The organism is Pseudomonas baetica (assembly GCF_019733355.1).
In the GTDB taxonomy this organism is placed as follows: Bacteria; Pseudomonadota; Gammaproteobacteria; order Pseudomonadales; family Pseudomonadaceae; genus Aquipseudomonas; species Aquipseudomonas baetica_A.
The window spans coordinates 1-57,671 of record NZ_JAIHLQ010000038.1 but is presented as its reverse complement, the minus strand read 5'-3'; the positions used below and the strand labels follow the sequence as shown (position 1 = coordinate 57,671).

General features: G+C 52.2%; 60 protein-coding genes (1 of these 60 running past the window's edge). 49 read left to right on the top strand and 11 right to left on the bottom strand.

Annotated features, from left to right (window positions below):
• From K5E40_RS27025 to K5E40_RS26985, 9 genes are all read left to right on the top strand, one after another.
• On the top strand, positions 1–103 hold the final stretch of the coding sequence (locus K5E40_RS27025) for a hypothetical protein (RefSeq protein WP_078465913.1). The gene continues 473 nt to the left of window position 1, outside the view; the window shows 103 of its 576 coding nt (coding positions 474–576); its start codon lies beyond the left edge, outside the window; the stop codon is at positions 101–103.
• Positions 96–623 (top strand): HD domain-containing protein, encoded by a 528-nt coding sequence (locus K5E40_RS27020; protein ID WP_161952146.1) that lies wholly within the window; start codon positions 96–98, stop codon positions 621–623. Before K5E40_RS27025 ends, K5E40_RS27020 begins: the two co-directional genes overlap by 8 nt.
• 56 nt (positions 624–679) lie before the next feature.
• Positions 680–1,093, top strand: coding sequence for a hypothetical protein (locus tag K5E40_RS27015; RefSeq protein ID WP_153045970.1), 414 nt, complete (start codon positions 680–682; stop codon positions 1,091–1,093).
• 102 nt (positions 1,094–1,195) lie between these two features.
• Positions 1,196–1,747: a single-stranded DNA-binding protein gene (gene ssb / locus K5E40_RS35780; protein ID WP_078465911.1), complete on the top strand. Its 552-nt coding sequence runs from the start codon at positions 1,196–1,198 to the stop codon at positions 1,745–1,747.
• A gap of 1,092 nt (positions 1,748–2,839) precedes the next feature.
• The gene (locus K5E40_RS27005; RefSeq protein WP_078465910.1) at positions 2,840–3,154 is read left to right on the top strand and encodes a hypothetical protein; all 315 of its coding nucleotides are present in this window, start codon (positions 2,840–2,842) and stop codon (positions 3,152–3,154) included.
• A 69-nt stretch (positions 3,155–3,223) separates the two neighbouring features.
• Positions 3,224–4,261: a hypothetical protein gene (locus K5E40_RS27000; protein WP_078465909.1), complete on the top strand. Its 1,038-nt coding sequence runs from the start codon at positions 3,224–3,226 to the stop codon at positions 4,259–4,261.
• A gap of 286 nt (positions 4,262–4,547) precedes the next feature.
• On the top strand, positions 4,548–4,799 hold the full coding sequence (locus K5E40_RS26995) for a YheU family protein (protein WP_078465908.1): 252 nt from the start codon (positions 4,548–4,550) through the stop codon (positions 4,797–4,799).
• An 899-nt stretch (positions 4,800–5,698) separates the two neighbouring features.
• Entirely contained in the window at positions 5,699–6,010 is a 312-nt protein-coding gene (locus K5E40_RS26990) for a hypothetical protein (RefSeq protein WP_011923225.1), read from the top strand.
• Between the two features lie 150 nt (positions 6,011–6,160).
• Positions 6,161–7,273: a tetratricopeptide repeat protein gene (locus K5E40_RS26985; protein ID WP_169904125.1), complete on the top strand. Its 1,113-nt coding sequence runs from the start codon at positions 6,161–6,163 to the stop codon at positions 7,271–7,273.
• Here K5E40_RS26985 and K5E40_RS26980 read toward each other — a convergent pair.
• The gene (locus K5E40_RS26980; RefSeq protein ID WP_116827419.1) at positions 7,270–7,455 is read right to left on the bottom strand and encodes a hypothetical protein; all 186 of its coding nucleotides are present in this window, start codon (positions 7,453–7,455) and stop codon (positions 7,270–7,272) included. The genes K5E40_RS26985 and K5E40_RS26980 overlap by 4 nt on opposite strands.
• A 323-nt stretch (positions 7,456–7,778) precedes the next feature.
• On the opposite strand from K5E40_RS26980, the gene K5E40_RS26975 reads away from it, so the two are divergent.
• From K5E40_RS26975 to K5E40_RS26925, 11 genes are all read left to right on the top strand, one after another.
• Positions 7,779–8,177 (top strand): PleD family two-component system response regulator, encoded by a 399-nt coding sequence (locus K5E40_RS26975; RefSeq protein WP_011923228.1) that lies wholly within the window; start codon positions 7,779–7,781, stop codon positions 8,175–8,177.
• Between the two features lie 199 nt (positions 8,178–8,376).
• On the top strand, positions 8,377–8,820 hold the full coding sequence (locus tag K5E40_RS26970) for a hypothetical protein (RefSeq protein WP_011923229.1): 444 nt from the start codon (positions 8,377–8,379) through the stop codon (positions 8,818–8,820).
• Positions 8,821–9,736: 916 nt separating this feature from the next.
• Positions 9,737–10,240, top strand: coding sequence for a hypothetical protein (locus tag K5E40_RS26965; protein ID WP_153045967.1), 504 nt, complete (start codon positions 9,737–9,739; stop codon positions 10,238–10,240).
• Between the two features lie 121 nt (positions 10,241–10,361).
• Positions 10,362–11,057 (top strand): hypothetical protein, encoded by a 696-nt coding sequence (locus K5E40_RS26960; protein WP_078465904.1) that lies wholly within the window; start codon positions 10,362–10,364, stop codon positions 11,055–11,057.
• Positions 11,054–11,506, top strand: a complete 453-nt coding sequence (locus K5E40_RS26955) for a hypothetical protein (protein WP_011923235.1) — start codon at positions 11,054–11,056, stop codon at positions 11,504–11,506. The genes K5E40_RS26960 and K5E40_RS26955 overlap by 4 nt, the downstream gene beginning before the upstream one ends.
• 31 nt (positions 11,507–11,537) lie before the next feature.
• Positions 11,538–11,927 carry a hypothetical protein gene (locus tag K5E40_RS26950; RefSeq protein ID WP_078465903.1) on the top strand — a complete coding sequence of 130 codons (390 nt, stop codon included), beginning with the start codon at positions 11,538–11,540 and terminating at the stop codon, positions 11,925–11,927.
• A gap of 100 nt (positions 11,928–12,027) precedes the next feature.
• Complete coding sequence (gene rdgC, locus K5E40_RS26945; protein WP_078465902.1) at positions 12,028–12,948, top strand: recombination-associated protein RdgC; 921 nt, start codon at positions 12,028–12,030, stop codon at positions 12,946–12,948.
• 44 nt (positions 12,949–12,992) lie between these two features.
• Positions 12,993–13,238 carry a hypothetical protein gene (locus K5E40_RS26940; RefSeq protein WP_078465901.1) on the top strand — a complete coding sequence of 82 codons (246 nt, stop codon included), beginning with the start codon at positions 12,993–12,995 and terminating at the stop codon, positions 13,236–13,238.
• A complete protein-coding gene (locus K5E40_RS26935) occupies positions 13,231–13,923 on the top strand; it encodes a hypothetical protein (RefSeq protein ID WP_153045966.1) in 693 nt (230 codons plus the stop codon). The genes K5E40_RS26940 and K5E40_RS26935 overlap by 8 nt, the downstream gene beginning before the upstream one ends.
• Positions 13,920–14,396, top strand: a complete 477-nt coding sequence (locus K5E40_RS26930; RefSeq protein ID WP_078465899.1) for a hypothetical protein — start codon at positions 13,920–13,922, stop codon at positions 14,394–14,396. Before K5E40_RS26935 ends, K5E40_RS26930 begins: the two co-directional genes overlap by 4 nt.
• Positions 14,393–14,926 (top strand): hypothetical protein, encoded by a 534-nt coding sequence (locus K5E40_RS26925; RefSeq protein WP_078465898.1) that lies wholly within the window; start codon positions 14,393–14,395, stop codon positions 14,924–14,926. The genes K5E40_RS26930 and K5E40_RS26925 overlap by 4 nt, the downstream gene beginning before the upstream one ends.
• 432 nt (positions 14,927–15,358) lie before the next feature.
• Here the strand turns inward: K5E40_RS26925 and csrA are convergent, their stop codons facing one another.
• Positions 15,359–15,547 (bottom strand): carbon storage regulator CsrA, encoded by a 189-nt coding sequence (gene csrA / locus K5E40_RS26920; protein WP_011923241.1) that lies wholly within the window; start codon positions 15,545–15,547, stop codon positions 15,359–15,361.
• Between the two features lie 187 nt (positions 15,548–15,734).
• Here csrA and K5E40_RS26915 point away from each other — a divergent pair, with 187 nt between their 5' ends.
• Together K5E40_RS26915 and K5E40_RS26910 are read left to right on the top strand one after the other, a co-directional pair.
• Entirely contained in the window at positions 15,735–16,145 is a 411-nt protein-coding gene (locus K5E40_RS26915) for a hypothetical protein (protein ID WP_078465896.1), read from the top strand.
• 166 nt (positions 16,146–16,311) lie between these two features.
• Complete coding sequence (locus K5E40_RS26910; RefSeq protein ID WP_230383543.1) at positions 16,312–17,481, top strand: replication protein; 1,170 nt, start codon at positions 16,312–16,314, stop codon at positions 17,479–17,481.
• Positions 17,482–17,577: 96 nt separating this feature from the next.
• On the opposite strand, the gene K5E40_RS26905 is transcribed toward K5E40_RS26910, so the two are convergent.
• Entirely contained in the window at positions 17,578–17,823 is a 246-nt protein-coding gene (locus K5E40_RS26905; protein WP_153045965.1) for a hypothetical protein, read from the bottom strand.
• A gap of 1,075 nt (positions 17,824–18,898) precedes the next feature.
• On the opposite strand from K5E40_RS26905, the gene K5E40_RS26900 reads away from it, so the two are divergent.
• The 14 genes from K5E40_RS26900 (at position 18,899) to K5E40_RS26835 (ending at position 29,104) form a co-directional block, all read left to right on the top strand.
• Complete coding sequence (locus K5E40_RS26900; RefSeq protein WP_078465895.1) at positions 18,899–19,342, top strand: hypothetical protein; 444 nt, start codon at positions 18,899–18,901, stop codon at positions 19,340–19,342.
• The gene (locus tag K5E40_RS26895) at positions 19,342–19,752 is read left to right on the top strand and encodes a hypothetical protein (protein WP_078465894.1); all 411 of its coding nucleotides are present in this window, start codon (positions 19,342–19,344) and stop codon (positions 19,750–19,752) included. Before K5E40_RS26900 ends, K5E40_RS26895 begins: the two co-directional genes overlap by 1 nt.
• The gene (locus K5E40_RS26890) at positions 19,749–20,078 is read left to right on the top strand and encodes a hypothetical protein (protein ID WP_078465893.1); all 330 of its coding nucleotides are present in this window, start codon (positions 19,749–19,751) and stop codon (positions 20,076–20,078) included. The genes K5E40_RS26895 and K5E40_RS26890 overlap by 4 nt, the downstream gene beginning before the upstream one ends.
• A 433-nt stretch (positions 20,079–20,511) precedes the next feature.
• Positions 20,512–20,907, top strand: coding sequence for a hypothetical protein (locus K5E40_RS26885; protein ID WP_078465891.1), 396 nt, complete (start codon positions 20,512–20,514; stop codon positions 20,905–20,907).
• 8 nt (positions 20,908–20,915) lie between these two features.
• Complete coding sequence (locus K5E40_RS26880; protein WP_177345121.1) at positions 20,916–21,548, top strand: hypothetical protein; 633 nt, start codon at positions 20,916–20,918, stop codon at positions 21,546–21,548.
• A complete protein-coding gene (locus K5E40_RS26875; protein WP_011923250.1) occupies positions 21,545–21,892 on the top strand; it encodes a hypothetical protein in 348 nt (115 codons plus the stop codon). Before K5E40_RS26880 ends, K5E40_RS26875 begins: the two co-directional genes overlap by 4 nt.
• Positions 21,893–21,902: 10 nt before the next feature.
• Positions 21,903–22,370 (top strand): hypothetical protein, encoded by a 468-nt coding sequence (locus tag K5E40_RS26870; protein ID WP_078465888.1) that lies wholly within the window; start codon positions 21,903–21,905, stop codon positions 22,368–22,370.
• Between the two features lie 613 nt (positions 22,371–22,983).
• Positions 22,984–23,403 carry a hypothetical protein gene (locus tag K5E40_RS26865; protein ID WP_153045964.1) on the top strand — a complete coding sequence of 140 codons (420 nt, stop codon included), beginning with the start codon at positions 22,984–22,986 and terminating at the stop codon, positions 23,401–23,403.
• Between the two features lie 116 nt (positions 23,404–23,519).
• Entirely contained in the window at positions 23,520–25,340 is a 1,821-nt protein-coding gene (locus K5E40_RS26860) for a PRTRC system ParB family protein (RefSeq protein ID WP_238597269.1), read from the top strand.
• 41 nt (positions 25,341–25,381) lie between these two features.
• Complete coding sequence (locus tag K5E40_RS26855; protein ID WP_078465886.1) at positions 25,382–25,855, top strand: PRTRC system protein E; 474 nt, start codon at positions 25,382–25,384, stop codon at positions 25,853–25,855.
• Between the two features lie 9 nt (positions 25,856–25,864).
• Positions 25,865–26,077 (top strand): PRTRC system protein C, encoded by a 213-nt coding sequence (locus tag K5E40_RS26850; protein ID WP_078465885.1) that lies wholly within the window; start codon positions 25,865–25,867, stop codon positions 26,075–26,077.
• A 102-nt stretch (positions 26,078–26,179) separates the two neighbouring features.
• Entirely contained in the window at positions 26,180–27,646 is a 1,467-nt protein-coding gene (locus tag K5E40_RS26845) for a hypothetical protein (RefSeq protein ID WP_078465884.1), read from the top strand.
• Entirely contained in the window at positions 27,633–28,331 is a 699-nt protein-coding gene (locus K5E40_RS26840) for a PRTRC system protein B (RefSeq protein ID WP_078465883.1), read from the top strand. Before K5E40_RS26845 ends, K5E40_RS26840 begins: the two co-directional genes overlap by 14 nt.
• Positions 28,328–29,104: a PRTRC system ThiF family protein gene (locus K5E40_RS26835; protein ID WP_078465882.1), complete on the top strand. Its 777-nt coding sequence runs from the start codon at positions 28,328–28,330 to the stop codon at positions 29,102–29,104. Before K5E40_RS26840 ends, K5E40_RS26835 begins: the two co-directional genes overlap by 4 nt.
• On the opposite strand, the gene K5E40_RS26830 is transcribed toward K5E40_RS26835, so the two are convergent.
• Positions 29,086–29,418, bottom strand: coding sequence for a hypothetical protein (locus K5E40_RS26830; RefSeq protein ID WP_153045963.1), 333 nt, complete (start codon positions 29,416–29,418; stop codon positions 29,086–29,088). The two genes, K5E40_RS26835 and K5E40_RS26830, sit on opposite strands and share 19 nt — an antisense overlap.
• 167 nt (positions 29,419–29,585) lie before the next feature.
• On the opposite strand from K5E40_RS26830, the gene K5E40_RS26825 reads away from it, so the two are divergent.
• From K5E40_RS26825 to K5E40_RS26805, 5 genes are all read left to right on the top strand, one after another.
• Positions 29,586–30,983: a hypothetical protein gene (locus K5E40_RS26825; protein ID WP_078465881.1), complete on the top strand. Its 1,398-nt coding sequence runs from the start codon at positions 29,586–29,588 to the stop codon at positions 30,981–30,983.
• 3 nt (positions 30,984–30,986) lie between these two features.
• Positions 30,987–31,739, top strand: coding sequence for a hypothetical protein (locus K5E40_RS26820; RefSeq protein WP_153045962.1), 753 nt, complete (start codon positions 30,987–30,989; stop codon positions 31,737–31,739).
• Positions 31,740–31,742: 3 nt separating this feature from the next.
• Entirely contained in the window at positions 31,743–32,720 is a 978-nt protein-coding gene (locus K5E40_RS26815; RefSeq protein WP_153045961.1) for a hypothetical protein, read from the top strand.
• A 157-nt stretch (positions 32,721–32,877) separates the two neighbouring features.
• Complete coding sequence (dnaN, locus tag K5E40_RS26810; protein ID WP_078465878.1) at positions 32,878–33,987, top strand: DNA polymerase III subunit beta; 1,110 nt, start codon at positions 32,878–32,880, stop codon at positions 33,985–33,987.
• A gap of 22 nt (positions 33,988–34,009) precedes the next feature.
• Positions 34,010–35,608 (top strand): sigma factor-like helix-turn-helix DNA-binding protein, encoded by a 1,599-nt coding sequence (locus K5E40_RS26805; RefSeq protein ID WP_078465877.1) that lies wholly within the window; start codon positions 34,010–34,012, stop codon positions 35,606–35,608.
• Positions 35,609–35,924: 316 nt separating this feature from the next.
• Here K5E40_RS26805 and K5E40_RS26800 read toward each other — a convergent pair whose 3' ends face one another.
• A complete protein-coding gene (locus K5E40_RS26800) occupies positions 35,925–36,380 on the bottom strand; it encodes a hypothetical protein (RefSeq protein WP_153045960.1) in 456 nt (151 codons plus the stop codon).
• A 121-nt stretch (positions 36,381–36,501) separates the two neighbouring features.
• Here K5E40_RS26800 and K5E40_RS26795 point away from each other — a divergent pair, with 121 nt between their 5' ends.
• Positions 36,502–37,050: a hypothetical protein gene (locus tag K5E40_RS26795; RefSeq protein WP_078466149.1), complete on the top strand. Its 549-nt coding sequence runs from the start codon at positions 36,502–36,504 to the stop codon at positions 37,048–37,050.
• A gap of 463 nt (positions 37,051–37,513) precedes the next feature.
• Entirely contained in the window at positions 37,514–38,515 is a 1,002-nt protein-coding gene (locus K5E40_RS26790) for a hypothetical protein (RefSeq protein ID WP_078465875.1), read from the top strand.
• A 395-nt stretch (positions 38,516–38,910) separates the two neighbouring features.
• Here the strand turns inward: K5E40_RS26790 and K5E40_RS26785 are convergent, their stop codons facing one another.
• From K5E40_RS26785 to K5E40_RS26760, 6 genes are read right to left on the bottom strand one after another with little or no spacing between them, the layout of a single operon-like run.
• Positions 38,911–39,846: a chemotaxis protein CheB gene (locus K5E40_RS26785; protein WP_011923268.1), complete on the bottom strand. Its 936-nt coding sequence runs from the start codon at positions 39,844–39,846 to the stop codon at positions 38,911–38,913.
• Positions 39,843–45,683, bottom strand: coding sequence for a response regulator (locus tag K5E40_RS26780; protein WP_078465874.1), 5,841 nt, complete (start codon positions 45,681–45,683; stop codon positions 39,843–39,845). Before K5E40_RS26780 ends, K5E40_RS26785 begins: the two co-directional genes overlap by 4 nt.
• Positions 45,676–46,467 (bottom strand): protein-glutamate O-methyltransferase CheR, encoded by a 792-nt coding sequence (locus tag K5E40_RS26775; RefSeq protein WP_011923270.1) that lies wholly within the window; start codon positions 46,465–46,467, stop codon positions 45,676–45,678. The genes K5E40_RS26780 and K5E40_RS26775 overlap by 8 nt, the downstream gene beginning before the upstream one ends.
• A 2-nt stretch (positions 46,468–46,469) precedes the next feature.
• The gene (locus tag K5E40_RS26770) at positions 46,470–48,461 is read right to left on the bottom strand and encodes a methyl-accepting chemotaxis protein (RefSeq protein ID WP_153045959.1); all 1,992 of its coding nucleotides are present in this window, start codon (positions 48,459–48,461) and stop codon (positions 46,470–46,472) included.
• Between the two features lie 22 nt (positions 48,462–48,483).
• Positions 48,484–48,969, bottom strand: a complete 486-nt coding sequence (locus K5E40_RS26765) for a chemotaxis protein CheW (protein WP_161952145.1) — start codon at positions 48,967–48,969, stop codon at positions 48,484–48,486.
• Positions 48,962–49,342: a response regulator gene (locus K5E40_RS26760; RefSeq protein ID WP_011923273.1), complete on the bottom strand. Its 381-nt coding sequence runs from the start codon at positions 49,340–49,342 to the stop codon at positions 48,962–48,964. The genes K5E40_RS26765 and K5E40_RS26760 overlap by 8 nt, the downstream gene beginning before the upstream one ends.
• A gap of 119 nt (positions 49,343–49,461) precedes the next feature.
• Between K5E40_RS26760 and K5E40_RS26755 the strand changes: the two genes are divergently transcribed.
• From K5E40_RS26755 to K5E40_RS26730, 6 genes are all read left to right on the top strand, one after another.
• Entirely contained in the window at positions 49,462–50,139 is a 678-nt protein-coding gene (locus K5E40_RS26755) for a hypothetical protein (protein ID WP_011923274.1), read from the top strand.
• Between the two features lie 168 nt (positions 50,140–50,307).
• Positions 50,308–51,168: a ParB/RepB/Spo0J family partition protein gene (locus tag K5E40_RS26750; RefSeq protein WP_011923275.1), complete on the top strand. Its 861-nt coding sequence runs from the start codon at positions 50,308–50,310 to the stop codon at positions 51,166–51,168.
• A 161-nt stretch (positions 51,169–51,329) separates the two neighbouring features.
• The gene (locus tag K5E40_RS26745; protein WP_221733353.1) at positions 51,330–52,952 is read left to right on the top strand and encodes a hypothetical protein; all 1,623 of its coding nucleotides are present in this window, start codon (positions 51,330–51,332) and stop codon (positions 52,950–52,952) included.
• A gap of 146 nt (positions 52,953–53,098) precedes the next feature.
• On the top strand, positions 53,099–53,950 hold the full coding sequence (locus K5E40_RS26740; RefSeq protein ID WP_011922811.1) for a ParA family protein: 852 nt from the start codon (positions 53,099–53,101) through the stop codon (positions 53,948–53,950).
• Complete coding sequence (locus K5E40_RS26735) at positions 53,950–55,161, top strand: ParB/RepB/Spo0J family partition protein (RefSeq protein ID WP_078465868.1); 1,212 nt, start codon at positions 53,950–53,952, stop codon at positions 55,159–55,161. The genes K5E40_RS26740 and K5E40_RS26735 overlap by 1 nt, the downstream gene beginning before the upstream one ends.
• 1,097 nt (positions 55,162–56,258) lie before the next feature.
• Positions 56,259–57,515: a hypothetical protein gene (locus K5E40_RS26730; RefSeq protein ID WP_078465867.1), complete on the top strand. Its 1,257-nt coding sequence runs from the start codon at positions 56,259–56,261 to the stop codon at positions 57,513–57,515.
• The last annotated feature ends 156 nt before the right edge of the window (positions 57,516–57,671 follow it).

Sequence of the window (57,671 nt, the reverse complement as noted above, 5' to 3'; positions counted from 1 at the left end):
CAAGGTAAAAGCTCCCCACCCTTCAGATCTACCGGTCTACCCTTGCCTGGCGTACTGGGTCCATCCAGTGCTGGATGCTTCAGGCACTCACCTCCATGGATGAGCGGTTGAAGGTTGCGATGGGACTGGCCACAGAATGGCATTTGGGTGAGTTGCGCAACTACACTACCGATGTGCCATACATCACACACCCTACTGCGGTAGCAAACTTGTTGGCGGAGATCTCAGACAGTTGGGAACTGATCGCGGCAGGCTATCTCCATGACACCCTTGAGTGCCCTGAAGAAATTCGCATTCAGCGTGAGCGAGTGATTCTCGACCTTCTTGGGCCTGTCGTCCTTCAGCTCGTGAAAGAAGTCACAAACCCGAGTCGAATGAATGATGGTAGCAGGGCGGTTCGAAAAGCGATCGACCGCCAGCACCTGTCCAAGGCGTCGCCTGATGGGCAGTCATTAAGGCTTGCCGATGCCATACACAATTTCTCTGACCTGCAGCAGCGCTCCCCTGCCTTTGCTCTCACCTACGCGGGCGAGAAAAAGCTGATCCTGCCTTTGACAACCCAGGGCTCCCCAGTCCTACACGAGCGCCTGAGTCAGATGATACAAAATATTCTGGATGGGTGATTCTGGCACGAGTCGATAGGCAGCATGATGATCTCATCTTATTTGAGGTTCATCCCATGCCCTGGCACAAAGTAACCCGCGCCTTGCCGGTTCTGCCCGACAGAGAGTTTCTGTACGCGAGATCTGTACCAGTCATGGTTTTCCTCGAATGGGGTTCACAACGGGTAGCCCGTTTCGTCCGTTATGACGATGACGGTGACATGTGGTCCGGCCGCTGGATTAGTGAATGTCCGGACAGCCTTGATCTGACCGATAGTGTTACGCACTGGAGGGACTGCTATGAACCACCAACCGACGAATCTTCAGATGAAGGGTTCTTTGTTGAAGCTGAACAGCTTGTTCGCCTTCGACATATCTCCAAAGGGCTTTATGGCGATGGTTCAGTTTTGACTGCCGACCGCCGTCGAGATCTCGCCAACCTTCTACACCGGTTATTGGGCGAGCTGGCTGATCAGCCAATTCTGGTTTGAGAGGTGTGTTTTGAGTACGTCTGCGATCTGTTCGATGGTTGAATAGCGGGTATTGCTGGGTTCGCTCGGCGTTAAATCAGTCTTTTAAGGTCTTCCCGAACAATGGCAAAGCGCGGCGTTAACACTGTCACTATCATCGGAACAATGGGCTCTGACCCGAAGGTTCAGCAGTTCAATAACGGCTCCACCACCGTAGTTTCCCTGGCTACAAGCGAGTCGTGGACTGACAAACAAAGTGGTTCGAAGGCTGAAGAAACTGAGTGGCATCGCATCGTATTGAAGGGCAGGCACGCTGACGTAGTGGCGCAGGGTGGCCGCAAGGGCCGAGATCTCTACGTCGTGGGCAAGCTTAAATCTCGTAAATACACTGTTGGCTCCGTTGAGAAGTCGATTACGGAGATCATCGTTGATGACTTCGACGGACAGTGCCATTTTGTGGAAAGTGCGAGTGCTTCTATTCGAACCTCATCCGCGCCGGCTCAGAGAGAGTCCAGACCTCAGCAGGGTTCCCAACCCCAAGGCCAACGACACCCCGCCCCAAATCGTCAGTCTTACCAATCCCCACCTGAGCATGCGGACTTTACCCCGCCGCCCCCACAGATGGACGACATGCCTGAGTATGATGAAAGTTTCTTTAGAAACGTTCCCGTTTAAAGTCCTGATGTGGATACTGCACCTGCTTAAAGCCGATAAAGCCGGATGTGGATGTGGCCGTTATGGAATTTTCCATCTTAAAATAGCTGCAGGTTTGCTGTATCGTCTCAGTAACATTCGGCGTGCAAGGCCTTGCAAACCACATACGCCACTTGCTTCACCATAGAATTTTCATGTGCCCCTACACGAAGGGTACGACCGGGCACCAGGATCGCGCCATGCAAAAATGAGCCGTCGACCTGGCACCCCAGATCGTTATGAGCCGCTAAGTACCAATGGATTCTGGAAAATTGCGTCAACCCACTTCTGCTGTGCCTGAAATCCAATCAGCCACGAGTTTCGACCTCATTTTCATGCGTCGTCGAGCCTGCCTACCGTTGGCGGATACAGTCGACGTGGACGATCCGCCGGCAGTAGAAGCCGAATGCGGCCCCCCTATTCACGAGCGATCCAAGCGCTGGCAGCATCAGGATGCCTTTGAGATGCGCAGAATCTCAAAGCTTCACAACAAGTCAAAAGAACTGATTGGGTACCGGCCCATGATCCAGCAGGGGCATGGCTCGGATGGCGAGCGCCCAAATAAATGCTTCAGGGCATCGGATTTTGGAGGCAGCATTGAAGAAGCCCTTCTCCAAGCAAAAGCCTGGCGCGATGCAACAGAGTCGAAGCTTGGTATAAAGCCAGGCAGTCTGAGATCCAGATCAGCTGGGAAGCCTTGGTCTGGGGTTTCACTGATCGTTTCTAAATCGCCTATGGGGCGCTCTTACTGGGGGAGCAACCATGTGCTTGGACTGAAACCCCTTCGGGCATACATAGGCAAGCGATCTTACACTGCAGCCTACCATGACCTGATCCGGCGCATTGCTGAACGGGATGGCATACCTCTACCGGACGAATTACCGTCTCCGCCCCCACCTCGTGCTGATCAGTACCGCCGTATGTCAAAGGCGGGGCTCACAGACATTCCACAGCCAGCGCGTAGAAGGGCAAGCCGCTCAAAGAGCTAAGCTTCGAATTCGGACGCCACCTTTTGACTGGTGATTCTGAATCTTTGCGGTACGTTGTCCTCAAGTATTCCAGGACACATCGATAATGAAACCCTTCGCCTTTCTGCTGCTCCCACTTCTACTGGCTGGGTGCGGCGACAGTATCAATGGCGCCTACCAGGCCTCTATCCAGTACGCCGAAGAAAAGCCGCGCCCTGTGGGGTTGGCGATTATTCAAAAAGACCAGATCATCGCAGATGGCCGCGCTGTTTCGATTTCCGAATGGAAGCGTGAGGGTGCCACCTTTACCGCCTTCGACACCCAGGGTAAGCGTCTCGCTCAACTCAAGCGTAATGATGATGGTGACCTTGTCCAAGCGCTACCAATGAGCCGCGTCATCTACCATAAATTCGAGTTCTGAGATCGAGCTCCTACTACAGGATGCCCGGCCTCAATTCTTTGGTCAGTGGGCGAGCCTCAGGAATTTAGAATGCGCTTCTTCCTCTGCGGGCTGCTCGCAGCCTCCGTTTTCAGCGCTATTTCTAGCGTTGCTACAGCAAACGATATTGAGATTTTACCTTCGGCTACTGCAGGAGCCTCTTCCCCTCCAGAGGTATACCTGGCTGGCGAAATTACTGACGACACCGTCGCACAGCTCGCAAGTCTAATACCGAGCAGAGGCTTGGCTGGTTCAATCGTGTATTTGGACTCTGCCGGCGGAGATCCTCAAGCTGGTATGCGGCTTGGTGAGCTTATCCGCGGGTCTAGCATGAACACCGCTATCGGCAAGCCGGGGAAAACATCTGGACGCCCCTCCCCCGGGAAATGCATGAGTGCCTGCGTCCTAACTTATGCTGGCGGTAAGTTCAGGTTCATTGATCCAGCTTCCCAGCTAGGGATTCACCGGTTTTACCGGCGCACCGCACAGTCGACGGATCTTGATGTTGCTCAGGTGCTCTCCGCGGCCATCACTGCCTACTTAATCAAGATGGGCGTAGTGCCTGCCCTTTTCGAAAGAATGGTCCAAGTCGGCCGAGGTCAGATGGAGCTTCTTTCGCACTCTGACGCCGCTAGGCTCAACCTAGTGAACAACGGTGTGCTTCCGGCTGAATGGGGTATCGAAGGAAAGCAGGGGCAGGTCTATTTGATGGGGCGTCAGCAGACCTGGAACGGCACAGGCAAGCTGATAATGTCGTGCGCTCCAAATCAGCGGGTGAGGTTTTCAGCCCTTTATGACGCCGGCGATAACAACGGCTTTATCACTCGCAACGCCACGAACTACACCCTACGCATTAACAAGCAGTTCTTACCGATTGCTTCCCTGCAGGGAAAACCATCAGTCAGTGGTGACTATGTACTCGCCAGTTTCACCCCTAACGATTCAATGCTGTGGGCCATTTCCGGTGGCGAACAACTCGGTTTTGGTTTCCACACTAAGGATTCCAACACGTTCTACGGCTTCTTGGTCGATGCAACAGGCGAGCAGGACCTGGTCAGAAGTTGGATCAAGCACTGCACAGACCGCTAGGGGTTCTGCCACGGCCTGGATGAACCGAGGATTCTCTATCATTCATAGAGGAGCAAACCATGCGATCAGCTGCAGATTTCGAAGCCTCATCCCCGCAGAAGCGGGTATACAGTACCGACGGTACCACTTTCGGAATTTTGACTGGCGGTAGTCGTCGCTGTCAGATGGAAGGCTGCTTGGGGAGAAGCTTTGCTGTCCGCTGGCAAGATGGTCAACTCACCTACCCTTGCAGCAAAGGTCTAATTGATCACTCTTCAGGATCTCTGCAGGTAGGGAGGCAGTTTTAATGATCATCCCTCCCGGGCGTCTCTCACCCGAAACTCTTCAACGGTTGATCGAAGATTTCGTCAGCCGAGAAGGCACTGATAACGGTGATGACTCTACCGAAGCTCAGAAGGTGGCCAGGGTACGCGCCGAGCTCGATGCTGAGTCTGCAGTGATTTACTACGATGCTGAGTTCAGCCAGTGCATCCTCGCGGCCCGTAACCAGGTTCCACCTGAAATGATCAGGGCATGGAAGGAAGAACAGCAGGGATAGCCTCTCGCTAGGGCAGTTTTTAACTGCCCTGGTATGGATTTGCGTCTTGCATTAGGGGGAGTATTTTGTAGCCAGCAACCAATACTGGACTGATGTCCAAGGCCTCACGTCAATTCCAACTCAAGCGCATCAAGCTCTCTACCCTCATCCATCATTGCTTTGCGGATTATCCAGTCTGATTCGTTCACGAGGGCTGGGGAATGCAGCAGTTATCGACGGTCACGTCTTTTTTCATCTGGAGCACACCCCGGTACTGCACTGCGCCCAGATCACAGACGGCTGCGCATCCTGTTCGCCGATTCGCGCACTGATTGGCGCTGATGACCTTGATATGATGCAGATCACTGAAAGTGTGAGCAGGTTCCTTGAGTCTCCTGGCCGCTTTCGCCCCAAGTCAAAGGGGCTAGTTAAAACCTATCTAGCGGAGTGGTCGAATCAGGTAGCTAGGGCGTCCTGTGCAGTTGAGACTGTGCTCAAGATTTTTGACGCCCTGCTCGAGGTAGAGAATTGGTTATCTAGTGACGGACCGGGTGCCTGCGTTATCACTGGTGGCATCGTTATCTGGACTGCCGGCCGACACGGCATGAGCGATCTTCATTTAGCTGTCAATGTAGGAGAACGTCCTAATCCCGATATGACGACTGCTCATCGGTGGGATGCTATATCTGGTGCGTCAAACGCCGAGCTTGAACACTTGTTAGCGAGCCTTGAGCTTTGGAGCACGTCCCCATCGATCTGGAGCTTCCATGGTCGCAAAGTCCCTTCGGTGGTCTGACCAGCGTTGCTGCTTTAGGCTACCCTTAATAGCGACCAACCCCATTGATTCTGCTCTTAACCACAGCGCCAAAGATTGTGCCGGGAAATAACACCTCGGTAGTAGCTACATAGGAGAAATCGTTTTGAACACACCCCCATCTAAGGATGCACTCCGGGAATTCCTAGCATCAAAGTTTGCAGAAGCCGTTGAGCAGAATCCTGATGCCGTCGTGCTCTATGCCGCAGAGCGAGCCCCGGACCCTAAACCTTATGTGAAACGCCCAACCGTCCAGGAAGTGGCGTTCAAGCGCGAGCTCGAAAAAATGCGAGACCACCAGGCGGACAAAACACCAGCTGATTCGGCTACCTCCGTCTCCCCGGCGATCAGAACCAATGCTTTGTCTCTTGATGACTACCCTGGCCTTGTCCAGCCGGCTGAGAACAATGAATTCTGAACCCCTGTTTTGACTGTGAACACACCCTGCTTGGTGTAATGATCTGATTCCCGCAAATGCCGGAATTCCACTTACATGAGTTTCACCAGACTACCTCTTTGTATCCTCACGGTTGCTGTCATAGCTGGGTGTTCATCAAGTACGAGGCCTATGAGTTCCGGCAATCCGTTTGATGAGCCTCTCGCTGCACCTGAGGTTGTCGATTCGGTCTCACGTCAGCCACCACTACCTGTTCCCGCAACTCCGCAAGAGCTCCCCAATCAGGTTGAACTAAGTGATGGGGCTTCAGACCAGCCGGTGGAGTCTGATGTACAGGTTTATGCTGTAGATGAAGCTCCCTACTCTAGCGTCTCTGTCCCTTCTCCAGCTGTGGATACCTCTGATCCTTCGTCACCAGGTCAGACCCAGCCAACCACAACCCCAAGCCAAGCCGATGAGGTGCTTCAAGAGGCGCGCCGGGTTGGACGTACTGGAGATGTTATGGGACAGCTTGCCTTGCTTGAGCAGTCCGGATACATGGGCAATCCAAACGCGTTCTATGAATTGGCAAAGATCTATCTCACAGGCATTGGTGTTGAGAAAGCCCCAGACGCCGCTGTCGGGTACCTCAACTCTGCAATGAACCTGGGTCATTCAGAAGCTACGCGCGTCTTGGGCTGGCTATATGTGATGGGTAACGGGGTAGGCAAAGACGTTGCTTATGGTGAAATGCTGCTAGCTAAATCCGCGGAGACCAGCGTTAGAGCCAAACGTGAATTTGGTATGGCGCTGACTAACCAGCGCATTCCTCATCTGAATGATATGGAGCGAGGGCTCGAATATCTTAAGTCGGCCTCCGAAGCAGGTGATACAGAGGCCGCTAAGGCATTTGCGGCAGCTTTCACAGCCAACCCAGCTTCTGCGCCTGAACCTGAGCCCAGTACCGCACTTAGCGCGGGAGCGGATACAGCAAAGCGGCCTTATGAAGCCAGACCACGCCAGGCTATTCGGGATGGTGGTGATGAGTTGGAGCAGTTGGGGCGAACAGGCGACACCTCAGCGATCTACCAATATGCGCTCAACCTGTCACTAGGGCGCATACGCGCCCAGGGAGATCCACAATTCAAGGCCTACTGCTGGTATTCCGTGGCTGCCGCCCGCGGGTATGGGCCAGCACGGGAAGAGGTTCGGTCTTTGGCGGGAGTCAGAACCCTCGCCGACAAAAAGTACCCAGGAAGAATGGATGCTTGCATTGCAGAACTGAACGCTGCAATCGATGGCTAGCTAGCGACGCTGGCCGCCGCGCGGCCAGTAACCGTAATCTCGTAACCACCACCAGGCAGTTCAATAGCTTTTACAAAACCGACGCTTTGAAGGCGACGAAGGTGACGCCCGCCCAGCATCGACTTGCGCGAGTTGTCCAGCTTGCTGTTGAGTGCACCGCCCAAGTCTGCAGCAGTGAGCACAGAACCTCCTAGCCCATTCAGTACCTTCAGGGCTTGAAGGTCGAGCTCGGAAATAACAATGTTGGCGGGGCCCCGCGAAAAATTCTGATGTTCGAGTAGCGGTGTTTTGGGGTGTCTCATTAGCTCATGTCTACGCTTACGGGTCGCAGCAACTCTATATGGTCAAGGATCGTAGGCAAGTCATTATGGCCCTTCGAAATTTGAGAGCACTCGTTGCGCTCTGTTGATTGATTAAAAAAAGCACCATCGTTTTGGGTAGCTACTCTACCGTTTATCGGTAACCATGGCCCCGCATGGAGCTCCAATTTCCCCGAGGTTGAGAAATGGCTGATTCACCACTACGCGTTATGATCGTTGATGATTCCCGCACAATTCGCAAAGCTGGCGAAGACATCCTGACCAGTGCCGGATGCGTAGTCATGCTTGCAGAGGATGGGTTTGACTGCCTCACCAAAATCAAAGACTTCGCTCCTGACTTCATCTTCGTTGATGTAATGATGCCCCGAGTTGATGGCTACATGGTCACCCAGGTCATCCGGTCTCACGAACACCTCAATTCAAAACCAGTAGTAATGCTTTCCTCGAAAGACGGGGTTTTCGACAAAGCCAAGGGTATGGCCGCCGGCGCAACTGATTACCTGTCAAAACCGTTCAAGCAAGAAGACCTGATCGCTGCCGTTACTAAGCACGTTCCTACCTTTGTGCCGATTACTACAAAGTGACCAGCAGCACCAATCAGCAATGACCCTATCGATGCCACGGGGCCTTCCATCTTGGCCCCGTTAACCCCACCTTTACATCATTTTCCATCTCAACCCTTGTAAACTCAGATTCACACGTTATCCCAGTATCACAGGCCAACGGCCTACCAAACAGGGTGTCAATGTCGACCCCTTCTGTGATCGCTTCGGGAGAACACGTATGACTGAATCACTTCTTCGTATTGCCTACTTCGCCATTGGCATCTACACATTTGCGAGCGCGCTGCTCACAAGCACCATTCTAAGCCGTGCGGATACCCTATCGGCTGTCGAAAAGCTCAGTCTGAGCAGTATCTGGGTGTCATTCGTTGCCTTCGTTCTGATTGTAACTTGGGCCTCGAGGGCTGCCGCTGCAAAACCCGGTCACAAACTTTCCGAGTCATTCCTACGCGTCTCGTTTCTAACGATGGGGCTCTTCTTCGGTACCTGCGCCGTTGCAAGCACCATGGCTTTGACCGCATCCAACAGCGCACTTCAGGATTGGTTCTGCGTTGGTGGCCTGTGGTTCGCATTCGTAAGTTTCTGCGGGATCCTTTTGTTGCCCGGCCGTATTGGCGGCAAGGTAGTGGCTGCTGAACTTTCCACAGACGCGCATTCCGCATAACCGTTTTGACGTGATTCGGTCGCTGTAAAGTGTCAAAGTTGGATCAATATCCAGTGAGTCCAACGAGGGAACATGACGGATCTACAGCAAACTCATAATGCGTTTGGCGGTTTGGACGGCTATAGGGCCGTCCATGAGGCTCTTTCCCGAGCTCTTGCCGAGCCCGCTGCCCAAGGCGACCACGCACACGGTGCTCGCGCAGGATTTCTCCTTAGTCAGATTGCTCCTCAGGTGCAGGCCTTGCGCTCAGGCTCAATCACTCAAGCTCTGGAAGACGCTGGTGTGCCTCAGGAGTACCTTAATCTCCTCGCCCCATACCTCGTTCCTCAGGCAGAGCCGCCTCAGACCCTTGTTCATCAAGTGGTTGCGCTCTAATGCGAGGCACATTCAAATCTCAATTCCATTTTCAGGACTTGCCGACGACAGAACATATGGTTGTCTCTGGCGCGGAGCCAGGTGATTCCTTCATTGTGAATCAAGCTTCGATTCTTGTTCGCCACCCAATTGGTGATCAGTTCGCTTACACAAGCAACGACGCTTCGGGCGTATTCCTGGTGTGCTGTGAGATCGATGGGGCCGTTGTTGAAACCTTCGTCAAATTTCATAATGGACTGGTCACTTCCTGCGATAACAACCACTCACAACCCTGTGGTTACCGGTTCGCTCCAACCTGGATCAGGTCACATCGACTTGATCGGCCTGATGCAATCCGCACTCCCGAAGCCACTCATCTCGTTTCGCTTATTCGTGCTGTGGACGCCGGCGTGATTGTTGACCTTTCCTCAGATATGGATCGACTCATGGTTGCGCTCGCCCTTTGCCATGTCGACCTTTTAGGCGCGTTCACTCCAGCTCAGGCTTGGGCCTTCCTAGACGAGGCGCACATCTGCGCAGTGAGTCAGTGGGCTCGGTAGCATTGTCTGAATCGATTGTTCATTTAGACTGGCAGTTTCGCTACGCCCTTATTCAGAACGCTGATAGCCTTGAACGTATCTATAATACGAGACAAGTCATGCAGACTGATTGCACTGACGTCAGCGAGCATGTCACCCGCACGCTAGGCGTCCTTCAAGAACTGCCTCACGGCCCTTCTCATCAACGCCCTTTGAGTCTTTCTAACGATGGGGTCAACCCTGCTGAGAATAGCGGCTCACCTGATCATTACCTTAGGATTCTCCTAACCAACATAGCCAATGAGGTAGGCGCAGGGTTCCTCTCAAGCGTGAACCCTGCGCTCCTCGAGCAGTTTTGCATTATGACCGTCCTCAGAGGAGAGCCTGGCGGCAAGATGCTCAACGACTTGCTTTCTTCATTTCTCAGCTCCTATGCCAATCCAAAGAGCAGTGATTCAGCTGTTGACCTTCTCGGTGATCTCATTGGTCTTTCTGGCACCGCCCACACTCCTTCACCCGCTATTTAGAAACGTTCGGACCGCTCAATCGAGCCGTAACCAGAATTGGGGCCTAGCCCCTTTTTTGGTGTGAGGCTTCTGCCACGCGACAAGTACGTCTCCAATGGGGTTAATTTCTAGGAGTGTACTCATGAACACCACCATCTCTTCCCGCTCTACTACACCCCAGCTCGGATTCGATTTCCCCACTGGCATGGCCCTTTCTGGCGGCATCAACAAGTCTGGATCTAAATCCATCCCGGATCTCGACCTTACCAACCCAACTGGGATCGCAGCCGGGGAGGCTTTGTCACGAATGATCGTTGATGATCGCGTTCTCCACATGGGCATGACGACCTGGCGAGCTCTACTCGACCGTGCGATCTCTCTCGGGCACACAGAGTTGTATCCCTCTGAAAGTGGTCAGGTAGGCCTTCGCACCCCTGGTCTTCGTTTCGGACCGATCCAGCGCATGCCGGACCTGGGCCCGCAGTACGTCATTCAGTCAATTTTCAGAAACCGCCTCGATTCCCGCCTTAAAACAGAAGAGCAAGTGAAGTCTGGGCGGGTAATTGTCCAGGGCACGACCAAGGTTGAACTGGTCGTGCTCCAGGAGACGATGACTCTCTGCCTTTTCTTGGGCCGCAAGCAAATTGGGGCTCTCGAACTGGATCTGGACACATTGACAGCGGGTTGCGTGAACGACGGCGCCTCTCAAACCGCGGCATCTCTCACATCAAAGCTGGCCGAGGCCTTTCCCGATGAGGATCACCTCTTGATCACTCGATCGGCCCAGGCCGCTTTTGACCAGGTGCTGAAGGTCTTGGGGATCGGAGGTGTGAAGTGAGCCGACGGATTAACCAAGCTGTAATTCAACATCTGATTGATATTGAACATCGGGATTTAAACGCCGGGTCTGTTACTCCGCGGCTGGTAGAAGCCGCAGGTGAGGCGATTGCTGACGTTCTTCTTGATCATGGGTACCAGCTCGAGAGCAGCTATCGGGACGGTCGCGATGTTGTCCATTGCTACATCAACCCGCGAACAGGCGAGATTCTTGATGATATTGGATTCACTCTCGACCTTATGGATGACGGAGTGGACGGGCCAAACCTGACAGTGCTGTTGCGTACCGACGTGGCTCACACAGCACCCACTTTCGGCTTCTCCGAGGCATTGAGAACAGCCAGATCCTGGTACCTGCCCATGTCGAATATGGCGACTGCTCGCGAACTGTTCTCTGTTGCCGGCGGCCTCAAAACCGAAGCCTGCTTTGTGTGGCTCGCTGCTGCCTAGAACTAGATCATTGCGGGATGGGTGGAGACGTATGAAGAAGAAATCAACCAGCAAGAAGCACAGGCCGTTCAACGCACTACGTGAAGCTAGAAACAAGCTCGGGCTATCCCAGCTTGAGCTGGCTATCGAATTTGACGTTGCCCGTACGACCATCATAACTGCAGAGAAAACATCTCCTCGGCCGTGGATGACTATTGCCTGCCTAGGCCTAGGTAGCCTTATGTTTGTTGATCAAGGGGTGAAAACGCTATCTGGTGAGCGCTTCAGTAGTCTGCGTGAGCGGTTGGGCCTTACCCCTGGTTCCCTCGGATCGAAGCTAGGCTTTGCCGAAAGTACGATCATGACCTGGGAGAGGACATCGCCGCCGGCCTGGGCCCATCCAGCGATGATAGGACTGACAGTTTTATCGCTGGTAGGCTAACCAAGCTCTAATTTCTGAGCGGTTCCTTTGAGTTGGCAAAGGCGGGCAGTGCGTTACCCTGTTCGCCTTCATTAAACTGATTACAGAGGAATAGTGCACGATGTGGTTCAAAAACGTTTTGGTCTATCGGCTGACCCAAGATCTGCCTCTTACCCTCGAGAGCCTTGAGCAAGCGCTGCGTACCAAGGTTGCCAAGCTACCTGAAAGCCAAGTCCTCCAAACTGTTGGCTTCCTTGCTCCTAACAGCAAGAACCCCGACGCTCCCCTTGCTCACGTTGTTGATGGTGTGTTTCTCGTGGCACTCCGGATGTATGAACGTATCCTCCCCCCAGCAGTAGTAGCTGATGCTGTCGCTGAGAAGGTGGAAGAAATCGAGCTCAGTCAGCTGCGAAAGGTCTACAAAAAGGAAAAGGATCAGATCAAGGACGAGATCACCCAGGCCTTCTTGCCGCGCGCCTTCATCAAAAAGGCAACAACCTACGCTGCCATCGATCTCAAACAGAACCTGATCTATGTGAACACCTCGAGCCCTAAATCGGCAGAGGCACTTCTCTCGACATTGCGAGAGGTGCTGGGCAGCCTGCCGGTACGTCCTGTAGCAGTCAAAATTGCACCAACGGCCACCTACACTTCCTGGATCAAGACCGAGAAGGCTGCTGATGATTTCTACGTCCTCAGCAACTGCCGTCTGAACGACATCAGTGAGGACGGCGGGGAAATCCAGGTCAAGAATCAGGACCTTACATCTGACGAGATCAAACAACTGCTCGATAGCGGTAAAATCGTCAGCCAGATCAATCTGGCTTACAAGGACTTGCTGAGCTTCACTGTGAACGACAAGCTTGCAATTCAGGGCCTCCGTTTTGAATCGCTCCTGCATGAGAAGGCAGTTCAGGATGGTGGTGATGATGCAGATTCCCAATTTGACGCATCTTTCCTGCTCATGATGAAAACCTTGAACGAAGCCGTTCCAGCGTTGCTTACCGCCCTGGGCGGCGAGGATATTCCCGCCGGCGTTTAACTGACTGAATAAGGCCCGCCGCATGCGGGCCTTATGGTGAAAGCATGAATGATGTCGACAGCTTTATTCTCACGGTCCTGAAGACCGATGCGCTACCGGACAGCTTCAGTCTGGAGCAAGTCCAAGCTCTTATAGGCTCAGCTTTGGAGCATTCCGCGGACAAACAGTCTGCTCTTGACGAAGAGCGCATTCGCAATCTTCGCTCAGCCCTTCATACAATCGAGGAAACCACCACAGATACTGTGGCTGGGCTTGCTGCGCGGCATGCAAGGCTGTTAGATGATGACTGATGCCTATCAGCCGATAGCCGCGACTCAAATCCAAGCATTGCAACCCTTACTGGCTGGCTTCACCAAAGGCCTCATTGATCTAGCTACCCGCATTGCCAGCGGTCTTGCTGAGGTAGGTCTACCTACGAGCTTTGATCTGCAGGGCGACTGGGTAAAGCTCACTTTACTGACTGATCAGGGGGGCATCACCTTTGCCCTCATGGAGCCTGAGGTGTGCGGGTTATCGAACGAGGCTTTACCGATGCGTGTAGGGGTTAGCTTGTCGTTCGGTATTCCGGACGGAAACGAACTGACCGATAAGCCGGACACGATGTTCTACTTGCCGGCTTCGTTCACCGTGGATCAGCTCTTGGCACTCGGCCGAGGTCAATTTTCACCACTGCAGTTCACAGAGCTGTTGAACATGTCGGTGCGCCATGCCATGTCATCTCCACGTGATAAGTTCCCTCGCTCAATCCTCCTGATGATCGCTGAGCGAACTTCTTTACGTGACACTGGGGTTCGGTATTTTGAGCTTTGGACCCAGTCCCGTGGGGGTGTAGACATTCAACAACTACGCCCTACCAACAACCCGCACATCGCTGCAGCTGAAGCACGCACGCTTGGCTTCCAGCCAACTATCTATCGTTGCCAGTCAGGATCGTTCATCAGCTTTACGGAGACTGATGCAGGGGTGTTTTTATGAGAAGGCCACTCAGCGCTGGGATCGGTCTGCTGATCACTTTGAGCCTTGTTCAGGTGCAAGCACTTGCAGCACCTGTAGAAACACTGCCCAAACCAATACGGACCTCGTTGAAAACCGATTCGATAGTCTGCTCGCATCCCGAATCCCTATTCCTCATATACGAGGCAAGCTCTATTGCAATGGCCGGCGGGGGTAGCGATGCATTCAAAGCCTATTTTGCGGCTGCTGGGAACGTGTTCGAAGCACGATCTGAGTGTCTGGTCCAATCCCAGAGCATCGAGGTGACAGTAGAGGGTTACACCACGATTAATAATCCACTAAAACCCGAGCCAGTGGTATACGGGCGCTTTGGAATTGAGGGTTCGGATAATAAGGTTTGGGCCACGATTGGAAACCTCCCGGCCTTTGAGAAGGATGCTTTACGCTCGGGGTTGGTGAAATCATCCGCCCAAATAGCGGATACCCCACGATGAAAGACGCCTTAGCTGCTGTGCTTGGCGGAATATTGAATGGTTTTGAACAGGAGAGCCATGAAGCATACCTGGGTCTGGCCGAAACAGATTTCTATGCAAAGCTCGCTCAGGATATCGAAGAACGAACGCCCGAACGTTTCTCGATGCACCTGAGTGTCGAGCATATGAGAGCTGTGGACGGCTTGCTCCTGGCGAAACTTGGGGGTAACTCGAGTGCAAAATTCCTGTTTAAGCATGGGGACTTTATTGAGTCACATGTAAGAAAGGCCATCGAGCGTGCTGAAGGTTTTTCTTGTGGGGCAGATAAAACCAGAACCGTTATGCGTACGTTGGCTCGGCATCTTGTTGACGGCATCGCCATTGATCACGATTACTCAGGTGAGCGTACATACCACCTGCCAACAACAGTGCTTACGAACCAGGTTGAGGTCTTAAGTTTTTTCAATGGGCTGCACCGTCTCTACTACGGTGATCCTGTCCCTTACCTTTCCCACCTGATGGCCTATCCACCCGCCAGCGCTATTTCATAATCAGGCGGTGACCGCGGCCGGCGAGCCTGGCCGCGTCAACCTCGTCATCGAATGGCGCAGTATTCCTTAAGGTCAGCGATACGTTCCTGTGAATACATGTCGCCCGACGGGAGCTTTCGAGTCTCAGTACGCTCAGTGGTTTGAGCTATACCCGGAATTCCGTCTCGGGCCTGTGTGATGGTGTAAACAAGGCGTACATCGTGACAAGGCTGAGGCTCACAACCCTTTTCTGAGGAGCAGATTTTTGCTGACTTCTCGACTAATGCATCAATCTGCCGGCACTCGATATTTGAGAACCCAGCCTTGCATTTGAATCCTTCAAGCTTGAGATCGTTGATCAGGCTCGCCATCGCCGGGCTTGGATCGGTTATCCAAGCGGATGTACATCCAGCTAACGATGCAACGGTCAATAGAAGCACGGCTGTTGTCGTTCTAGGCACTGCCCTTCTCCAGCTGGCGCTGATCTTGAATGCGTTGATAGATCTCATCTCGATGAACATCAACATCCTTCGGAGCAGTGATCCCCAAGCGGACCTGGGTACCAACGCAGCTCAGGACAGTAATCGTGATGTCATCACCAATCTTGATTGATTGACCGCTGTTTCGAGTAAGTACGAGCATGTTGCCTCCTGTATTGACTCCAAGACCATATCCCCTGCTCGGGTCCGACGCATCCGAAAAATGGTCCTCCGAATTCAGTGCTGGGATTCTCATGAATTCCGACGACCCCTTTTGGCGTGCAATCGAAATATCAGCCGTTATCCTCGGAGACTGACCTGTTCTCGAGACCAAGACTGTGCAGATTTCAATGAAGAAGATCGTTTTGACCGTTGCCGCCATGGCGATGGCAGCTGCTGCATACGCAGCTTTGCAGCGGCCGGACGATGTGCAAGCACTTGCTACTGCGCAGGTTGAGGATTCTGACACCGTAAGATTGGCGATCGGCAAGGCATTCATTGCTGATCCTAAGTCTTTTGATCTGCCTGCAGCGTCTACACGTTTGGGTAAAGCCCGGCTGGAAGGATATGCGGTCTGCACGCAATCTGCTGAAGCCACTGCGGCCCAATACATTGAGGTTTCTCAGATGCTTGACTCTGTCGCGAACAATGTTCAGGACTTTCAACGCGTCATTGATGGGGTTATGGAATCGAAATCCGGCATGTCTGACTGTGATTTCCGCGTAATCGTAGCTATGGCACAAGCCAACAAGGGTATTTGATCACCCATGCATTCTTCGTCCGCCTTTCCTTATCGTCTTGTCTACCTCCATGTCGGCAGATTGAAAGCGAAGTGCGTAAATTCAAAAGTAAAGTGAGCCAGCTCACTCTTCTTGCTTCAACCGCCGCAATGCATATATGCATCGCGGGGTGCACGGGTAACCCCTAATGGACCACAGCAATCCAAGCACACAGCAACTCCCTGGGATGGAAAATGTATCAGCTTCGGCTGGCCGCCCCGACAACTCTATCGCTGCCAAGCTGCGCAACATGCAGCATCGCAACATGCAACGCTCGGCCGGGCCAGATCTGCAGGGCGAACTATTCAACCCATATGAAATCCGACTTGATGATGCTGATCACAGTAATCTGGTATCGATCTACGATGCTCTGCCTCGGTTCAGTTGGGCTTCGAAGACTGTTCGTGACATGAGCCAGATGAGCACCCAGCTTGAGGGCAGCCTCAATGGTCAGCCCTTCCGTGTGGTCATGAAGGCTGTGAGCATGGAGATCCCAATTAAAATCAAAGGAAAGGCGACTGGCCAGACGGAGTGGGTTGGCTTGTACCCCAGCAGCCGCGAAGAGTGTGTTGAGGAGGCTCTTCGAAAGTTCAGCACACAGCCCGGGCGCTTCAATGAGGTGAAGTGCTCTGTTAGCTTCAGCCTTTACGACCTCCGGCAGGAACTCAAGTCTGTAGGCCATACCTACACCTACGATGAACTGCGCCAGGCGCTGGACATCCTGGCAAAATCAAGCTTGACGATACAAACCCGGTCCTCCGATGGAGACGTGATAGACATTACCTCCAACTATCTCCCATTTCTCTACTTGCGAAGCAAGAACAAGAAGAGCAAAAACTACATCGATGTGAAGGATATTTCCGATCAGGAGAAGGGTGACGCCACTCTGTGTATGGCCGTATTACACCCCCTGATCTCACGTGGCATCGAACGGGGCGATTACCGCCTGTACCACTACTCAACCTCGATGAAACTCACGAACAGTCTTGCTAAGACTTTAAACCGGGAGCTTTCAATGCGCTGGCGGAATGCTTCCCCTACCCACCCCTATCGCTTCCACCTTGTTGAGTTTTTGAGTAATACAGCGAGGGGCTTGTCCAAACGCATGCCTGAGGATTATCGGGCGGTGAACATAGCCTTGGCCGAGCTTGTGCAGGAAGGGGTGCTCTCCGAGTTTAAGTCGACACCGATCAAGAAGCCTAAGGGCAAAGGTGCAATCGACTACGTCTACGAAATCCTACCAACTAAAAAGTTTGTCGGGATGATGATCGATGGCCATCGTCGAGAAAACAACCGCCAGCTTGCCCTCACAGCGTAATCAACCGGCATACAGCATTAAGCCCGCATCATGCGGGCTTTTTTGCACTTGCTGAAAACTTCCCCTACACATCTCGGATTTGGGAAATTATGACTTTCAAGCTTTGGTAGCGGCCGTGAGGGTTGCGTCTATTACGCAGCCCGGGCACTGGTTGGGAGAAGTGCGTGTATTTGGCTGTCCAACCAAAGATGCCTTCATCGTCTCAAATTCAGAAGGTGAGAGGTTTCGATAGCCATTGCGCCAAGGGTCGTTCGGAGAATCCAAAAATCTAATACTGCCCTCGTTGCCTGCTGCTCTGACTGACTGTTCAAGCCTTTCATCGATGCTCTGTTTTTCGATCATGGTTTGATTTCCTGGGTCAGAGTTTGACTAATCATAATTGAACCCCTAAGCATCGCTCAATGGATTCAGGAGAACCTTCGTTACAGACCAATTGTAACCGAAGGCTTAGGTGCCATCCTGTTGCGCTCATTAATCCTAAGCCCGCTGCGACAGGTTTGAATAGGCAGCTATAGTTGTATTTCTCTCAAACCAACCTGTTCTGAAACATGTTCCAGGTGCAGGCAAATCAGAAGTCAGGAATGGTGCACGATTGCCGAGCCTAATCTTCTCTCGATACCAAATTACACTCGGTTTCCTTGCCTCCAATCCGAGGACTCTGCGTCTTCATGGCAAGACCTCGCTGTCGAATCACGTTCAAACCTTATTCAAAATCGACATCTGGCCGATCCGCCATCGATCGATTACTGTCATTTGAACAGTCAGGATTGCTCCACGATTCACCAGCGACGATAGCAAGGATTGATGCACGATTCGAAAATTCCAAATCGGTGTGTTCCAGGCAGACTTGCATTTTGCCCGTTCGCGCCCTTTTCTGAATTGACTTCAATGTTAACTGTGTTCTCGGTACCGCTTAGCAAGGATTGCTTCACGATTCCTTGATGTCGAAAGGAATGAACTGTTCTCTGACATTCGTCTCTAATTTTGACCAAGTGAAAATATTTTGTTCTTTTCACCGCTATACAGTAGTAAGCATTGGTTCACGATAGTAGTCAGGATTGGTGCATTCACCCTTTGTATCTCTAGTTATCCACAGAAATTCGCTCTAAATAGCAGCTTTCCTTAGCGAGGATTGGCTCACGATCAAGCTAAGGCTAGTGAGGTTTAGTTCACGATCAGTTCTTATACAGTAAGGATTGGTCCATGATTCCGGCTTCCTTTTTGTCTCTTAATCAGGATTGATGCACGGTTGGAGTCAGGTTTGGTCCACGTTGATACGCTGCAAGGCCCGCGGTTATTGGGTTCCTGAGTTCCTTCCTTCTTTTGTCCTTTTCCTATTTATTCCTTTGATTTACCCGCTTCTGGCACGCGCCCTTACGTAGCTTAATACCCTCACATTCACTGCGAGGATTTCACTATGGAAGGACTAACCGCCTACGGTCGTTTTGCCGTCATTTGCTTTACGGTCGGGTCACTCGTTGGGAGCTTGGTCATCGGGTATCTGATGCTTACTCCTTCGCCACTACCAGTAGGCCCAACGGTTATCTCTTTCGCTGGCGCTGTATCACCAGCCTGCATCATCGCGTTAGTGATTGCTCGCTCGGTGCGTTCGATGTCATGGCTTCTGGCTCCAACCTTGTTGATTGGAGGGCTTGCAGTCCCTTTGGATTTTGCCTTCGCTTGCTTGCTCGGTTTCTTGAGCGAACGCGGTCTGCAGATGACGATAGCTGGTTTGCTCATGATTTCCATGGTCGCACTAGCAGTCGCTCTAGAGCGGACTTTGATACGAAGCTTGACTAACAAAGCACTCGGGATGCCGGTACAGCCTGGGCATGAAGAGATCTCTGGAGCCGCACGCTAATGAACGCAAAAGCAAGTCCAATTGGCGGCACCCAATCACTGCTCGTACGATCCCAGAAATGGCTCATGTCCAACCCTGAGTTGCTCGATGTGAAGCAAGCCTTATCAGCGATAGTTGCCAAGGTTTCCAAAGGTGCTATCGCCAACGACGATGATTCTCGGGATACCTACGACGCTCTGACTGAGCATTTTGTCGACGGCGGTGGCGACTTATCAGACCTCCCCTCCTACCCTGAAATTCCGATCAGTGACGGCTTGGAAACTAAGCTGGCAACTGTTGGTTCAGCAGGGCTTGATTATGGGAACTTGTACCCCGATCAGGTAACGGTCGCACCGCTGAGCCAGGAGGAAAAGCGAAGCAGGCTGCAAGAGCTCAGATCCACATTGGTTCGCCCAGGAGGTTTCAGATGAGCCCGTTGGAGCAAGCAAAAGAATGGCTCTCGAATGAAAAGCCAAACACTGAAGAAATTCAGCAATCTGTCGACAATCTATGCCACCAAGTGGCGAGGCCACCAAGCGGTTTATCTGTCGAACAGATCATGGCTGCTATTTCTCATCTGATGATGTCGATTGGAAAAGATCCAGCAGAATTGGTTCTCCCAGATCCCCCGCCCAAGGCTTGCCTTGACCTTAGCCCCCTGGGCGGCAACTCCGAGCATTTTGAACCAGAGCTGGACATCGTCGAGCGCCGTAGACGCTTCGAACAGTTGAAAGAGGACCTAAGGTCGCCGTTCTAAGATTCCGCTCGCTTCCGGCCCTTCAGCGACTCCACAGGAAGGCAAGGGGCCGATGACGCCTCGACAAAGAGATCAGCGTCGAAGAATTTTATGGCTTCCCTAAGCTCTGGCTCTTTCAGCAATTGAGCCAAGGCAGGATTGGTGCTCGATATCTGTTCCCATGCCTCACGCTTGTATTTCTCAGCTAGGCCGCTGAGCTTCACATACCTCTCACCCTTTGGCACAACTGGCATTGAATAGGTATTCATCCAGGTTGTAGCGGACTCATCTGCCATGGTTCACCAGTGGTTTTATAGATCAAACCACTGTGCCGGTATTCCCCCTCTCAGCAAGTCATAACGCCCTTCCCGAATTCTGATGAGGTGTTTTGGATTGTCATGTGTGCCGCGGCAGTTAGAATCTGCTCAATCATGGGCCAGAACTGACCATTGTCATGGCAAGAGCACTCATCCTCACTGACGTCGCGTCCGAGGCGTTTCACACTCAGCAGATCCTAAGCGACTTCTTCGATAGGGTTCGTGCGTGCAATACCGTTGCCGGAGCACTTGAGGAAATAGCTGAATCAAAGCCTGACCTGGTGATTGTCTTTGGGCTTGAGGGTTTCAGGTCCCAGCCATTCAAGGCTTTGGCTCAGGTAATAACCGACACCACCCCCGCAATGCTCATGTGTGTTGGTCCTCAGGTTGTCGGCAATGGAGAACCCGAACGGTCAATGATTGTTATCCCTCCGCTCAACCAGACCAATGTCGTAAAAGCAATACACGAACTCGGCCTGGCCGGCATCGTGAACCAATCCTCACTCAACAAATATTGCCTCCCGGCCAATTAGGGATGACCATGCTCAAGTCTTTGTTCAGCCTCACAGCTCTTTGCCTCGCCATCGCGGGCTGTGCTAGCAAGCCCGAGTTCCAGCAGAAAACGTACCAGTACGACTCCAAAGAGCACTCTGGGACCGTAGCTGTTACCGAAACCACCAATGTTCCTGATGAACAGTGCACAGAGCGCTGGCGGGATGAGCGGACTTACCAACCCAATGGTGTTCAACAGATCACCGGTTTTCGGATTGAAATTCAAATCCTTGACCACAGCCCTGACACCTACGGAAACCTGATCAAGGTTGAACTCCCATCAAACCACGGCCGTGATGTCCTGGTGCGCGACTTTCAGAAAGACAAGACTCTCATGGTCGGCGTCGACAAAAATGGCATGGTCAAACAGGGCGATTTGTTCTACTTCCCTGAAGGTTACTTTGTCCGTGCTGCACAGCCTCAGTTCAAAGACGAAAACTTGAGTTTCTGCCTAGGTGTCGATCGGACTTACGTCCCATCTGCAGAGTTGAATACACCTAACCCGCTGATCCACATGGACCGTTTGAACGTCCGATTCAACGGCAAACCTGGTGAAGAGAAGACCTTCAACTTCGGTTCGGTTCAACCGATCAGCGTTAATGTCCGGGCCGCACCACTGTGACTACGAAAACGGTTCTGGTTTTTGCCCCTAATGTCGGTGTGGCCTGTTCGATTGACGGACTGACTTCGATCGAGCTGGCGCAATACGCCATGGGGTACTACGAAAGTATGTTCGAGACATGCCGTGTCTCGTACCCGGATGGGAAGGATGCTTTCCTGATCGACGTTCTTTGCAACGGTTACACCGAATGCCATCAGGTTACAGCTTGGGCGGGTGTTCCTGAGGTCATTGAGTTCGATTTCGACAAATACCCTGCAACCCCAAAAGCGAAGCTTGATCACGCCACCTTTGGTGACGTACCAGCTCTCAAACTCATCATGAGCAAGTTTGCCAATATCCTGTGAGGACTTACCAATGCGTTGGATTGGTTTCATGTTGTGCCTGGTCCCTTTGGTAACCCACGCAGCAACCGCGGAACTGCAGGTCTCTGTGGTTGCAGGTGCTGAAGAGCCACAGGCTTACCACTACGCTCTGGATGGCAACAAATACGAGCTCGACATTCGTGAGAGCCATCGTTACCAGGCAGCATTCAAGGATGGTGCAACCAAGCGGGACGTTTGCCGGGAAGCCCAGTACAAAACTGGTCTGCTGCTCTCTTTGCGATCCTTGCCCAAAGCAGCTGATGGCTCGCAGCCTGTCGAGGTCATCGGTCAGGTCTCAACCCTTGATAGTCTGGTCGACGGCAAGCGTTTTTCCTGCGGTCAAAATCAAGAGGTGAACATGAGTAATAAAGCGTTCTCCGATACCGTCCAGGTTGAGCCCAACCGTACAAAGGTCGTTGTGATCGATGGTAAATACGTGGTGATGTTGAAGGTGCTTTAGCACTTTTGAATGTGCTTCGGCATGTATTACGAGGGTTAACGTTTTTAGATCGGTGTGTCCTTGGAGGTCCCCTTGTTAAGACTTTTGATACTCGTATGTGTGTGCGCTGCTATTGCTGTAGCCCTTACGTCCGGATTATGGGGAGGCAAAGGTTGGTTCGTTTGATATTTATGGCTCATTCGTACAACAGGATCCTACTCACCGCCCCCCGGAAAGTGATGTAGACCTTTTCGGCTTTTTAGAGGGTTTCAGAATGTGGCACTACTCGCGTGTTGACTATCTGGGCCCTCATGCCATTTGCATTTTCTGCAACCGGCTTCTGCGGAGCCGCAAAGGAATCGTTATTTCCAACGGGTCTGAAGAGGCCTTTGCCGGCCCTAATTGCGCGAAAACAATGCTAGGCCCTCCAGAAGAACGCCTTCTGGACGTTACTCGCCTTGCGCTGCTCGTAGTCTCCGACGATGACCCAACTTTGCCTCCCGCCCCCTCGACTCTTCCAAGCTTGAAATCAGTTCCGCAGCTTGGGTCTGTACCCAAGACTCAGGTTCAGGTCCGCTCTCCACTTCCACCTCTCGACAAGATCGTTCAGTACCTCAGGCTGAGGTGCGAATTCATGTCCGAATTTGCGCACCATCGCTCTCAAATATTGACTCAGGCTTTTGATGCCTATACCCGAACGGGGCAACTTGATGAAGCTGACCGCAAGAGAGTTGCAGGGACGATTCGGAATGCGGGTGAGCAGAATACGGTTTTCAGTGAGGCTAATGTGATGCGTTGCATTGGAGTCAATCACTGGCTTCGTGAGGCTCTGGAGAACACGCACGCCGATCGACGCGAATTTCTGACTGCGATGCTCAATAAACTCCATAGTCAGTGGCATCTCACTGAAGCTCAACTCTCAGCGGTTAACCGCTGGGGTGAGTGGCTACGTAAGAAGGTCCATTCATTCCCCCATCTCGACACCCAGGTATTCAATGGTGTTGTGGTACCCGAATTTATGAAATCAAAAGGGCAAAGGAAAATAAAACCCTAACCCGGCTCCGTACTTAAACTTTGAACTGGATTTAAAGATAAATACGGACGCTGAGGGTTCTGGCACGCAGTTATGGGGTCAACAATTTGCCCATCCCAACATAACGAGATCCTCCCGTGACGAACCTTTCTCTTGCGACCACCAATGTCCCCCACACCCAAATTGATCCAGCGCTCTCTGGTCAGCGAGTGGCCTGTAATCTAATCCGACGCAATCCAAAGAATGACCCCCGTAAGGGTCGCAATAAGGCCCGCTATGCACAGATGAAAGAAAGCATCCGGGCTGAAGGTGTCATTCAACCCATCTTGTTGCGCCCTGTCCTCAATGCTGACTATCCATACGAAGTCGTCTATGGGAACACCCGTTTCGATATCAGCGTCGATCTGGACATATCGGATATCCCCGCGATTATTCGTGAAATGACCGATGTTGAGGCGCGCCGCGCAGCCACCATCGAGAACATCCAGCGCGCCGATCTGACTCCCATTGAGGAGTCGTATGCAGCCGTTACTGAGCTTGCTGATCAGAACAACGATCACGAAGAGGCATGCCGAACACTCGGTTGGTCGCGCTCCAAGCTCGACGCTCGCATCCTTCTGTCCAAATGCTGCGACGATGTTGCTGAAGCCCTTGTGCAAGGGGATATCAAGCTCGGCCATGCCGAACTGCTTGCACCAATGATTCACGATGACCAGCGACTAATCTGTGCCCGTATTGTTGAGCGCAAGATGACAGTTGCCGCGACCCGCGAGCGACTGATCCAACTTTCCGGGGTTATCGCTAATGCCCCCTTCGATACAACTGCCTGCCAAGGCTGCGAACATAACAGCTCGCAATTCGGTGATCTGTTCGGCACCTCGCTTGGTGAAGCTAAGTGCCAGAATCGCACCTGCTGGGAGGAGAAAACGTCCTCGCTCATTAAGGTCAAGCTCATTGAGGCCGAGCAAGAGTACGGAATCGTCCATACCGACCTGACCCTTCCTGACAATGGCTATGTGCTTTTGGAAGACAAAGGCCCGAATGGCGTCGGCATCAATCAATTCACTGCTTGCACAGCCTGCAAGAGCTACGGCGCTGTGGTGAGCACCAAGCCGGGGAACGAAGGGCACATCATCGGTGGTCACTGTTTCAATACGTCTTGCCATAACGAGCATAAAACTGCCTATAAAGCCTTGATCGCTAGCGCCACTGCTGAACCCGCAGCGAATCAAAGCGACAACGCACAATCGCTTAGCCCGACTGGAAAAGCTCCGGCTGCTACCGGCCCAAAGTCGGCAACTAAGCCCGGTGCTAACTCCCCTGCCAAGCCGCAGGAGGTCAAAAAGGCGATCAAGCGCGAGGCATTCACTCTGTTTTCGCAAATGGGCAGTCAGGCTATTCAAGCGAATCCATCCTACTCGTTGGCGATTGCCATCGTTTCGATGTACCTCGACATGCGTTCCGATCTGCCAAGCGAACTGCTTACCCGCTTGCAGAAGGCCCTTGGCTTACCGAATGGTCTGTTCGGGCATGACCGGGCATCTACCGAGGCTGCACTGGCACAGAAACCCGCAGAGGAGCTTCAGGGATATCTGAGCCAACTGGCCGCTTGTACTGTTTTCCGCCGCGACGGCAGCGACCAATTCCAGAAATCGATTCCTGGTGCTCAATCCATTGCATTCATCAAGGCAGCGGGTATGGATCCGGTCGATCATTTTCAGATGACCGAAAGCTACCTCAAGTCCCTGACTAAAGCCGGTGTGGTCGCTGACTGTAAAGCCAGCGGTTTTGAAGCGAAGTATGACGAAGTCAAAGGGGCGAAAGAGTTCGCAAAACTTGTGATGGGCAAGAGCGATGAAATTATCAAGGCCGTCCTAGCATTTGAGGAATTCAGCTGGAAAGGCTATCTGCCAGAGACGATGAAAATCTCTGCTTACGATGGTTCTGGCACAGTCTAACCACCCCCACACTGGCTCCAACTTAACGAGGAACACAAACGATGAACACTTTTCTCCAGTCAGTAGGTGCGGTACTCACCACCGGCCTGAAATCAACCGTCGAGCTGCATGGCTTAGGTGATGGAAAGATAAAGCTGTTGTACACCCCGGACATTGGCCCAACCCCTGAAAAATCCTCCGAGGCAGTCGTTCAGCTTCGTTCCGCAATTGCAAAGCCAATGGTAGTGAGTGGCACGCCAGAGGAAATCGAGGAAGCGTTCGCAGAGTTGATCGCATCCAAGGCGGCTGTAGTGCGTCGTGGTTTGAGCGCTCTGGATGAAATCGAGCGCCTTGCCACTAAGGCGGTTGATGAAGCCAAGTCGAAGCCTGCGGCAAAAGCTGCCTCCACTGCACCTGCTGTGGGCGAAAGCGAAGACCGTGACGATGAAGCCGACAGCGATGCAGACAGCGAAGCCTCAGGCCATCGCGCCCCCGTGGCAACTGAAGTTACTGGCAACAGTGCAACGAACTTTTAAGGGGGATTTATGGCCGTTTCAATTCTCACTCTGAGCCGTTTGTTTCGCTTTGCCGGTCGCGATCTTCCTGATCCTGATCCGAGCATGGAGCCGATGGATGTGCTCAAGCACTATGCCCGTCAATTTCCTCGCCTGAATGGCGGCAAGTTGATCGACCCTATCAACGAAGGAGATTCTCAAGTTTATGAGTTCCGTCAAGGCAACTTCGGCGACCGCGGCTAGCCCGATAGAACAACTCAGGGCATGGGCGGGCGGTGCAGCCGCCCCCACTCCCGAACCCACCATCAACGATTGCTGCCTTGAGCGCAGCCAGCAGGTCAGACTGTGGAATCTCATGCACAAACCAAGCAAACCTGGAGTCCTCTCCAGTTCCCTAGCGCCCCGCTAACCGCGCTGACCATCCCGCATGTTAGTGCAGCAGTGCAACACAGTGTTGCTGCCTTGTTCATGCGCGAGCACGGCTATTTGGTAGATCATAAAGGTCACAGCGCTTTCTGCTTGGAGGCCCTTCAGGGAGGATTGCTTCACGAATCTGACCTAAGCCCTCTCAACTGCTACCCGAATGGGTACGGCCTGCATCTGGTGACTGGCAAGGTTGTGCGTAGCATTGAGTCGCGGGTCGAGTTCACACGCGAGGCTGCGGTTCCTGATGCCGAGCGAATTGCTTACGGTCTGGCCCGTAAGGACATCGACATCACATACGCTTCCGGGATTGCGCTGTCGGTAGCTGAGGCAGGATTGCTGCACGATTCTGTTCTCGCCCCCATCCTCACTCAGGGGGCCGATTGCGGCTATGACCTTGTCAACGCAACTAAGACAGCCCTTGACGCCTTGTGGCCTCAAGCTCAGCGCGAATGCCGAAATGTCGAAGGCGGCACGGTCTACACCGATCAGCCTTTTTACAGCCACATCCACGGTAACGACTTCTATCTAGAAGCCTGCGAGCGCAACTGCTTCTACCTCGATTGGCCAGAGTTGACCCAAGAGAATCTTGAGATGCATATCCTGCTGACCAAGACGCTCGACGCGATGAATACCTACTTGATCCCGTTTCACACGCCATTCACAGCTTTCAGTTGCTGGGGCCAGTACACGGGCGGGGTTTCTGAGAGCTACGAAGCAATCAAGGATGACGTTACGGGCAAGAGCCATGCTGAAATTGTAGAGGTTTTGAAGGCGCACGATGACCTCGACGAGCTTGGCTGGCTGGGGATGGAGATGGATGCCGACGAAATGGATGATGCATCTGTTGAGCGCGCCGCTTCACTGCTGTGGCAGATGGATGACGTCGAGCGCAATTTCAAATATCAGCTTACCTATGGCCAAGATGTTACCAACGAAAACCGTAAAGCCGAATTGGGTGAATTGCTTTCCCAGGCTCGGGAAATTAGCCGCCGGAACTCAAGGGAATCTGGTCTTGCGCAAGTTCTGTCTGACGCGCTCAGCTCTTGCATTAGCCGGGTTGACGGACACCAACCCGTTGACGCCCTAATTGCTCAGGCTTACGGCGACAGCGAGGAGCTTGGGGGATACGAGAACAGCCCAAACCGATTCTTCGATTGCATTTGGGTGCTCGCAGATGAACGCCATAAGGCGCTTCACGTTGAAGCTGTTGAGGGCTTCAACGCCGATCTAGAGGAGTGCGCCGATGTGACGGTGAAGCTCCCGCTAAACACCGGGGTGCTGGTGGCACAGGTCACAGTCCCGATAATGGAGAGAACTAGCCAATGCCTTGAACTGCTAAGGCGCATCCAGCTCTCTCTTGAGGTTCCTGCAAATGCTCAACAATGATGTCACGGCCCGCGCCCTCATTGCGTTTCACCACACCAAGACCAATCGTCTCGATTTCACTTCCCATGAGGTCATTAACTCACCAGTAGAAGGTGGGTTCACTCTCGGAGCTGGTCGGGCGTTCTCAGAAGAAGACAAGGAAACGCTGGTTGATCTTCTTTTGAATATTGACGCTGGCATCGAATTTATCGACACCCGGATTCTGATCAAGTCGCGTAGCTTGCTGGCTTGGTACAACCCGCCTCAGGTCATTGACGTTCTGTTCAGGGACTCTGTTCACAAAGCTCCGATCCCGGGCCTGATATTTATCGCTTCCCAAGGAAAGCTCCGCTGCTTCGCCTTCAAGGGTAAAGGGCGACCTACCCCTGACACTAAACTGTTCTTGGCCCCAATGGGCAATATGTATAGCTCGGGGTCCTTCTGCTCGGGCAACTGCGATGTTCCAAAGGACAACACCATCGCGAGCATCCCCGGCTGGGAGCGATTCGTGCTGCAATGCGTGAATACGCACATGGGTATCAAGGTGCTCAAGACTCCGACGAATTACGAGGAGGTTATTGCCTTCTATAAAATGCTGAGCGACACCAGCGCCAAAAACTTTCCGGCAGCTCAACTGCTTCCGATGCTTGCCAAGGGGGTTCAACTCACTCTGAAGGATGCAGTGGTTACAGGGGGTGAAGAATGACTGCTACCGTTCAGGCCTTGCCAGTGGCGACACGTTACAAGACCCCCAACGAATGGACTTCTAGAGCAATTCGTATCGTCGTACTTGGAGCTGGGGGCAACGGAAGCGAGGTCGTAGACTGCCTGTCGTCGTTGCACTGCGCCCTGCGCAGCCTTGGTCATTCACATGGGCTGCATGTCACCGTCATCGATGATGCAATCGTGCGCGAATCCAACCTAGTCCGGCAGCGGTTTTGGCCTTGTGATTTGGGCGCATACAAGAGTGTGGCCCTAGCCAACCGTTACAACCTGAACCTTGGACTTGATTGGGTGGGCCTACCGTACCGGTTTCCTTGTGAGGAAACTCGATTTGCGATCGCCAAGGCCGACCTGCTGATTTCATGTGTTGATGTGAACTCGGCCCGGTTAGCAATCGGGAATAGTGAGGGTGACTTCAAGCACAACGCAATGTGGCTCGACATGGGCAACGGACATCGTCACGGTCAGGTTGTTTTTGGTGGGCTGCGGGCCAAAGACCGTAAGAAGTTTCCATGTGTACTGGATCACTACCCCGAAATTGCTGACATGGCTGACAACCATACGAAGTCGTGCTCTGCTGCTGAATCGATTGCAGCCCAAGACTGTCTAGTTAATCGAACGGTTGCCACGGCGGCGATGAACGTCGTGTGGGAGTTGATACGTACTGGCTCTACAAATCGAAATTGGATCACCGTCAGTTTGGAAACGGGCGAGCAGCAAACCTACCCTTTCCCGCCTCAGAACAGCGATAGCTGATTCGCCTCGAAATAAATCCGCTCCATACACTGGGGCGGCAGACCGGAATGCCCTGACGCCTTAGCCCGGGCAATCATTCCTTCCCTGAGATTTGCTGCGAATGCTGCGGCACACGATGTACAAATCGTGAAATCCTGAAGCACGGGCAGATCATCAACTTCCACAGTGTAGATGACCTCACTCCCAGCTACAGACAGATCACAAAGAGTTAGCCTTGCAATCAAAGCTGGTTCAGGTCGGGCCATAGCAAGGTGAACGTGCTTGTGCATCACCAGCATCACCAAGGTGTCCCCTTGGCGAATAGCTTGTTGCAAGGTAGTCGTTGGGCCCACGGATCGATCACGTTTGGAGGTGTGATACGAGTATAACGCTGGCGCTGAATGAGTCATCTGAAAGCAAACCTTCTGAATCCTGGCTCAGTTAGCTAAATATCCCAATATAGGGCAGTTGCCTTCCACTATTAGGCTATAGGGGAGACAAAATGCCGTTAGCAATCCATTTCTACGATGCAATCACAGCGGGTAAATCACCCGCTGAAGGTCAAATCGTGCGCTATGACTCGCTCATGTGCGAGGAGTCTCTAATGCCTCAGGTTATGGAGATGATGGTCGGTTTGCGCAGTGATGTGCATGTTGATCTGGAGGCTGCTGCTAACTCTGAACTCGGTTCAATGGATCTGCTGAGCGGCCATTCGGAATTGGAGTGTGCGAGAACAGTCCATCGTCATTTCACGCGACCAAACTGTTTGCATATCGGCTTAGGTAATACTACGCGGGTTGATCCGTTTCTAAGGTCAACTTTTTACCGCAATCTTCTGCCTTTCCCCTGCATTGGGCTACCGGGACACAGCTACTACCTGGATCTAGAAACCATGCTCCGGGCCATTAATATCTTAAGGCCGGATGAGTACCCTTGGGCGGACAGCCCTGACCCAACCAACACCCAATCCTTCCATCATTTCCTCATGTGGGATGCGAATGTAAGCGGCGAGAATCGCGCGGTGAGGTTGAGAGATCTACTGGCGGACACGCACGCCAGCTGTCCCAAGCTTGTTGGCCATGCTCTCAAGCACTCATCTCTACAGAGCATCAAATCTGCCTTGGGCTTAGAGCAGGGTGAGGTCTGCGATCTCGAAAGCGCCACACCCATGTACCTGGTCCACCAAAGTCTGCAGGCACCGAAAGGCTTCATCCTTGGACTGCCAGTTGGTGTCGATATCACATACCCCGATATTTTGTATGTGGCGGATCTTGAGTCCGATCTTAGCCAACTATGCAATCCAGCAATCACTTCATACCAAAGCTTTGTCCGAAACCCTTCATCAAATCCAAATGGGCCGCTTGTGCGGATTTCCCTCAGCCGCTTTCCTTTCTGCGCACCGCTTTCGGCCATACGACCGGCCGATGCAGCTCGGCTTTCCATCGATATCGGACTGGTGAAGCGAAGGATCGCCCAGCTCAGGTCTGCGACGCTCTTACCGTCCAGGTTAAAGGAAACACCTGTACTCCAGTTGTCGTCTCAACCTTCTGACGTGTACCACCGCATGTGGGCAGGAGATTTTTCACCTAAAGACCAGGTACTGATGCAAGAGCTCCATCAAGCGCCTATGGGGGAATGGCTAAATCTAGCTGTTGGCGCGAGCGACGGTAGGTTCCATGAATTAGTAGTCCGTCTGCTGGGCAGGATAGCCCCGGAAATATTAACAAGCGGCCAAAGAAGCGAGGTTGATGCATTCACTCAATTGCGGTTCGCCAAAAATTCGCCCCCCCCACTTTGGGTAGCAGAGCTCTTGAAACAGGCACAAGATGGCAATGAAGCATCATCAGCGGCAGTCGGCCTTATGCAGCTGCACAAACGCATTACCCGCAATATCGGATAAGTCATGGAATCATCGACCTCACCCAGCTACGACCCATATGCTTTTTTACCCTTTGTTGCCTATCGCTCTCTTGATAGGCCCGAGGGAGAGTTTTGCTACTCATTGATGCACTTCGTCGAATCTGAGAAATTCCGGGGTGTCGATGAGTCCTATCGTCAGTTCCTGCTGAAGCAAGATGATCGTGATGACTTCCTGCTGGAGACAGGTGCCATTGACCAGGGTGGTGTACGGCAGGATTGGGTTCAGGTTCGGTTTGCTCTGATAAGAGCAGGAATGTGGATGCAGTTGGTTCAGCACCAAGACCACCTGCGTGAGTCATTGCTTCAGGCAGGATGCGAAACAGGTGTTCCATTGATTGACCAGGTTGCCGCGGACATCTACGAGCGGTTGATGAAAGCTCATGAGCCAGGAAATGAGTTGCGGCGGGTTGTACTGGCGGGCGACGTAGGCGTGATCGATGCAGAGATATTCAAAACCTTTGACCATCTGTTTCAGAACCGAATGCCCGATGAAATCTACGTTTCAGATGAACCGGGGGTAGCTGAAATGGTGCACAAATATGCACTTGCCAGGTACATCCCCCTTCGAGTGTTCACTTCAGCAGATCAAGACTGTGCTGATCAGATGCTCGCTAAGGGAACCCATGTCTTCACAATCAGTGTAGAGGCTGAGTCGGATTCTTCCCTGGCAAACCGTTTGCTACAACTCGCTGCGGAGCAGGGGAAGGTCTTTCATCGCTTCCCTTGGGTCAGTTAAGTCGTGAAGGCCCAAGCGCTGATCATTGCAATGCTTTCGCTATGTGGCTGCGCTGCAGACCCTGCCTGGGTTGTAGCGCCTCCAAAAGCCATCTGTTTTGAGCACGCGGACAAAAAGTGCATCGGTGACATGATCGCTAAAAGCGTTGAGACCGAACATCCTGGTTCAGTTCGGGACTCAGCCATCCGCAGCACTACGGCATTAACTCTAGGCGCTGGTATTCCAACCCCCCAGCTTTTGATAGACCTGAAGACGCAGTCTGAAACCTTCATGTGCCTGAGGCCCGATAGCGACTTTGTTAGTGCTGGGCAAGCGATCAACGCGGCTAGAGAGAAGCGCTTTGATTCAGCACTCGATGAGGCACTGAGTGTGAAGGATCCGGAAGCGCAGGTATTAGCCCTTCGCCACATTGCTGCGCTGGCATCTCGATCAAGCGATGTTAAGGCGATTGGACGGTCCCTCAACACCTTAAACTCGGTAGACCAGCCAGCGTATATGGACGCGCTTCAGCAACGCTTACTCACTCTTCTGGCAACAGGCGACATCGAGCGGGCAAATACCCTGAGAGACGTGTTGCTAGATTTTTACGCGAAGCGACCGGGCAGCACGATGGAGCTCGCTCAGATAGCGATTAGCTACGCGACTACCGGACATATCGAAGACGCAAACGTATTCCTGAAACGGGCGGCAGGCCTAGTCAAAGAACTGAACAGCAAAGACATTGGTGTGCTGTTCCGGCTGGTTATCAAAGCAGCCCAAGGTGTCTACCCTCCTCCACAGGACTTTTACGAGTTTTCTAGTGACGCCATGAGGCTTCAAGCTTACGTTCAGCTGGCGATCCTTTTTGACCGTTCAGGGCAAACTGGGTACGCCCACCGGGTAGCCAGTGACATGGCAAGGTTTGCACAGAAGTCATCATTTAGAGTCGACGGACGTGATGCTACCAACGCATTCAGCAAGGTTCTGATCGAAGCAATGTAATGTTATCCACAATTTCCAGGGACAAATGTGTGCATAACCCTCCGCAACTCATACGGTAACAACCCTCAAAGGATGTGGTTAATAATTGATCAGCACGACTGATTCTGGCACATTCTTTTGGCAGTAATTATGGGCAATACCTCAAAGGGATTAGCCCATGAAATTCTCCATCAAGTGTTCCGATCTAGCTCACTACCTCAAAACCGTTGCACGTGTACCCCAGCGCAAAGCCACTGACGTCTACGGTCACTTTTTGATACAGGTAGATGCCTCAGGTTTGGTGCTGTCTGCTCATAACGGCCAGAAGCAAATGAGCCTAACCATCCCAGCCGATCTGTTCACCCTGCAGGGCGATGGGTTTGCTGTCTGCGTCCCGGCAGTCAAGTTCGACCAAGTGGTTTCAGCTCTGGCAAAAGATGCGATGGTTTCCATCCAGTTTGCCGAGCCTAAGCTCGTGATTTCAGCTGCGCGATCGCGCTTCACTCTCGCCACAATTCCTGCCGATCACTTTCCCGTCATGGAGTTCACTGCCGACCAGAGCAAGGGTGAGCTGAACATCGCTGGTAGTACCCTCAGTACCGCAGTTCATCAAGTGGGCTTCTGTGCTGCCCGTAATGACGTTCGGGTGATGCTCAACGGCATTCTGTTCGATTTCCAACAGGGGCTCATGACCCTCGCTGCCGCTGATGGACTTCGCCTGGGTGTCACTGAAGTACCTGTGACTGGTGAACCGATGCAAAACTTCATCCTGCCGAGCAGCTGCATTGAGGATGTTTGCCAATTCGTTGGCACCGGAAGTGTTCGGGTTTCAACCTCTGGCAGCATGGCGCGCTTCACTCGAGAGGGTGGCGTACTACACACGAAGCTAGTTGAAGGAAAATTCCCTGACTACCGCAAGCTGTTAGCAGCTGCTGAGCAAGGCGACGTCGCCCGCATTGTCCGCGACGAATTTGCTGGTGCTATGGCCCGTGTCGGGCTCTTGTCCGAAGGTGCAGTTTCCTTGGTGCGCCTCGCAGTTTCCGCCGAGTCCATTTCGATCCAGTCAGTGGGCGGTAAGGCCGAAGACCTGGCCGACGATGTTCTCGCATGCGACTACAACGCGGAGCCGCTGGAGATTGGTTTCAACGGCCAGCTGGCTGGGGAAATTGTACGTTCTCTTGGAGCCGCCGAGATCGATGTGATTTTTTCCGGAGCTGCTTCTGGCACGCTCCTAAGAGCTCGAGACTTGCCATCACACAGTTTCGTATTGATGCCGGTACGCCTATAGGGCCAGGCTCTGGAGATAAATGATGAGCAATGTTGCGATCCAGCTTTCAACACAACACCAAAGCCCGGCAGAGCCACGTATTGGTAGGGGCTTCGATCTGCCTACCCAGACCCCGGCACTTCCAAGCCTCGATGGCCCAAAGGGGCTCCTGAGCGCTCAAGATGAGCAAGCTCTGGGCTTCCGGATCCTCATGGGTCAACTGGACCTGGTACGGGCATTGGCCGTCGATACGAGCATTGTCTCTTCGATGGTCAAGGAGATCTGGGATGCCATGGGCGAGAAGGACAAGGTCGACAAAGCGGTTGCGCTGATCTACCACGACGGTGCCTGGTTACGTGTTGGTACCCTGCCTGAAGGCGACTACTCAGCCAAAGAGGCTCACAAGAATGCAAAGGCTATTGCTGATCAGAAATTCGCCTCACTTGTTCGACGCAAGCTGAACACGATCCGAACCCTGATTAGCGAATTGCGGGGCTATGCGGCCGAAGGCATGGACGGCACTCTCTTCAGCGCTGCTGTTCGCGATGAGCTGCGTTTGAAACTCGCTGAGATCGTTCCATACGACTACATCTTGAATCGTGCGGCTGATCAATTTCGCGTCAACTGCAAGGAGTTGAGTGCTCGCACTCGTGATCTGATCAAGTTTATCTGCGACGAGGTTCGGATTTCTAAGATCAAGGTTGAAGGGATCATCTCTGGCAACTGGACATCACCTAAGCTGATTCCGGCATTACTGATCTCTGGCGGCTATGAGCTTAAGCTTTTCCCCCCAGCTGCGATGAAGAAACTCCGTCTCGGTATCACCAGCCGTCAGCAAGCAATCCTTGACGCTGCGTCCACCGGCGAAGCACCAGCCATTGAGATTCTTTCCGCGTGGTCCGTTTTCAACCGCGTTGATCGTGATATTGAGAAATGCGCTGATATCTTCACCAATGCAAATGTTCGTCTGGTAGAGCAGCAAATCGGCCGCTTCCGTTTTGCGGACAAGGAAATTGCTCGGTCTGCAGCCAACATGGGATTGACTCGTGCGGTTTACAGATTTGCGCCTGAGATGGGTTTCCGTTTCTCGACGATCGCGCTCACTTGGATCAATGTATCCATCAGTCGAGATCTGGCTGACCAAGAGTCCATCCGCCTACCCGAAGGTATGCATAAACACCGTCGCATGATTTCTAATATGCTTCGTGATCAGCCAAACGTGTCTATCAATTCCCTGGCCGAGGCAACGAAGCTGGAGCAGGACGTTGTTCGTGACCTTGTCCACTTCGCCGGCGGTCAGAGATCGCTCGACACAGCGTTCCAGGGCACTGACTCTTCAGATGCAGATGGCCTTCATGAGCTGCTCGCTGACACCAACAACGATTTCATGTCTGAGATCGAAGAAGACAGCATGCGCCAGTTTGTAGAAAGCGCCCTGGGAGACGTTCTAACTCAGCGCGAGATCTTCGTAATCGTCAATCGCTTCGGCATGGGCGACGCCCGTGAAAAAACCTTGGCAGAACTATCGGTCGAAATGAACCTCTCGAAAGAACGAGTGCGTCAGTTGGAGATCCAGGCTTTGAGTAAAATTCGCGACTCTGAATTCGCTGAGACGCTCTTCGAAATGTGGGGTGACATGTGAACGATCGCTTGCCTCTTCCTGGGGCCGACGTAGAAGTCCAGGGCGTTATGGGAACCTTCGTGGGGGCCGATCTTATGAGTAACGGGCAGGTTTATTTCACGATTCGATCATCGGCCTCGAACGTGTCCTTAATGGCCATCAAGTGCATTGATTGCCTGGTAGGTATCCAGCGAATCAGTGACTGTGTCGTTACGGTCTCATCGGGGGCGTGTAAGTGGCGCAAGAGTCCGACTGGGGATCGATTCGATGAGGATTTCTCAACGATGCTCGGTCACTCTGTTGAGGACTTCCAGGCATCTGAAGATGTTCAAGGTTTTCAGGCCATGCTGTCACGGCGCAACATGGCTTGGGCACGGTCTCGTTGACGTGGTGACGCATCCTGTTTCTCTACGACCATGCCTGCGAACTCATCACGACCTTCAAAATCACCGTTCACCTCAAGTTTCCATGCCAGCGAAAGCATGCGTTCCGCATCCTCGCAGTCAGGCACCTCATTGAGGTTGTCGATTTTGGACTCTTCCGTTTTGACCTCCTCTACAGTAACTGTTTCAGTTTCCAGGATGATCTCTACAGGAGGTGGCGCGGGCGCAAGAACCGGCATGCCTTTGTATCTCCGTACCTCATTCACTGGATGCGACAATTCAGGAGGATGCTCATAATGCTGCGCCTCGGACGCATGGTTGCTCAGCTTCAGGTTCCAAAGGAACGCCAAGGCAATTACGAGCAACACTAAGCCTACAATCCAAATCAAATTCGATGGCACATCAATCACGACAAATTCTCCCGTTGCTAATACCCTAATAGTGGCCACCCACTACCCCATTTTATGTGGTTTTCGCTGGTGGCACAGCTCGCTGAGCGGATACTCAAGTCATTCTCTCAAGGGCATCACCATGAACACAGTACGCAGCGAACAGACCCAAAGCATCAGCCTTCCAGTAAACTTCAATGGTGTGCTTAACGTCACACTCCCCGCGCATGTCAATGCTGAGGAGTTTTGCGCGATGGCACTCGCTCAGTTCAAGCAGCTCCTCCAAGCTGAAACCGCCATGGGTGAGACGGGGGAAGCCTCCTTCTCGTTTGAGGGTGATGTTTGGAGCACTGAGGGCCAAGCCCAGGTTGGCGATTTGATGTTTGAGGTACAGCACGACCTCTCAATGAACGTATCAGGTGCGCTTGTTGCGCTTAAACCGCGAAAGGGCGAGTTCGGGGCGGACCGGTATCGCAGTCGAATCTGCGCTTACGTATCTGAGCACGATGTCTACGTTACAGGCCGCTGTCCACAGACTGACGCAGAGCGAGTGCTCGTGCTTGTCCGGATGGACGCTTCCGACCCCACTGTGCACGTTATGAACCCCTCATTTGACGAAGATATGAGCCTCGATGGTCAGGCGCCTTTGGTGAGTGTTCCATTCCGTGGCATGTCATTCGCCCTAAATTGACTCGACATTGAGTGGGAGGTCGACTCCATAATGATCAATCCCTTTACCCTCTCAAAACCTAGATTGGGTCAGCCCTGCAACGGATGTGGCTATTGCTGCACGGTTGAACCTTGCATGCTGGCCAGCACCTACTTGAACTGTACCTCTGGACCTTGCGTCGCTCTCGAACACAATGATGGGCGATCTAGCTGTGGCTTAGTCCGAAACCCCCTTGGCTATTTGTACCAGGCGGCCAATCCAGACTCCACGGTATCGGTTCTTGATCCATCTCCAGACCTGGAAGCTGGCTACCACTTATCCGTCAAGATCGCTGCTGCCTTGGGCGTAGGGCAAGGGTGCGACTCTGACGATACGGCCGATGCGTTGCATTGGCCTTCGCACGTACCCGTAACCAACATTCCTTAGCCCGTTTTAGGGCACTCCAACTCCACTATTAGGTAAAGATTCCTTTTTGGAGATTGGGATGACCACTCGACGCGAATTCAACAAGCTTTCTGCGGTTACCGCTCTAGCAGCTGCGTCTGGTCTGGGCCTTGGGCTTAAGCCGGAAGATGCCGAAGCTGCAGTAACATCACTAGCGACCCTTCTTGTCATTGATCCTGTCACCCTCAGCTATATGGTTTATGGCCCTTGTTGCTGGTGGTGTGAGGATTACCTCATCGTGTCCCACTATCAGCCTGTAGCCATCTGTGAAGTGATCAAAGGCGGGGGCGATACCGCCTTGGGTCAGCCCATCAGCGGTCCGCTCAGTGCCGGCACTGATAACAACGACTACACCTCAATGCATGTGCGACTTTGGGAGATCCCTGACTGGGCCCTTGATATCGCTATGGCCTATCAAAGCTGCAAGCTTTGCGGGCCTGATATGGCTCGGACCTCGAATGTTGGGTTGACCAATATCCTTGATGTATGCGGAGCGGCATCTAATGTCCTCCAAAGCAAAGCGCTCAATGCGTTCAACCAAGCCTTGCCTAGTTGCTTTCCAAAAATGATCTATGACACTGAATTTGACCCCACTTGGAACACCGGGTGCAGAGATATCGGTGTTGCTTCCGCCTTGGGTATGGTGGCATGCACAAATCCTCTGACATCCAGCGTTTCCCTTTTTGGGTCGGAGATCTGCATAGGCACCAGGTGGGGAGCCCTTTATCCGCGGCAAATGGCTGATCACGATGACAATGCGGCAATTGCCGCAGGAAAGGCTGCCTACCGAGCAATTCATGTCAGTGGCTTTTCTGTTGGTTCTTTCCCTTTCAATGCCTCTCTTTCGGTCGGAAAGCTTCAGCAGACGTCACCAGGGGTAACTGTAGGGTTTGAGGCTGGTAGCTTGCTTCTGGATACCCAGATGCGGTTGTGGCCAGTATCGCTGGAGGAGATCTATACCTTTGTGTGGTGGGTCCCAGTTGTTTGCTGCAAATCCTATGATGAGATCATGGGTTTCTGTACTCCACAAACGTGTGGCTGATGGGCTTCTGGCACGTGATTTAGCGCATAGAGTGGTCCCGACCATGAGGATCACACTATGCCAAGCGTTCAAATCAATACCTCTCCCCTCCTACGCAATTTCGCTACCCTGATGCCGAATACCTGCATACAGGTGACCACAAAAATGGGACCTCAGACGCTTCTCAGGGCTGAATTCCCACCTGCCGACTACCCCGTCGACTCAGATCAGCAGTTGCAGTTTCTCCTGGACTTGATTGCCACTTCGAATCCAGGCGCCCTGGACTTAATTCATGAAGTCGCAAGCCGCTGCGTTGAAGATCAGCGTACGGCAATCGGTGACTTGCTTCGTTCCGCTCCCAACCGGCACAACAACTAACTCTCGAAAAAAAAGGCTACCCTTGGGTAGCCTTTGAATCAGAATGTTTTTTGTCCGTAAATTTGGGCAAGCTTTCGGGCCAGTCCCTCAGGGTTCGCCGAATACTGAACCGCGCCGGTATTGCGAGCAGTGTCCGGCATACTCTTAGCCCCAGATGATTCGTGATCTTGGGCCATGATCATTTTTGCTTTGCCCTTGATCGTTCTGATCCCACCAGACCCATCCATTCCCATGCCTGACAAAATGATCACCCCGAGGTGCGGGTGACAGTCGAAGACAGAACGAATCACTGCATCTATGCATGGGTTGAATGACACAGATTGAGCGCTGTATGGCTGAAGGTGGATCACACCAGCATTGATCACAATCGTGTTATCGCGCGGAACCAGGTACACGGAGTTAGGCTTGATTTTCATGCCTGACTCCGCTGATTGAACTCCCCACCCCGGAGCAACATCCTTCAAGCGTGCCAGCATCTGACTGTATCCAGCTTCTGACATGTGCTGGGCAACGAAAATTGAAATGGGCATCCTTGGAAGATCACCAAAGAACTGACGCAGCGCCTGCGGTCCACCTGAGCTCGCACCAATGATCCAAAGGTCGGGCACGTTCTTATTGTCCGCCTCATCCTTTTTTTCATCCAATTCGTTGGCTAGGTCAGGCAGAGCCAATTTGATTTCTTCGATCGTACGGTTTCGCCATGAGATACGATCACGTTGAGCCATGGCATACAGATTCTTATCGTGCACAAGACAGATGGGCTCTTCGCGGCCCAGTGCCTCCATCACCTCCTCACATTCCACGACGTTCGAGTCCGCCATGTCTATCAGCAGGATATGTGCATTGCTGATTTCCAGGTCGCCATCTTTCGCATGCGAAACGTCATACATGATCAGGTCGCCGACCAGTGGTGCAAGAAGCTCAGTGAACAACGCCTTTTGCACCTCATCCGTACTTACTACGCCAACTCTCATGCTGCGGATTCCTCCATCGATTTCTGCGCCTTGATCTGAGCTACAGCCTGTTGAAGAGACGGTGCATCACAAGGTTTGAGTAGATACTTGGTCACGCCGGCCCGCATCGCTTTTTCTTCAAGGCCCGTACGTGTAGTGATCATGATGATTGGAGTGTCGTCAAATTCCGGCTTGCGCCTGATCGCCTCAGTGAACTCGAAACCGTTCATATTCGGCATCTCAACATCAACCAGCATCAGGTCCGGCTTATCGATTAAGCCCAACTTGTGCAACGCGTTCTGACCGTCGACTGCAGTTATGACGGTGTATCCGAATCCGGTGAAGATTCGCTCAAGTTGACTGCGGTAGCTTCTTGAGTCGTCTACTACCAAAACAGTTGGCTTTTTTTCACGCTTCAGCGAACGAACGCGATTTTGTCGAACTTGATACCCTTTCGAACCTTGCTTGAGATTCAGTCGAGCCATTTCCATTACGTCCAGCACGAAGACAGGACTGCCATCTTGCATCTCTGTCTCACCCACCAATCCACGGACATTCGCGAGCATACCTTCAAGCTTTCTGATGTGGATTTCTGGCATAGAGTCGACTTCAGCCACCTCGATAGCTATCCGTTCATCACCTTGCTGGCAAAGAATGACTGTTACATCCCCTCCTTTCTGATCGGCACTGCGTGAGTCCGGCATAGCGACCAGATCTGCTAGGTGAACGACGTCGAAGCTGCGGTCGTCGTACGTGACAGTAGCAAAGCCATTAGCTGCTCTTTGCGCTGCCAGGGAACTACGAGATACAAGTAATACTTGAACCATTGAATAGCTCTGAATCGCAAACCATTGGCTGCCAGAGCTCACTATCATTGCTTTGTTAGAGCCGATTGTGAATGGCAACTCAATCAGAAACCGAGTGCCGATACCCTTCTCACTTTCGATATAGAGGCGACCCCCAAGCCCCTCAACAGTGGTTGCAACGATGTCCATCCCAACACCCCTGCCCGAGACATGCGTCAGCTTAGCCGCGGTCGAAAAACCGCTATGTGTGATCAGTCGCATGATCTCGGCACGGCTCAGTTGATCGCTATTGGAGATGATCTTCATCTCAATGGCTTTACGGTGTACGGCTTCAACATCAATGCCTCGACCGTCGTCACTGATCTCGAGAACGATGTGTTTAGCCCGGCGGGATGCTTTGATGTTTACAGAGCCTAATTCCGGCTTACCAAGCCTCAAACGTTCGGCAGGGGGTTCGATACCGTGGTCTATGGCGTTCCGAATAATATGAGTCAAAGGGTCAGATATTGCGTCCAGCATCATCTTATCCATGATGACTTCTTCACCCGCCATCGTCGCTTCAACTTCCTTGCCAGTTGCTTTCGCGGCTGTCTTCGCAGCCCCTGTCAGCTTCTGTCTGGCGTTGAGGAATGGTACCAGGCGAGAATGGAGCAGATCTCGCTGGAGTCCGATTAGGGCGGGATCAAGCTCATAGAGAGCATTTCGCATTTGGCGGATGTACGAGAAGATCTCGTGAACCTGTTCACGGACTTCATCTACTTGTGCACCCATTGCAACATGCATCGCAGAAAGGTCATTGAACCGCTCTAAATCTGCTTCAGCAGCATCCTCAAATTTCCGGGCCTGAGGTTGATTGTTGAAGAAGCTCCTGAGGGCCGTCGTAAGCTGACCGTGTTGAAGACTGTTGGCTTCAAGTAATTCCCGGGCACCGGTTAGCCGGATGTGCGCCTCTTCGTTCAGGGCACTAAGACGGTAGCGTACCGCGACCAATTCCGAAGCCCTTTCCGCAGCAGCCTCTAACAGATGAAGTTCTACACGGATCTTTTCGGAGGTACCCCCGTTAGATTTCTTGCCCTCATTACTGGCCTGGGCCTGCTCACGCCCTAGCAGGTCTAGTACAGCGTTAGAGACGATCGGTTGTTCGACTTCAATATCGCTGTCCATTTTAATGGTGTAGAGCCTGTCGAATGCCTCGGAAGCTTGGCGGGCGTATTCGGCTCGTACTGGATCGTCCTCAAAAGATTTCGCATGCGAAATCTTTTTGCTAGGGGCGATTTGGTTTTGGTCATCAGTCTCCCGCTGAGGTTGGGATTCCTGCACAGGATTTTGATCAGCAGTTGATTCTTTCGCTACGATATCGTCGGACTGAATCAGCTGTTCAGGTGCTTGAGGAATGTTTAAGACTGTCGCCTGCTCGGCGTCATCAGTGGTGATTTCCTCATTATTTATGCCTCCCTGAACGCTATGCTCACGTACAGCTGGGCCATACTCGCCATCAGTTTCCATCTCGGCAGCAGCCGTTGAAGCTTGGCCCCTGCCACCTTTTCCGCGGCCACCTCGTTTCTTCCGAGCCGGTTTGGTTTCAGCTTGATCAGCGCTGACCTCATCGAGGAACGTTACCTCCGGCATTTGTTCCGGTACTTCGCCTGTGTCATGAGGCTGCTCGAGACTGGTTTGGTCTTCGGTGGCAGGCTCAAGAACGGGCTCGCTTGGGATCACGGTCTGAATCTGTGCCTCGAGTTGAGCACCGGGAATTGCTTGATCTGAATGGAGTAAAGACAGATCGATTGTGTTTGTATTTACGGATTGTTCAAGGCATTGAATCAGGGCACTCGGTATTGAGTATCCACGGCCCTTCTTAACATCCTCCGTCATCGCCGTAATAGCTTGCATCACCAGCATAACTAGCTGAGCGCACGCTGGACTTGGATTGATAAGCTTAATTGAAAGGCTTTCAAACAGACTTTCCATCGAATGCGTAATTGCTGCAATCGATTGTGCTTCCGCCATCAACGCTGCACCTTTCAGGGTGTGCATATTGCGTTTGATGGTCAGCACCAAATCTTTATCGTTCATATCCTCGAGCCAGGCTGCAACGTTGCTTTCGAGATCGGGGAACACATCCTCAGCTTCATCTAGATAGAACTGGAAATCCTCGTTGTACTCTGGAGGAATCTCCATAGACGCTTGAATGGTGACTGCTTCAACTTCCTCACCATGGGTCGGTCCTGTGTCGTTGGTCAAAAAAGATTCTGCATGCGGAATTTTTTGCTCCTCAGAATCACCTTCCGATTTGTCGTGCCTTGCGAAAACCTCCACCTTCTGCTCGGTTGGCGGCTTAGCAATCGCGGCAGGCATTTCAGTGAATTCCGCTTCCTCAATGTCATCTCCAATCGAGGCAGCCATCGTGACCCATGCACCTAAGCGCGAAGTCTCAGACACCCACGGGAAATCCAACATGTACTTATGCGTCTGCGCGAGTACGTCGGTAAGCACCGATATGTCGTCGGCCGTTAGCGCTTTGCCAGCCGTGAACAGAACCTCAAAACGAGACTCTAGGACGCCGTATACCTCGTGCAATACCTCACAATTCACAGACCCTGAGATGCCGTGAATTGAATGCGCAGCTCTGCAAATGTCACGAGTCAGATGAGGTTGGCTGGCCTCGCTAAATGACAGGAGAATCCCGTGGTAGAGGACGAATTCCTCACGGTAGAGTTCGATGTGGCCGCCGTCGATGCCTTCTGGATATTCGCGGAGCTCAGTAACAGTATCGAGTTCAACCAACTCACCAACCAGCACCGAACTAGTATCTGAGGAGTCAGGATTCTGATTCACGTCGTGGTTGGTAATTTGGGGTTCGTCGAGTGCTTGGACGATGCCTGGATCGGACTGGGCAAGTAGGGCTTTCTCCATATCCCTAGTGAAGATAGAGACCTTACCGCGAGCAGAGTATTCGTCCATGCAACGGAAAATCATCTGGAGGGACGAAACGACTAAAGCGTCAGCTTCGGTGCGATTGAAACCCTCATCTCGTGAATGGTTATTAACCGTCTGACTGAACGTGCCCATTGCTCTTGCAAGGCGGTGGAATGAGTCGAACCCATACAGTTTCGCACCCATCGCCAAACGGTCCGCGGCTTTGTACAGCTGCTCCATTGTCTTTCTATCGCGAACATCTGGTTTGAGCAGTACGGGCTCGAAGATCTTTCTGAGCTCAAAGATTTCTGAGAGGAAGTGATTTTCGTCGCTCTCATTAACTTCGTCGGTAGCGATTGCTGCCTCAAACTTTTCCATCAATTCTGAGGGAGATACAACATCAACGTGCTCAACCTGGATGTTCAGCTCGCTAAGTGCTTCTTCAGCCCGTGTCATGAGGGTAGGGGACGGTGCCATGCCGGCCAGAATGGCCGCAAGGTAACTCTCGACGGCTACAAGTGCCCGTGCCGACATATCTACCGCAGTGGACCCTTTGATCCCCTGTTCAGTCATCTGACTCAGGAAGCCCTGGCATGACCCATTGAGAACAAGACCTGCACGAGTCAATCCCGTGAAGGACAGTGCGGCGCTGGCGCCTACCAAGCAGTTTAGGCCTGATCTCAAATCCTCGATGCCTGCGCCGCTATCCAAGTGATCGGTGATCGAGCGTCGGGTGAGTGCCAACTCTTTGATGGATTGCTCCACAACGCTGGCGATGACGTCAGGTTTTACCCCTGGAATACGCAATGATTGAATCGATTCGTTTGAGTCCAGGCGTCGGATGTGTTCATCAAGGAACATGAAATCCGACTTCAGCTTCTCAATCACTTCAGTTGTGAAACCGTCCACGGTGGACACCTTCTCCACTCTCGCTAGCGATTGCGCCGCGACAGCAGCCATCTCGCTCTCGTTCACCATGTAGAACACGCTGGCTACCTGCCGGATGGAGGCCCTGAAGGTCGCAATCTGGGCATCAAACGTCAGCGGCGATTTGCTGATGATCGCCCGGCCAAGGGAAACCATAGAGGTTTCCAGCAGAGGTTTGAGCTCGACTACCACATCCTTTATCGAGTCAGCACTGGCGGTTTCAATACGGGCTTGAAGCTCCGCGAGCGAGGTAGCGTCCACTGACTTTCTGACGTTGAATACGGCCAACACGTCTTCGATGGACTGGGGTAGCTTCGCGGACATGCTTAAGACAGAAAGCAGGGATTTGAATCTTGTGACACCTAGCGTCGCTTTAGCACCATCCTCTCCGTCAGACTCGGCTTTCTGAATGGCAACAGATAGCATACGAATTTTTGAAAGGGTATCGCCAGCCGCTCGGATAGCACCACAAGCAAGTGCTTCAGTCAGGCACTCCCCGACCCACCAAAAGCAACCGACTTCCAAATCGCTTGTTACGACCTGAAGTTCTCGAAGAATGTCGCGCAGTTCGATAACCGCAGCTTTATTCTGGTTGGTCATGTACGCGCTGAATGCGGTTTGAAATCGCTTGGGCGAACGACCAAAGACATCCTGACGTTCATCGTCAGAAACATCGCGGTTTCGATGTGGTGGCTCGACGTAGACGAACTCCACATCGGGTGGAAGAAGGTTGTCCTCTTCCAGTAGTGGAACCCCACGGAGCTCCCTCAATTCGTTGATCTGTTTAGCAAGGATGCCAGCGCTATCTGGCGCGCCGTCCACAACCATACCCAGAAACTTCGGTATGGTCAGAAGACTACCCATTATTGAGACGAGCGCCTGCTCAATCTTCTCTTGAGCTAGTCGATGATCTGCAATGTTTGTAACGATGATCTTCACTTCGAGTGCTAAGGCACTGCCGCCGATGCACTCAGCAACATCGAGCGCGGCATGGATATGCTTGACCTCGATCTCGACATTTTTGAATGCAGCATCGCGATCCTTCTTTTGGTTTTCAAACCAAACAGGCTCGGCATCGGGTGGAGGACTCGCTAAAGCTTTTGACTTTTTATTAAAGACTTCAAGCTGCAACTTGGTCGTGTCGACGCTCTTCTGTATAGGAGCCCGAAGCCAAGTCAGTTGGGCGATACGCAGTTTGTTAGACATCGACAGACCTTTGGAATACGTTGGGATTACTGTTTGGAATACGGGTCATGAATGGGTGAGACCAATTGAGGGTCTCCCCGGGGCCGGTGATGAGGTGGCCACCTGGGACAAGCATTGCTGAAAGTCTGTCCAGGATTTCGTATCTAGTATCTGTGCGGTAGTAGATGAGCATGTTCTGTGTGATTACGATGTTCGGATTCGCCAGTTGCACGGGTCTGTCTTGCAGAATGTTGTGCTCCTCAAACGTCACCATTTCACGGACGAACCTGTGAAATCGCATCTTGTTACCGCGGGTAGGGGCCGCGGCCAGTAAGCCAACACCTTCATGCCTTGGGTACAGCCCCTCACGCGCAGTGTTTATGCACACAGATGAAACATCGGTACCGTGAACCCTGAAAGTCGGGTGACCAGCATCTAGTAGCGCGGAAGCAATGCTGAAAGGCTCTTCTCCGGACGAACATCCGACAGAGAGAATCCGCGGCGAGGTAATGCCTTCGCATAGCTTGACGATTCGTTCAGTGGCTGGCAGCGATCGAAAGAACCGAGTTTCATGGTTCGTAGCCAGATGTAGAAGCATTGACCATGTCTCAGCGTCCACACGGCCCGACTTACGCCGTTCATCCAGGCTTTCCAGGTCCATACCAATACTTTCTACAAAACGCGTCAGAGCGCTCTTGAACGCGCCCTGACGGTTAGCATCAATCTGTATTGAGAACCTAGCCTCGATAGTCACTAACCATCGGTCAAATATGTCCAGCTCAGCCGGTGCATCGAGGCTATTCATCGTCAGTCCTTGGAGAATTGAGCGATCGTGCTCTGTAGGTCTTGAGCTTGTCGGTTAACGTTTTTGATTGCGACGGCTGTCTGCTCGCTAGCTGCGCTGTTATCAGCGCTGTACTGGTTTACGCTGTCTACAAGATCTCCCACGTCGCTCGACTTCGCCTTCAGCTGTTTTGTGTCTTCGGTTGCACGCTGTGCACCCAGAGTCAGGTTACCAGCCAGGTCCTTGATGTCTTTCAATGCGTCTTGAGCAACATTCGACCTATCACGGAGCTTGTCTGTTTCACGCTGCGCACGATCCACCGCGGACTGGTTTTCGCGTGCGGCATCGTTCATTGTTTTCAGCTGGACATTAATTTGCACGACCGCATCTTTCGTCTCTTCACTAAGGCGGGACATTGCCTTTGCTGCGTTGGCAATGCGGATCGACTGCCCCTTATCCTGAAGCTCATCAGCCATAAGGTTTGCGTTGAAAGAGAGCATCGCGGCCCTGGAGGCTACCTCTGCAACAACCTGCGCAATTGTTTCCAGAACCTGGAAACTCTCGATCATGTGTTTCGAGCGGTGTTGGATTGACAGGGTCTGCTGTTGCAGCTCGAGGATGTTGTCATGAACCTGTGTTACCGACGATTCACCCGAGGCAACCTTCTGCACCATGTCGTCAGAGATCTGCTGAGTCTCTAACGTCATATCCTCAATCTGGTTGATGAACTGAGACAGATCGCCAAACAATTGGCTGATATGTTCAATTGCCTTGTCCTGCTCGCCACGATTCTGTGCAACGTTCTGCTCAGTTATCAGGGTTTGCTCAGTCGCTGCGGAAAGGCCAATGATTGTTTCTTTGACTTCGTCAAGAATTGTGGCGAAATTGCCAAATGTTTTGTTAAGGCCCTTGGCGATATCGCGCGTAGCTTCGTTGTCTTCAGTCAACCGTGTATTGAGCTTGCCCTGCCCTACCAACTCGATCTCATCAAGCAGCAATTTCAAATGCTTAGATCGTGTGCTTATCGAGACCTCTTGATGGCGGCCCTGAGTCTCAATGGACTCTGTACGACTGCTAGTGATCGATCGCATCATCAGCATTGAGATAATCGAAAGGAGCAACGTTAATCCGCCCAGGCCTGCGACGATAGTGATCCCCATTGGGCGACTGTCAGGCAGTGCTTCAACTGAACCGATGAGGCTGGCCGCGGACGAAGAAACTCGGTCACGGACATTCCAAATAGTTTTCGCATGCGGAATGTTTTCACTTACCCCTGATGCGTTATCAATGGTCTTTTGAACCAGGCGAACGACGGATTCAGCTTCTCGATAGCTTTTGACCAAGGGGGTCATAAAGTCTTGATCTTTTGGAAGCGACTGTCCGAGCCTGGCCAATGTAGTCACATACTGGCTGAATGCGCTCGCAGCCGCCCGCAACGTATCGCTGTTGATAGCGCCATCCGAGCTCAAAGCTTGCTGGCCTTCTTCCAGCGACGACACAGCCTTAGAAAGCTGTCCCTTGATTTGCGGCCCGGCCGATGATGCTTCAAGGCTCGCACGAGCCTCCTTCGCAGCTTTTAAAGCCTCGGCTGCGGTTCTCTGGGTGTCAGCCAGAGTCCTGCTGTATTGATCAGTAACTGTACGCTGGCTAACAATTTGGGAGATTGATGGTGAAATCTCTGCCCAGACCTTCTGAAGTGATTCCAGATTCGCCAGCACTACTGGTGGAGCTGGTTCGATACCTCGGACTGGATCACCGTTGCGCAGAGCAGCGAATGCTTTCTCTACAACATTTTCTAAATTAGCCATATCTGAGTTGTAGCTGCTATCTGTCGCTGCTCGCTCAGCAAGGTAAATGGCCTGCATAGCGCTTGTTTGTGCTTGGTAGCTGGCCTTCAGCAAGAAGCCTTGCTGGGTATTGTTTTTCAGGAATTGATACCCGGTATAACCGGCTGCGCCACCCGACAGGAGGACCATAATTGTTGCTAGTGAAACGATGGAAGAATTATTACTCATGCTGTCCAATCTCGGGTGGGGGTCAAGTGAGGTCAACGTTCTGCAGCTTGTCGTCTGCTATTAGCGCTGGGAGATCAATGAGGGCCCAGGTGCGGCCCCTTGCAGTTACAGCTTTCCGCATGCTCTTACCAAGCCCTGGGGGGATCATGAATTCACTCTGATCGCAATCCCGAAGCTCGCTCGCAAGTAAGAATTCGCAAATCTCATCTACGACAAGTGCCACGTTACCGACGCCCTCACCGCCCTTAACAAACAGGGCCGCTCCTGCTTCATTAACTAGGGCGGGGTCTCGATATATGTTCAAAAAGCGTGAAATATTTACGAAGGGAAGGAGTTGTCTGCCCAATCTCCCAGCGCCCATCAACCACGGCTTGGTGCCCGGAATTTGATTGAGCAACTTCGGCACCTGATCTACAGCAATGATCGAAGTAGACGGGCTAAGGCAGTAAGTTTCACCTATCCGGTAACCGGCAAAGTGCATCCCCCCTTTCTGCTTGAGGCTATTCAAGGAGTTCATCCATCTCAGTTAGAGCTTGTTCAAGCTTCGCCCGTGTGAAGGGTTTAGTCAGGTACAGATCGGCTCCGCTTATGAGACCAGATTGCTGGTCGAAAACGCTGCTTGCACCTGAAAGCATTGCGATTGGCTTGTCACCCCAATCCTTCCAACCGCGTAGTAGCTCGATGAGCCTAAGCCCGTCGAGCTGGGGCATTTCACGGTCTATGAAACATGCGTCGGGGTTTGTTTCTCGGATCACGGCCAGGGCCTTATACCCATCCTCAGCGACGTGAACCTCGTACCCGAGTTTTTCAAGCAGCGTGATACCTAGCTTCCGCATACCGCCGGCATCATCGACGATGCAGACAGATCTGATTTTGGGCATATTGAATCCTCTTCTATGCCCTAATAGTGAGGTTCAGGTGCTCCATATCTGGGGTATCAGCGAATCTGAGGTGGTTTTTTTTTGGCAGTCGTTATGTTGCTTGGGTTTAGGAGAACCCAGTGCCGTCAAAAACAAACCATCGATCTGCATTTGCCTCTGACCCGAAGTTTCTTGAGCGTCTTGCAAAGCAGGGGTTAACCCCAAACACACAAACAGCTGCCACCCCTCGCTCAGAGATAAACGCCCAACCCTCTGGCCGGACAGGTGAAAGCAAGGCAACCACCCGCATGCGCAAGGTGCGTGATGCCAATATGGACGGACGGAATGATCGGTTTGAATTCGACACGTTGACTAAGTCTTTGTGTGCCTTTTTCCCAGGTGCCCTACTTCTAGGACTCAATGTGATGTTGCGAGTGCATGATGCGAAGAGCACCTCTCTCAAAGCTACCTGGGTTAAACGAATTGAAGCGATGAAGCTTGAAGGCATGCCAGTTTTCAAAGAGTGGCTTGCTCGCGCTGAGTACCCAGTCATTGTGGAAGAGATTTATATAACCCCAGAAGTTAGGCTTTTGGACCACGAATCAGTGGCAGCAGCTTGCAAGCCTATCCTCGATGCATTCGTCGTGAATGGCTTTTTGCCGGACGACAACGGTCACTTTATAGCCCATCCCCTCGCCTTCACTGAAAGGGGCCAGAATCCTGGTCTCCTCATCCGGTTTAAGCCTACTCCTAAGCCGTGGGGCTTGATCGATGACGACACTATGCTCCGAGCTAGGACTTCAATGCTCGGGAACTGAACGATCTGTGGAAACCCAATCCTCGACGACATGGTTTTTGAGGACGAGATCTACACAGTCTCGGCCTTAGCTGAGTTGTCGTTTATTGTATTTTTGGCTTGACCTTGCATTAATTCTCATGTCGGGTATACCTGTGTATCCGTTACACGACGAACAGAGTGGATACACGTGTATCAATTAGATCCGAAAAAGCTGTCCTGTCTGGGTATCCAGGATGTACCTACAACCCTCATGAACATTGAGGTCGAGCGGCTTCACCCTGGGGTTTGGCAGAAGCGAAAGCTATTCAGTGAAGAGTCCTTGGATGACCTGGCGGACTCGATGAAGACAACGGGAACGAACGTTGTCCCCATGATTGTATGTTTCCGGCCAGATGGTGACTTCAGCATCATTGCAGGCGAGCGTAGATGGCGTTCAGGCCAACGGCTGGGGTTTCGAACCCTGAAATGCGAGGTTGGTGCCTATAGCTATGAGCAGGCTGCATACATTTCGGCTGTTGAGAATCTTCAGCGTACGGACCTAAACCCCATCGAGGAAGCTACCTCATACAATGACCTTTGCACGGAACTGAATCTTTCACATGGCGATCTGGCTACTCAGCTAGGAAAGAGCCGAAGCCACATCTCTAACTATGTTCGCTTGCTGGATTTGGACATTCGAGTACGCGACTCGCTAATCAGCTCCCGGCTTTCCTACGGTCATGCTCGGCCTCTTTGCTCATTGAAAAACAAAGCTGATCAACGAAACATTGCGGAAAAGGCTGTTCGGTTTGAATGGAGCGTTCAAAAGATTCAGCAGGCAGTGAACGCTCTCACTCAGCGTAAGCCCTCCCCCGTTAAGCTGTCTGATACGGATCCTGATCTCAAGCGTCTTGAGCGGGACATTTCAGAGGTCACTGGGCTAGATTGCGTTGTTAAACGCACTCCTGGCGGCAGCTGGCAGTTGGGGTTTCTCGCACCCGAAAGTGAATCGTTTACCGGCCTTCTAGACCGATTGGGTGTCCGCTTCGATTCTGATTTGGAAAACTGAACCGCGACATCATGTTTTTGGGACACCTGCCCTCCACTATTAGATAAATACATATGGATTCCCCGCAGATGCTTTCCCACCTCGAACTCATAGATTGTTTTAGTCCTGAGCGCGATGCTGGGCAGGAGATCCTCAGCGGTACAGCTCCAGGACCATTCCGCATGCGAAATCTTTTCAAACTGACCCTGTTGGCCGCGGCGCTGACGCTTTCGGGATGCGGTTCTCACGCGTCCAAGCCGTCAGAGTTATCGACCCTTGAACCGCAGAGCCAGTATGACGATCGCATTCAAGATGCTTTGGGCGCCCAAAAGTACACAGAAGCACAGATCCTTTATCAGCGCAGGTTCAACGATTACCAAACGCAGATCGACGATCTGGAAAAGAAACGGCGTGACTTGGACGCAAGGCTCAACGCCAGGGCTTACGAAAGTGGCCTAGCCGACGCACCCGTTTCTGATACTGAAGCGGGGCGAATACAAGAGTACCAGGAGGCCTCAAGAGCCTCTCAGTCACGTGTTGCTGAAGCTACCTCTCGCATGGCTATCGAGCAGTCATTGATCGAGAACAGGCGAGATAAGGAGCTCTTAGAAGCGGACAGCAAAGCCGCTAAGCTGATTGCCGATATAGAGATCAACGCTGCTAAGGATCTCTCAAAGGTTGAGGATCGTATCAATCAAGACATTGAGGGAAGGCGCAGTATTGATAGCGCTGAACGCCTTGCTGAGTCAAAGCGGTTTGATGATCAACGATTTACCCTTGCATTAGCTAACGCTGAGGCTGAAAGGCTTGCTAAGGAGCGCCGTGATCAAGAGTCGGCCGCGTTAGATAGAGCACGAGCCGAAGCTTCCATGCATGTGAGCGCTGAAGAATCAAAAATTGCAGAGCTTCAACGACAAATTGGTGTAATCGAAGCCAACCTGGTCAAGGTCAAAGGCCAAGATCAGCTTGCAATCCGAACTCAGGAATCGAAGTTGAGCTTCGCCCAGGGTGAAGTCGATAGGCTCGCTAAGATCAGTAGCGAACTCAAGACGTCGGCATCATCAGCTCAAGCTGGTCTTACCCCAGCAGGCTCTGACTATGTGCAGGCGAAAAATGCCGAGTTCAGTCGTGCTCGCGCAGAGGCGGATGTCCGGAAGACTCAGTTGATTGCTGAAGTGAAGTCGCAATCCGCTCGGGATAAAAACGAAATCACAGCAAGAGCAAGGACAGAGCTAGCTTCGCTTTCAGCAAACACTGAAATGGCTAAAGCGGATGTGATTGCACCGGTTGTAACCGGAAGGGCCGTCTACAACGGGACAATGAAAACCAAGGCAGCCCCCAAAATCCCAACTGAAACACAAGCCTCGCCTCAAAAGCCTGCTACTCCTGTGGCTAAGGGAGCTCCAGTTCTCACCATTAGTAGGTTCGAACCAAAAGTAGATGCAACGCCCAAAGTTGTCACGAACGATGAGATCGGTGGCGTTGTGCTAGCAGGAGGTCCACGAGTTTCTATGCCGGCCGCACAGGCTTCTGTAGCCCCTCTGATGGTCTCGCCCAAAACACGCACGATCTACGACGTTTACTATGTGTACAAGGACGAGGGGAGCTGGACTAAATTTCAGCAGTTTTTGAAGGCATACGGGATCACTGATTTCGAGCCTACCAGGAATAACAAGGCAGGTGAGTTTTTCATCTATTGCGGTCGTTACTACGACAAGGATGAAGCAGCGACTCGAGTTGCGTACTTAAACAAAACGACCGCCTCATCCAATGTGAAGGTGCGCGAAACGCAGGTTCCTCGATAGAAAAAGATTCCGCATGCAGAATCTTTTTATTTGGTCTATATCCCGCATTGCGTGAGAATTCAAAAAATATTTGCGCATGCGGGCTTTTATCCTTGAAAATGCCCGCGATGCGGTTACATTGATCTGCATCTGCAAAGGAGCCAGTCATGTCACCGAAGAAACGCACCCACAAGCCTGCGAAGGTCATTGTCATCGAGAACCAGAAGGGCGGCGTTGGCAAAACCACCATCGCTTACCATCTCAGCTGCTACCTGGCTGAGCAGGGGTACAAAACCTTAGCTATCGATCTAGACGGCCAAGGAAACCTCTCAAGCCGGTTCCTCGATCGATCCAAGCGAGTAGGTGGCTGCCGCTCCGTTCATCTTTTCAACGACACTGCGCCTGATCTCAAACCTCTGGACACACCAGACGGCGTCGATTTGATCTATTCGATTGATCGCGATGTCGAGCTCTTCAACGTTGAGCGTATGGATTTCGACAAAGCCCTGATCAATTTCAACGAAAATCTTGACCCTATGCTGGATGCGTATGACTACATCGTCATGGATACGCCTCCAGCCCACGGCAACAAGATGTCTGCTGCAAGCATCACCAGCAATTACATCTTTGTTCCTGTTGAAATGGCTGCCTTCGCCGTAACAGGGGTCGAAAGTGTTCTTGAAACTCTGGCTGAGATTCAGCGTTATGTATCGGACCGGCTACAAGTGACCGGCGTCATTTGTAACCGGCTCCGTCCGGTTAACTCCCACACGGAAGCGTTGGCCGAGCTTAATGCTGCGGGCGTGAACATCCTGACAGCTCGTTTGGGGACAAACGGCGCAGTGGATGATGCGTTACGGGATGGAGTGCCTGTGTGGAAGAACAAAAGAACAGGTGCTCAACGAGAGACAGCCAAGAGCATGGTTTCTCTCATGCAGGAAATCTGCGGTTATGTGGGTGCTAAGATCCAACCGCCACAAGCTAAGGCTGTAGCGAAGCAATCAGGAGTTACAAAGTAATGGCCCGCGATCTTACCCGTCTTAAAGGCCTTTCCAGCGTTAATGCGCTGACAGAGGGAGCTCAGCAGGGAACTGTTCTCGAGCTGGACCCAAGTCAAATTCGCGTAGAAAAACAGGTCCGTAAAAAATTTCGTAACATCGAAGAGTTGGCGAGATCGATGAAGGAGGAGCAGCAATCTCCGATCATCGTTTCGCCTCTAGACAAAAACACTAACACTTATCTGCTTCAGAAAGGCGAGCGGCGGCTGCGTGCCGCGATGCTCATCGGAGAAGGTTTTAAAATCAAAGCTATCGTCGACCCGACGATTCGAACAAAGTCTAAATCCACAGCTAGCCAGTTGGCTGAGAATATTCAGCGTGAACCGCTTACCCCGATCGAAGTCGCAATCGCGCTGGTTGATTTACGCGAACAGATGAAGGAAGAGGGCAAGAAAGGCACCGGCCGTGAACTCGCAGATTATTGCAACAAGCCCGAATCGTGGGTTTCTAAACACCTGGCACTTGCTGACCTACCTGATGAGCTTGCCGCTCTCATTGATGATGAGATCACGTCTGATTCGGAATTGATTCAGTCATTAGCCAAAATTTGTGAACTTAAACCAGATTTATATTTACAACTGATCGATCAAGCACGGTCTGAAGGCGGCTTAAGCCGCTCTGAGGCCCGCGATCACTTAAAGGCAGCTAAAGGGTCGCCTGCGCCTAAACAACCATCCGAGCCCCCTCATGTAACATCTCAGGTGAACCCACTAACAACAAATCAAAGTGGGACTGAAGTTGAAGCCGGCGGGGTAGGGCAGGGTGGTATCGAAACATCCGATCCGCAAGCGCAACAGGGCGGCGAAGATAACCTTGCAAAAGAACAAAACGGCGGAGGAAGCCTCCCAAAGACTCCGCCACCAGTAACTACACCGTCAGAACCTGGAGCCGGCCACACTGAACTGAACCCTACGCCACCAACGGCTAGGCAGCAGGCGAAGAAGCTCGGGAAAAGCGAAGTCCGTGAGATTCCAGCTGATCAGATGGTTATGCAGGTTCGGGTATGCACTGACAAGAAGCACTTCACCGGCGAGTTGCTTCTGAATGTGGTTTGCGGAAACCCTAACAAAGGCATGGTTTCGTATCTCGATGGAAGCAAGCAGCAAAAAGCTCTGTTTGACCTTGATCAGATCGAAATAATTACTATTGCTCAGCTAGCGTCGGGCGACTAAAAGATTTCGCATGCGAAAACATTTAAAGGGCTGCGGCCCTTTTTTTGTGCCTGATTTGGGACATGCCGTCCTTGATTCTCAATCTGCGCAAAAGTAGCCTGAAGGTGTTTTTAGTGATCTCCCTGTGCTTCGAGTATTTCTCAAGCGCTGATCACGGCCTGCTCCGACCTACGTTATTTCGTTGGTTTGTTTAGGTGGTCTGTCTGAGGTGCTACTTCTCCTCCGGCCTGACTAATCGTTTTTGCTTTGACTTTTGCTTTTGCTTTTTTGCACTTGCTTCAGCTTCACAGCTTGCCTTTGACTTCAGGTCTCTCGGCTTCGCTGATCTGCTCTTTAAAAAGTCATTGTCTTCGGTTTTTCTCAGGATTGCTTCCTGCGACTTGTCGTTTGGTGTTTACACATCCATCCGTCACCTCGCTCATTGCCCATCTGTGCTTTCACTTGCATGTGGTCGGTCTGCTTGGATTTTGACGTTTGTGTGTGTGTCCTTTCGCACTCACCATTCATCACTATCTTGTCGCAGTTCGCCGTCCCGATCTTAAAAACTATGACATCTCTGATGCAGTATCAAATCTCCTCAGAGAGATGTGTTTCGACTACCTTATCGTTTGTCGATACTGAAAACCTCAGGACTATGCCACCGTGTTCGCCGCTGCTCTTTGCTGGTTATCAGCTCTTGATGCGCAGTTCATAGTCGTGTATTTCGCCCGCACCACACTTCGTGATGTAGGTTTAGAGCGTTTTCTTTGCATCTATGACTCTGTCTGGGTACCCCTCGTACAGCTTTTCTCAAGGCTGTAGGAGCGGTACCCAGGCGAAAGCAATCCCAACAGGCCCTGGCGTTCGCGTCAGGGCTTTTTGCGTTTCTGGTACATCGTGTCCTTGAATACGAGTTCCGACAGCTTTAGCGTCATAGGTGATCTTTTTGCCAGTTTTTCGCATGCGCATTTCGCATCGAACTCTGTCGAAGGTTCCTCGTACAGCTATTTGCTGCGCTAGGGCTCTTTAAAAATCCGTATTCACGTAACACACACCCTCAAGGGCACGCCTAATGCCCCTTGGGACATGGCTGCCTCATTTTTCAAGGAGATACAGCCATGTCAGATAGTCAAAAACGTCTTCCTTTGAAGGACGAGGTTGCCGATATTGTTAAGCACGCTGGTGGTTGGTTAAACGTCATCGAACGTGTAGCCCCTATCCTCGCGCCCGCAATTCGACATCATGGTCACGGCGTAGATTGTCCTTTCCCAGAGCGTCATCGGGAAGGCGGCGGTCGTGACTCCTTCAGGTTTTCCGAAAAGGCGGACCATGAAGGCCGGGCCATTTGCTCCTGCAACCAGGACGGATGGAGTCAGTTTGATCTGCTTATTCAAGCAGGTGTTGGCAGTAATTTTGTCGATGTCTGTAAAGAGATTAAGCGGGCGTTTGGTGGCGGTAGTGAGGCGTATAAGGCTAAAGAAGCTCCGGCTCCTAAGCGTCAGCGTCCTCGTTCAACTGCTGAAGACAATGCAATTAAGGCGGCTTCGATGAAACAGATTGTCAAGGATCTGCTTCCGCTTGGTCATCCTGATGCTGCAGTCGGACGGTTGTACTTCCGTCGCCGCGGAATCCCACTCAACAAAGCCATTGGCGATGTTAAATTCCATCCAGCTCTTCCGTACTACCGCACTCGTGTGGAGAACAAAGTCCGGATCAAGGAACTGGTAGGAAGGTTCCCGGCGATCGTGTCTGCATTTCGTAATGGGCAGGGTAGGGTGATGAACCTTCATCGCATCTTCCTCACTCAGGACGGATTCAAGCTTGATCACCCCCTGGTTTCGAAGCCTAAGAAGGTTTGCTCAGGTTTGGACAACTGGTCGAAGACACCCGTTGCTATTGCCACCGTCCCAGAGTGCAGAACCTTGCACATATGTGAAGGTGTCGAAAAAGGATGGGCGCTTCATCTGGTTACAGGTGAAAGCGTACGGGCTGCTAATAGCTGCACGTCTTTGCCTGGTCTCTACGTCAACCGTGATGAGTTTGACGACGTTGTGCTTTGGGCCGATCACGACCCTTACAACGAAGTTAGCGAAAAGCATGGTGCAGGTCAGACCTACATGTACAAGCTCTTCATCGAGCTGATGCGTGCAGGCTTTCGCGTATGTCTCATGATCCCCGATACGAACCCCACCAAGGAAGCGAAAGGTCCTGACTGGGAGGACATCGCGGTCAATGAGAAGGTGCTGGAGATGCCCCTGACTGAGCGTTTTGACTACCTGCGTACCCGTGCTCTCGAAGGCGGTGTGTTTACACCTACAGGCCACGTTAAGAAGATCCCGAAAGAGACCTTTTTGGCTGAGGCTAAAGTGGCGTGACTACAAAATGCGTATTTCGCTCATCGTGACCGGTCATTTCGCTAACAACGTGACCGGTTTCTCCACCCGATTGCGCGGGGTCTAAATTCTAACCGCATCGGTCACGATGCCGCTTCTTCTTCCGTCTTTTTACGTCGCAGCGACTCACCCTTCATC

Bases quoted from the DNA above. Each gene is read 5' to 3' on its own strand.
- rdgC (WP_078465902.1), top strand. From the start codon at position 12,028: ATGTGGTTCAAAAACGTTTTGGTCTATCGGCTGACCCAAGATCTGCCT.
- K5E40_RS26885 (WP_078465891.1), top strand. From the start codon at position 20,512: ATGGCAAGAGCACTCATCCTCACTGACGTCGCGTCCGAGGCGTTTCAC.
- K5E40_RS27020 (WP_161952146.1), top strand. From the start codon at position 96: ATGGATGAGCGGTTGAAGGTTGCGATGGGACTGGCCACAGAATGGCAT.
- K5E40_RS26760 (WP_011923273.1), bottom strand. From the start codon at position 49,342: ATGCCCAAAATCAGATCTGTCTGCATCGTCGATGATGCCGGCGGTATG.
- K5E40_RS26730 (WP_078465867.1), top strand. From the start codon at position 56,259: ATGTCAGATAGTCAAAAACGTCTTCCTTTGAAGGACGAGGTTGCCGAT.
- K5E40_RS26735 (WP_078465868.1), top strand. From the start codon at position 53,950: ATGGCCCGCGATCTTACCCGTCTTAAAGGCCTTTCCAGCGTTAATGCG.
- K5E40_RS26930 (WP_078465899.1), top strand. From the start codon at position 13,920: ATGAGAAGGCCACTCAGCGCTGGGATCGGTCTGCTGATCACTTTGAGC.
- K5E40_RS26865 (WP_153045964.1), top strand. From the start codon at position 22,984: ATGTCCGAATTTGCGCACCATCGCTCTCAAATATTGACTCAGGCTTTT.
- K5E40_RS26950 (WP_078465903.1), top strand. From the start codon at position 11,538: ATGAAGAAGAAATCAACCAGCAAGAAGCACAGGCCGTTCAACGCACTA.
- K5E40_RS26900 (WP_078465895.1), top strand. From the start codon at position 18,899: ATGGAAGGACTAACCGCCTACGGTCGTTTTGCCGTCATTTGCTTTACG.
- K5E40_RS26915 (WP_078465896.1), top strand. From the start codon at position 15,735: ATGAAGAAGATCGTTTTGACCGTTGCCGCCATGGCGATGGCAGCTGCT.
- K5E40_RS27005 (WP_078465910.1), top strand. From the start codon at position 2,840: ATGAAACCCTTCGCCTTTCTGCTGCTCCCACTTCTACTGGCTGGGTGC.
- K5E40_RS26880 (WP_177345121.1), top strand. From the start codon at position 20,916: ATGCTCAAGTCTTTGTTCAGCCTCACAGCTCTTTGCCTCGCCATCGCG.
- K5E40_RS26835 (WP_078465882.1), top strand. From the start codon at position 28,328: ATGACTGCTACCGTTCAGGCCTTGCCAGTGGCGACACGTTACAAGACC.
- K5E40_RS26995 (WP_078465908.1), top strand. From the start codon at position 4,548: ATGATCATCCCTCCCGGGCGTCTCTCACCCGAAACTCTTCAACGGTTG.
- ssb (WP_078465911.1), top strand. From the start codon at position 1,196: ATGGCAAAGCGCGGCGTTAACACTGTCACTATCATCGGAACAATGGGC.
- K5E40_RS26960 (WP_078465904.1), top strand. From the start codon at position 10,362: ATGAACACCACCATCTCTTCCCGCTCTACTACACCCCAGCTCGGATTC.
- K5E40_RS26985 (WP_169904125.1), top strand. From the start codon at position 6,161: ATGAGTTCCGGCAATCCGTTTGATGAGCCTCTCGCTGCACCTGAGGTT.
- K5E40_RS27000 (WP_078465909.1), top strand. From the start codon at position 3,224: ATGCGCTTCTTCCTCTGCGGGCTGCTCGCAGCCTCCGTTTTCAGCGCT.
- K5E40_RS26840 (WP_078465883.1), top strand. From the start codon at position 27,633: ATGCTCAACAATGATGTCACGGCCCGCGCCCTCATTGCGTTTCACCAC.
- K5E40_RS26775 (WP_011923270.1), bottom strand. From the start codon at position 46,467: ATGAATAGCCTCGATGCACCGGCTGAGCTGGACATATTTGACCGATGG.
- K5E40_RS26925 (WP_078465898.1), top strand. From the start codon at position 14,393: ATGAAAGACGCCTTAGCTGCTGTGCTTGGCGGAATATTGAATGGTTTT.
- K5E40_RS27015 (WP_153045970.1), top strand. From the start codon at position 680: ATGCCCTGGCACAAAGTAACCCGCGCCTTGCCGGTTCTGCCCGACAGA.
- K5E40_RS26855 (WP_078465886.1), top strand. From the start codon at position 25,382: ATGAACACTTTTCTCCAGTCAGTAGGTGCGGTACTCACCACCGGCCTG.
- K5E40_RS26935 (WP_153045966.1), top strand. From the start codon at position 13,231: ATGACTGATGCCTATCAGCCGATAGCCGCGACTCAAATCCAAGCATTG.
- K5E40_RS26890 (WP_078465893.1), top strand. From the start codon at position 19,749: ATGAGCCCGTTGGAGCAAGCAAAAGAATGGCTCTCGAATGAAAAGCCA.
- K5E40_RS26975 (WP_011923228.1), top strand. From the start codon at position 7,779: ATGGCTGATTCACCACTACGCGTTATGATCGTTGATGATTCCCGCACA.
- K5E40_RS26805 (WP_078465877.1), top strand. From the start codon at position 34,010: ATGAGCAATGTTGCGATCCAGCTTTCAACACAACACCAAAGCCCGGCA.
- K5E40_RS26770 (WP_153045959.1), bottom strand. From the start codon at position 48,461: ATGAGTAATAATTCTTCCATCGTTTCACTAGCAACAATTATGGTCCTC.
- K5E40_RS26780 (WP_078465874.1), bottom strand. From the start codon at position 45,683: ATGTCTAACAAACTGCGTATCGCCCAACTGACTTGGCTTCGGGCTCCT.
- K5E40_RS26740 (WP_011922811.1), top strand. From the start codon at position 53,099: ATGTCACCGAAGAAACGCACCCACAAGCCTGCGAAGGTCATTGTCATC.
- K5E40_RS26820 (WP_153045962.1), top strand. From the start codon at position 30,987: ATGGAATCATCGACCTCACCCAGCTACGACCCATATGCTTTTTTACCC.
- K5E40_RS26850 (WP_078465885.1), top strand. From the start codon at position 25,865: ATGGCCGTTTCAATTCTCACTCTGAGCCGTTTGTTTCGCTTTGCCGGT.
- K5E40_RS26870 (WP_078465888.1), top strand. From the start codon at position 21,903: ATGCGTTGGATTGGTTTCATGTTGTGCCTGGTCCCTTTGGTAACCCAC.
- K5E40_RS26905 (WP_153045965.1), bottom strand. From the start codon at position 17,823: ATGATCGAAAAACAGAGCATCGATGAAAGGCTTGAACAGTCAGTCAGA.
- K5E40_RS26940 (WP_078465901.1), top strand. From the start codon at position 12,993: ATGAATGATGTCGACAGCTTTATTCTCACGGTCCTGAAGACCGATGCG.
- K5E40_RS26790 (WP_078465875.1), top strand. From the start codon at position 37,514: ATGACCACTCGACGCGAATTCAACAAGCTTTCTGCGGTTACCGCTCTA.
- csrA (WP_011923241.1), bottom strand. From the start codon at position 15,547: ATGCTCGTACTTACTCGAAACAGCGGTCAATCAATCAAGATTGGTGAT.
- K5E40_RS26910 (WP_230383543.1), top strand. From the start codon at position 16,312: ATGGACCACAGCAATCCAAGCACACAGCAACTCCCTGGGATGGAAAAT.
- dnaN (WP_078465878.1), top strand. From the start codon at position 32,878: ATGAAATTCTCCATCAAGTGTTCCGATCTAGCTCACTACCTCAAAACC.
- K5E40_RS26785 (WP_011923268.1), bottom strand. From the start codon at position 39,846: ATGAGAGTTGGCGTAGTAAGTACGGATGAGGTGCAAAAGGCGTTGTTC.
- K5E40_RS26895 (WP_078465894.1), top strand. From the start codon at position 19,342: ATGAACGCAAAAGCAAGTCCAATTGGCGGCACCCAATCACTGCTCGTA.
- K5E40_RS26795 (WP_078466149.1), top strand. From the start codon at position 36,502: ATGAACACAGTACGCAGCGAACAGACCCAAAGCATCAGCCTTCCAGTA.
- K5E40_RS26970 (WP_011923229.1), top strand. From the start codon at position 8,377: ATGACTGAATCACTTCTTCGTATTGCCTACTTCGCCATTGGCATCTAC.
- K5E40_RS26825 (WP_078465881.1), top strand. From the start codon at position 29,586: ATGCCGTTAGCAATCCATTTCTACGATGCAATCACAGCGGGTAAATCA.
- K5E40_RS26745 (WP_221733353.1), top strand. From the start codon at position 51,330: ATGCGAAATCTTTTCAAACTGACCCTGTTGGCCGCGGCGCTGACGCTT.